General features: G+C 39.5%; 45 protein-coding genes and 1 riboswitch. Of the genes, 8 read left to right on the top strand and 37 right to left on the bottom strand.

What is annotated here, in order from left to right; translation table 11 throughout:
* Positions 1–55: 55 nt before the first annotated feature.
* The 10 genes from RL70_RS09695 to RL70_RS09645 form a co-directional block, all read right to left on the bottom strand.
* Complete coding sequence (locus RL70_RS09695; RefSeq protein ID WP_039043212.1) at positions 56–742, bottom strand: copper homeostasis protein CutC; 687 nt, start codon at positions 740–742, stop codon at positions 56–58.
* Between the two features lie 133 nt (positions 743–875).
* Positions 876–1,256, bottom strand: coding sequence for a hypothetical protein (locus tag RL70_RS09690; RefSeq protein WP_039043211.1), 381 nt, complete (start codon positions 1,254–1,256; stop codon positions 876–878).
* Positions 1,257–1,356: 100 nt separating this feature from the next.
* Complete coding sequence (locus RL70_RS09685; protein WP_039043210.1) at positions 1,357–1,806, bottom strand: SgcJ/EcaC family oxidoreductase; 450 nt, start codon at positions 1,804–1,806, stop codon at positions 1,357–1,359.
* A 654-nt stretch (positions 1,807–2,460) separates the two neighbouring features.
* Positions 2,461–2,946, bottom strand: coding sequence for a GNAT family N-acetyltransferase (locus RL70_RS09675; protein ID WP_039043208.1), 486 nt, complete (start codon positions 2,944–2,946; stop codon positions 2,461–2,463).
* Between the two features lie 63 nt (positions 2,947–3,009).
* Positions 3,010–3,246 (bottom strand): hypothetical protein, encoded by a 237-nt coding sequence (locus tag RL70_RS09670; RefSeq protein WP_039043207.1) that lies wholly within the window; start codon positions 3,244–3,246, stop codon positions 3,010–3,012.
* 57 nt (positions 3,247–3,303) lie between these two features.
* A complete protein-coding gene (locus RL70_RS09665; protein ID WP_039043206.1) occupies positions 3,304–3,585 on the bottom strand; it encodes a hypothetical protein in 282 nt (93 codons plus the stop codon).
* Between the two features lie 99 nt (positions 3,586–3,684).
* Positions 3,685–4,023: a hypothetical protein gene (locus tag RL70_RS09660; RefSeq protein WP_039043205.1), complete on the bottom strand. Its 339-nt coding sequence runs from the start codon at positions 4,021–4,023 to the stop codon at positions 3,685–3,687.
* A 20-nt stretch (positions 4,024–4,043) separates the two neighbouring features.
* Positions 4,044–4,559, bottom strand: a complete 516-nt coding sequence (locus tag RL70_RS09655) for a hypothetical protein (protein WP_039043204.1) — start codon at positions 4,557–4,559, stop codon at positions 4,044–4,046.
* Between the two features lie 36 nt (positions 4,560–4,595).
* Entirely contained in the window at positions 4,596–4,907 is a 312-nt protein-coding gene (locus RL70_RS09650; protein WP_039043203.1) for a hypothetical protein, read from the bottom strand.
* Positions 4,908–4,999: 92 nt separating this feature from the next.
* Positions 5,000–6,178: a MalY/PatB family protein gene (locus tag RL70_RS09645; RefSeq protein WP_039043202.1), complete on the bottom strand. Its 1,179-nt coding sequence runs from the start codon at positions 6,176–6,178 to the stop codon at positions 5,000–5,002.
* 215 nt (positions 6,179–6,393) lie between these two features.
* Between RL70_RS09645 and RL70_RS09640 the strand changes: the two genes are divergently transcribed.
* On the top strand, positions 6,394–8,415 hold the full coding sequence (locus tag RL70_RS09640) for a penicillin-binding transpeptidase domain-containing protein (protein ID WP_039043201.1): 2,022 nt from the start codon (positions 6,394–6,396) through the stop codon (positions 8,413–8,415).
* A 272-nt stretch (positions 8,416–8,687) separates the two neighbouring features.
* Here the strand turns inward: RL70_RS09640 and RL70_RS09635 are convergent, their stop codons facing one another.
* The gene (locus tag RL70_RS09635; RefSeq protein WP_052245891.1) at positions 8,688–9,215 is read right to left on the bottom strand and encodes a DUF6241 domain-containing protein; all 528 of its coding nucleotides are present in this window, start codon (positions 9,213–9,215) and stop codon (positions 8,688–8,690) included.
* 22 nt (positions 9,216–9,237) lie between these two features.
* Positions 9,238–9,435, bottom strand: a complete 198-nt coding sequence (locus RL70_RS17555) for a PspC domain-containing protein (RefSeq protein ID WP_082003379.1) — start codon at positions 9,433–9,435, stop codon at positions 9,238–9,240.
* Between the two features lie 443 nt (positions 9,436–9,878).
* Here RL70_RS17555 and RL70_RS09625 point away from each other — a divergent pair, with 443 nt between their 5' ends.
* Together RL70_RS09625 and RL70_RS09620 are read left to right on the top strand one after the other, a co-directional pair.
* Positions 9,879–10,103 carry a hypothetical protein gene (locus tag RL70_RS09625; RefSeq protein WP_039043199.1) on the top strand — a complete coding sequence of 75 codons (225 nt, stop codon included), beginning with the start codon at positions 9,879–9,881 and terminating at the stop codon, positions 10,101–10,103.
* A gap of 90 nt (positions 10,104–10,193) precedes the next feature.
* Positions 10,194–11,390 (top strand): iron-containing alcohol dehydrogenase, encoded by a 1,197-nt coding sequence (locus RL70_RS09620; protein ID WP_039043198.1) that lies wholly within the window; start codon positions 10,194–10,196, stop codon positions 11,388–11,390.
* A 237-nt stretch (positions 11,391–11,627) separates the two neighbouring features.
* Here the strand turns inward: RL70_RS09620 and RL70_RS09615 are convergent, their stop codons facing one another.
* The 3 genes from RL70_RS09615 to RL70_RS09605 form a co-directional block, all read right to left on the bottom strand.
* On the bottom strand, positions 11,628–12,104 hold the full coding sequence (locus RL70_RS09615; RefSeq protein WP_039043197.1) for a peptide-methionine (S)-S-oxide reductase: 477 nt from the start codon (positions 12,102–12,104) through the stop codon (positions 11,628–11,630).
* 198 nt (positions 12,105–12,302) lie between these two features.
* Entirely contained in the window at positions 12,303–14,111 is a 1,809-nt protein-coding gene (locus RL70_RS09610; RefSeq protein WP_039043196.1) for a M3 family oligoendopeptidase, read from the bottom strand.
* Between the two features lie 306 nt (positions 14,112–14,417).
* Positions 14,418–17,567, bottom strand: a complete 3,150-nt coding sequence (locus RL70_RS09605) for an efflux RND transporter permease subunit (RefSeq protein ID WP_039043195.1) — start codon at positions 17,565–17,567, stop codon at positions 14,418–14,420.
* A 276-nt stretch (positions 17,568–17,843) separates the two neighbouring features.
* Here RL70_RS09605 and RL70_RS09600 point away from each other — a divergent pair, with 276 nt between their 5' ends.
* Positions 17,844–18,728: a TetR/AcrR family transcriptional regulator gene (locus tag RL70_RS09600; RefSeq protein WP_039043194.1), complete on the top strand. Its 885-nt coding sequence runs from the start codon at positions 17,844–17,846 to the stop codon at positions 18,726–18,728.
* 251 nt (positions 18,729–18,979) lie between these two features.
* Here the strand turns inward: RL70_RS09600 and RL70_RS09595 are convergent, their stop codons facing one another.
* The 6 genes from RL70_RS09595 to RL70_RS09570 all read right to left on the bottom strand — a co-directional run bounded on the left by RL70_RS09595 (position 18,980) and on the right by RL70_RS09570 (position 23,207).
* On the bottom strand, positions 18,980–19,495 hold the full coding sequence (locus RL70_RS09595) for a DnaD domain protein (protein ID WP_039043193.1): 516 nt from the start codon (positions 19,493–19,495) through the stop codon (positions 18,980–18,982).
* Positions 19,496–19,751: 256 nt separating this feature from the next.
* The gene (locus RL70_RS09590) at positions 19,752–20,789 is read right to left on the bottom strand and encodes an LLM class flavin-dependent oxidoreductase (RefSeq protein ID WP_052245890.1); all 1,038 of its coding nucleotides are present in this window, start codon (positions 20,787–20,789) and stop codon (positions 19,752–19,754) included.
* Between the two features lie 140 nt (positions 20,790–20,929).
* A complete protein-coding gene (locus RL70_RS09585) occupies positions 20,930–21,613 on the bottom strand; it encodes a DUF3169 family protein (protein ID WP_039043191.1) in 684 nt (227 codons plus the stop codon).
* Positions 21,610–21,816 (bottom strand): helix-turn-helix transcriptional regulator, encoded by a 207-nt coding sequence (locus RL70_RS09580; RefSeq protein WP_039043190.1) that lies wholly within the window; start codon positions 21,814–21,816, stop codon positions 21,610–21,612. Before RL70_RS09580 ends, RL70_RS09585 begins: the two co-directional genes overlap by 4 nt.
* A 525-nt stretch (positions 21,817–22,341) precedes the next feature.
* Positions 22,342–22,752: a DUF3021 domain-containing protein gene (locus RL70_RS09575; protein WP_039043189.1), complete on the bottom strand. Its 411-nt coding sequence runs from the start codon at positions 22,750–22,752 to the stop codon at positions 22,342–22,344.
* On the bottom strand, positions 22,749–23,207 hold the full coding sequence (locus tag RL70_RS09570; protein ID WP_039043217.1) for a LytTR family DNA-binding domain-containing protein: 459 nt from the start codon (positions 23,205–23,207) through the stop codon (positions 22,749–22,751). The genes RL70_RS09575 and RL70_RS09570 overlap by 4 nt, the downstream gene beginning before the upstream one ends.
* Positions 23,208–23,577: 370 nt before the next feature.
* Positions 23,578–23,755, top strand: a riboswitch (Lysine riboswitch).
* A 119-nt stretch (positions 23,756–23,874) separates the two neighbouring features.
* On the opposite strand from RL70_RS09570, the gene dapA reads away from it, so the two are divergent.
* On the top strand, positions 23,875–24,759 hold the full coding sequence (dapA, locus tag RL70_RS09565) for a 4-hydroxy-tetrahydrodipicolinate synthase (protein ID WP_039043216.1): 885 nt from the start codon (positions 23,875–23,877) through the stop codon (positions 24,757–24,759).
* Between the two features lie 116 nt (positions 24,760–24,875).
* Here dapA and RL70_RS09560 read toward each other — a convergent pair whose 3' ends face one another.
* The 11 genes from RL70_RS09560 to RL70_RS09510 form a co-directional block, all read right to left on the bottom strand.
* Entirely contained in the window at positions 24,876–25,970 is a 1,095-nt protein-coding gene (locus tag RL70_RS09560; protein ID WP_039043188.1) for a tartrate dehydrogenase, read from the bottom strand.
* 29 nt (positions 25,971–25,999) lie between these two features.
* On the bottom strand, positions 26,000–26,998 hold the full coding sequence (locus RL70_RS09555) for a D-isomer specific 2-hydroxyacid dehydrogenase family protein (protein ID WP_052245889.1): 999 nt from the start codon (positions 26,996–26,998) through the stop codon (positions 26,000–26,002).
* A 46-nt stretch (positions 26,999–27,044) separates the two neighbouring features.
* A complete protein-coding gene (locus tag RL70_RS09550; RefSeq protein ID WP_039043187.1) occupies positions 27,045–28,232 on the bottom strand; it encodes a thiolase family protein in 1,188 nt (395 codons plus the stop codon).
* Positions 28,233–28,235: 3 nt separating this feature from the next.
* Positions 28,236–29,396: an acyl-CoA dehydrogenase family protein gene (locus RL70_RS09545; RefSeq protein ID WP_039043186.1), complete on the bottom strand. Its 1,161-nt coding sequence runs from the start codon at positions 29,394–29,396 to the stop codon at positions 28,236–28,238.
* Between the two features lie 14 nt (positions 29,397–29,410).
* Positions 29,411–30,184 carry an enoyl-CoA hydratase/isomerase family protein gene (locus tag RL70_RS09540; protein WP_369795218.1) on the bottom strand — a complete coding sequence of 258 codons (774 nt, stop codon included), beginning with the start codon at positions 30,182–30,184 and terminating at the stop codon, positions 29,411–29,413.
* 19 nt (positions 30,185–30,203) lie between these two features.
* Entirely contained in the window at positions 30,204–31,049 is an 846-nt protein-coding gene (locus RL70_RS09535) for a 3-hydroxyacyl-CoA dehydrogenase NAD-binding domain-containing protein (RefSeq protein WP_039043185.1), read from the bottom strand.
* Between the two features lie 135 nt (positions 31,050–31,184).
* On the bottom strand, positions 31,185–31,838 hold the full coding sequence (locus RL70_RS09530; protein ID WP_369795216.1) for a 3-oxoacid CoA-transferase subunit B: 654 nt from the start codon (positions 31,836–31,838) through the stop codon (positions 31,185–31,187).
* A complete protein-coding gene (locus RL70_RS09525; protein WP_039043184.1) occupies positions 31,822–32,508 on the bottom strand; it encodes a CoA transferase subunit A in 687 nt (228 codons plus the stop codon). The genes RL70_RS09530 and RL70_RS09525 overlap by 17 nt, the downstream gene beginning before the upstream one ends.
* Positions 32,509–32,756: 248 nt before the next feature.
* Positions 32,757–34,235 (bottom strand): sodium/proline symporter, encoded by a 1,479-nt coding sequence (locus RL70_RS09520; RefSeq protein WP_039043183.1) that lies wholly within the window; start codon positions 34,233–34,235, stop codon positions 32,757–32,759.
* A 47-nt stretch (positions 34,236–34,282) separates the two neighbouring features.
* Positions 34,283–35,443: an FAD-binding oxidoreductase gene (locus RL70_RS09515; RefSeq protein WP_039043182.1), complete on the bottom strand. Its 1,161-nt coding sequence runs from the start codon at positions 35,441–35,443 to the stop codon at positions 34,283–34,285.
* Positions 35,444–35,483: 40 nt separating this feature from the next.
* Positions 35,484–36,461, bottom strand: coding sequence for an ornithine cyclodeaminase family protein (locus RL70_RS09510; protein ID WP_039043181.1), 978 nt, complete (start codon positions 36,459–36,461; stop codon positions 35,484–35,486).
* Between the two features lie 155 nt (positions 36,462–36,616).
* Here RL70_RS09510 and RL70_RS09505 point away from each other — a divergent pair, with 155 nt between their 5' ends.
* The 3 genes from RL70_RS09505 to RL70_RS09495 all read left to right on the top strand — a co-directional run bounded on the left by RL70_RS09505 (position 36,617) and on the right by RL70_RS09495 (position 38,950).
* Positions 36,617–37,822 (top strand): sugar diacid recognition domain-containing protein, encoded by a 1,206-nt coding sequence (locus RL70_RS09505; protein WP_039043180.1) that lies wholly within the window; start codon positions 36,617–36,619, stop codon positions 37,820–37,822.
* Positions 37,823–38,016: 194 nt separating this feature from the next.
* On the top strand, positions 38,017–38,364 hold the full coding sequence (locus RL70_RS09500; protein WP_039043179.1) for an NIPSNAP family protein: 348 nt from the start codon (positions 38,017–38,019) through the stop codon (positions 38,362–38,364).
* A 385-nt stretch (positions 38,365–38,749) separates the two neighbouring features.
* Positions 38,750–38,950, top strand: coding sequence for a cold-shock protein (locus tag RL70_RS09495; RefSeq protein WP_025783429.1), 201 nt, complete (start codon positions 38,750–38,752; stop codon positions 38,948–38,950).
* A gap of 339 nt (positions 38,951–39,289) precedes the next feature.
* Here RL70_RS09495 and RL70_RS09490 read toward each other — a convergent pair whose 3' ends face one another.
* The 5 genes from RL70_RS09490 to RL70_RS09470 are packed head-to-tail and all read right to left on the bottom strand — an operon-like array spanning position 39,290 to position 43,017.
* Complete coding sequence (locus RL70_RS09490) at positions 39,290–39,832, bottom strand: RNA polymerase sigma factor (RefSeq protein ID WP_039043178.1); 543 nt, start codon at positions 39,830–39,832, stop codon at positions 39,290–39,292.
* A 55-nt stretch (positions 39,833–39,887) separates the two neighbouring features.
* The gene (locus tag RL70_RS09485) at positions 39,888–41,102 is read right to left on the bottom strand and encodes a hypothetical protein (RefSeq protein WP_039043177.1); all 1,215 of its coding nucleotides are present in this window, start codon (positions 41,100–41,102) and stop codon (positions 39,888–39,890) included.
* 12 nt (positions 41,103–41,114) lie between these two features.
* Positions 41,115–41,948: a hypothetical protein gene (locus RL70_RS09480; RefSeq protein WP_039043176.1), complete on the bottom strand. Its 834-nt coding sequence runs from the start codon at positions 41,946–41,948 to the stop codon at positions 41,115–41,117.
* Positions 41,945–42,634 (bottom strand): ATP-binding cassette domain-containing protein, encoded by a 690-nt coding sequence (locus tag RL70_RS09475; RefSeq protein ID WP_039043175.1) that lies wholly within the window; start codon positions 42,632–42,634, stop codon positions 41,945–41,947. Before RL70_RS09475 ends, RL70_RS09480 begins: the two co-directional genes overlap by 4 nt.
* Before the next feature lie 2 nt (positions 42,635–42,636).
* Positions 42,637–43,017, bottom strand: a complete 381-nt coding sequence (locus RL70_RS09470; RefSeq protein ID WP_039043174.1) for a GntR family transcriptional regulator — start codon at positions 43,015–43,017, stop codon at positions 42,637–42,639.
* Positions 43,018–43,278 lie beyond the last annotated feature (261 nt).

Here is a 43,278-nt window from a genome sequence, read left to right as displayed (position 1 = left end):
TCTTTTGGGACAGTCTTTTTAGTTTTGAGGTGGTGTTTATCCAAGAGAAGATAGTTTATTGACTAATGATCGATTTGATGTTTGTTATCACTTCTTGGTTGATGGGATACTGAAAACTTTGGTGTTCTCTGACTGCGGATCCAAAATGGACTTCTGTAATCCCTGTTGCTTCAATAAATCCAGCTAATCCTTCAGGTGTCATACCGTTCCCCGCTAAAATCGTTACTGAGGTATTTTTGGTCTTCTCCACCAATTGCCTGATTTTCTCTACCGATTGAGGAGCAGGTGCTTGGCCGCCTGATGTTAGAATTCGTTGAATTTGAGGGAAGTCACCTATCATATCAACCGCTTTAAGCTGATCTTCAATTTCATCGAACGCTCTATGAAATGTGACATTCAAGTTACCAGCAGCAACTAAAAAACGCTTCAAATTAACGGTATCGACCCGTTGTGTTTCATCCAATATACCGATGACAATCCCTGCAGCTTTTGTCTGTTGAATGTGCCGAATATCCGCAAGCATCACTTGGATATCTTCCTCCGAATAGTTAAACGTTCTACTATGAGGACGGACAATGACGTGGACTGGAATCGAAACTCCCTCAACAACCGCTTCAATCAACCCTAAACTTGGTGTCAATCCACCTTCAGTTAGTGCTGAACATAATTCCAATCGGTCTGCTCCTGCACGTTCAGCTAAAAGAGCATCTTGTAGGCTTGTTGCGATAATTTCTAGTTTCATAGTCGAATACCTCCTTGCAAAGTCAAAAAGTAACCGCCCATTTCCCGAAATAAAGGAACAGAATGAGGGTTACTCGTTTGGTTAACAGTATACGCTAAACTACAAAGTGTTCAAATTATATAGAGATCGGGATTCAAGGAGTAGGTTGAGCAGCTTTCATTTTCTTATATTCACAGTATAACTCAAACACGCTAATCGCCAGAACGATCCATAGAGCAGGACTGGATAAGGACAGACCAACTTGTGAATTGCCTCCTAAAAGGCTGAACACAATGATTAGCCCCATTAGAAAAAACACAGTTGTAACACCCCAAAGGAAATGGGATCTTAATGTATCATTCTTTAGAAGCGGTGTTGTATTGAAGCCAAGAAACAAAATTAGCAGTAAGAATACAATGACTACTGGTTTAGGAATATATATCAAATCGTTTAACTTAGGAAAGAAATCATATGCCATTAACATGGTAATGGCAATTATAATAAGTCCAATCGGAATCCAATTCTTATTAATCATATAACACTCCCCCATTATTGGTTATCTACCTTGGTTGCTATCAATAGGTGAAATTATAATTAATAATTGCGCTAGTCTTCGCAGTGAAATCTAAGTTTAATTACTTGAGGAGCTGCTGTAATTCATCCGTCATCTCTTCAACTAACTCAGGTCTACCATGGAACTGAGCAGGGGTATTTTGAAAAAGCTCAACTCGCCAATCATCATCCGTTTTAACAGCAACTAGAGTTTGAAGGGCATTTAGCTTAGGCTCAATATCCGTCTTTCCTGGTGGAATCATACCCGCAATAGCGTGTAAAATTGCGACGTCAGTTCCTAATAACCTAATATCTTTAACCTTAGTTATAAAAGGTGCAGTAGGATGATTTTTAAATATAGGCTCCAGATGCGATAATATTTCTTTTTGTCCAATGACTTTACTACCATCAAATCCAATTTGAACGCCTTGCTCTGCAAATTGATCAGCCATTACTTGTGCATCACGATTATTCCAAGCAGCTATTAGTTTTTGATAAAGATTTTCGATTTCATTTCGGAACGAATTGTTCATGGTCGCTGCCCCCCTAAAAATATGATGTTTCCACTCTCGATAATTTCTTAAATTCTCACAGAAATTGATATTTTCGCTTTTAAACTGCTAACCTTTTCTATGAAGAAAATTCCATACTAGTTCTCATTGGATTAGTCCACCAAATTGTTATTAAACAAAAGCATGATATTATGACTGTTTTATTTTTTACATTCCAAAGAATAGTTGCTTGTTACGTTATTGTGAATTTCTAATTTAACTTCACCATTCTTCTCATAACATTGTGCGGTAAAAATATTGATTTCTTTTGTATTGAAATAGCTAGATGAAATGATTAGAAAGAATATTACAAGTAAAGATATTGTCAGTACCCACAAGACACTTAAGAAGTTTTTGTTTCTTAAAACACTCACCCTTATACCCCCTCACTAACACTTTACTTAATTGTTACTTCCCTATTTTTTGTATGTTCTTTTCTTCTCAACAACTATCCAGCTAGAATACACTATCCAAAAAATAATCGGAGCGACAAAAACATATGTAAGATGCTGCTTTGGAAGCGTGAAGAGCAAAATGAGTCCAAAAATCACAAACGGAGGTAGAAGGATGAAATATTTCTTTTGTTACATGAAGCCGTCTACCTCCTGTCTAATTCCTCAAGCATATCTCCCCCATTTACAGGGTCAAAACCATTCGAACAGATTGCATCATATGTCCATCGAAGTCTTCTTCAAACTGTTCAATCATCTTGAATCCTTTTGCATCGTAGAAAGACTTTCCGATTAAGTTATCTTTTTCAACAGTTATGTAAATCTTTTCAACATTTTTAAGTTGGACGATCCCTTCTTGTAACAAAGCCGTTCCAATCCCACTTCCTTGATACTCTGGATGAAGATAAATCGCAGCTAATTCGGATTCACCATCATCATTCACTGGAGAAAAATTTGCAAAGCCTACAAGGATTCCATCCTGTTCTCCAATAAGCATCAACGAGTGGTCTAAGCGACGCGCCATCATCTCATCACTATAGGCGCTGGATAAAAATCGTTCTTGAACATCATATGGAATGATACCTTCGTAGGTTGCATTCCAGCTAATTTTCGCGACCTCTTGTATTAGTTGAGCGTCTTCTGCCTTCATATTCCGGATCGTACTCTTCATGTAAACCACCCCTATTTTAAAAGTACTTCCATCAGTTGCAACTACCAACATGATAGTAGAGATTTATTCCAAACGTTCACGACGTTCGCTTAAATACTGTTCATAAGCTTTTTGTACTTTATCTTTTTTCGGAGAGGATGCATGGATTGTTTTATGGATGTCAATTAGCATGTACAACCCCCAGAATAGACATCCTACAACGATTCCAAACGCGAGAACTCCCCCAAACACCGGACCGGCGAAAATCAGTAAAGTCGCTCCTAAAATTGTTGCTACTACAATAAAACCAAATAACGCCATTATTATTCTCCTTAAATTTCAAATTTCCGCACTTCTTTAAGAGCATACAATTCACATTTAAATAAGCACGTACAGAACTAACATGAATATCCAAATAAGAGCATAACCAATTTCAAGTAGTACTACTTTTTTGTCCGCTTTATTGATAAGACTTACAACTATATCAACTAGCGACAGAACTGCTACGAATAGAAAAACCCACATTACGTAGTACAAATCGAGATGATTGAAAATCGCCATGAACAAAAAGAATGTCATTCCGATTACCATGAACACCCTGATAAACTTCAGGATTTTGGAGTCAGGCTTATGATCCACCTTTTGAAAAAACGTATTCATTATTCTCCACCTTCATTCGATTGAATTAGCCTAAGTCTATTTCTTGTATGCTTATGTTTTTTATTTTTTCGAATTGCAGTAGCACATCTCTCTGTCATATTAATTGAGAGGACCATAGATTTCTATGAATTCTCCAGTATATGCATTTAAAACAACAGTAGCTTGCTGTGCTTCGTATTCCATTGTGATTTCCCATTTTCGCTTGTTCATAAGTTCACTCCAGAAACCTCGACGCTTCACTAACTCAACACGATTCACTTTCCAAGGAACAACTTGACCTTTTATTTTTGGAAATGATGCTTGCCATTCCTTCGGTGGAGTGACTAGATGTTTTTTCGCTAGGTAGATTGCCTCGTTTGTTTCAAGAATAGGAGATTGGTACGTATATGCGATTCCAAATAAAGCGATGACACATATTGCTAACAAGATTCTTTTCATATAAGAGCTCCTTAAGTTGATTACCTCAGAGGAAACCAAAATCCCAAAACATTGACTGCTTTGATGGATTTATCGTTCAGCTCGATTTCACCTTTAGAAAAAACAGAGTACCAGTTATATGAGTAGCCTTGTATGGAGTACTGTTTCGTTTGTAATTCCATAGTATCCTCACTAACTATTTTCACCACTTCCACACATTCAGTCCCTAAACATTCAATTCCATATGTAGCTTTTAGATAGTCATCAAATTCGTCTGATGAAAAAGGGACACGATAGAGACTAACTACAATTCCTGCTACTAAAATTAGAACGACCTTTTTCAAAGTAGGTAACTTTGCATTTAAAACAAGACCAACTGTACAAATTAGCGTTACCCACAGCGCTGACTGTTCTTGAAAAATTTTGAAGAAGAAAAAGGAACTGATAAGAATAAATAATAAATATCTAGTTAAGAAATCCGTCTTCATTTTTTTAACAATCACAAAATAGGCTATCACGAGCACAACAATGAAGAATGTAAATTGAAGAATGATCAAATATCCCACACCCTTTAAAAGCTTGCCGATTCTGATTCAATTAAATACAATTGGGAAGAATGAAATACTCCCTAAAACAATTAACCAACCGAATGCTGTTAAGAGAACTAATCTTTTTTTCATCAGATTTTCAGCAACCTGATCAAGATTCTTTGTATATTTTCGTATTCCTAGCCCTATCCCCCAAGCACCAACACCAAGAAAACATATGCTTAGAACGAACAACGTGTTCGGAAGCGAGCCCCCTATACTACTCGATATCAAACCGCTCAGGCCAATATACAAAAGTGAAATCACAGCAACCGTATAGCATAACAGGATCCATCTCGTCGTTACATTTCTAGCCATCTCTTCACTCCTAACAAAAAAGAACCTCTTTAGACAATTCTATCCAAAGAGGTTCTGTATAGCAATTCAATTTTTTAACTATTCTTATCAATTCATACGGACAAGGATCTCACTGCATCTTTGATCTGTTTCGAAGCTTTTTCGACGATAGAACGAGAGCATGCGAGGTTCATACGTACAAACCCTTCCCCTCCAGGACCGAATGCTTTTCCCTGGTTCAACGCCACGTGAGCTTTCGATAGGAAGAATGTTTCCAACTCTTCAGGAGTCATTCCAAGCTCTGTACAGTCAATCCATGCTAGGTACGTTGCTTCTAACGGAAGAACTTTCAATGCAGGAATGTTGTCTGCAAAATAATCTGTTACAAATTTCAAGTTCCCTTCAACGTATTCCAACACGTCTTCAAGCCATGGACCGCCATGTGTATATGCAGCTTCTGTTGCGACAGGTCCAAACGAGTTTGGCATGCCGATAGAATTCCGCTCGGTTTCCGTTGTGAATTTCTCACGTAGTCCTTCATTTGGAATAATGATATTGGATGTTTGTAATCCTGCTAGGTTAAAGGTTTTACTTGGTGCCGTGCACGTAATACTGTTTTGTGCGAATTGCTCTGAAAGCGAGGCAAACGGGATGTGACTTCCTTTTTTAAACACTAGATCCGAATGGATTTCATCCGAAATGACTAAAATCCCATGTTCCATACAGATATCCCCGAGATGTTGCAAGTCTTCTTTATTCCAAACGAAGCCACCTGGGTTATGCGGATTACATAGCATTAATAGTTTCACTGACTCATCGATTTTCGAAATGAGATCCTCGAAATCCATTTCATAGGATCCATTGTTATTGACGAGTGGGTTATATACGACTTCGCGATCATTCGTTTCTGTCACCTTCATGAAAGGATAGTAGACAGGTGGTTGCACAATAATTTTATCACCCGGTTTGGTAAAGGCTTGCACCGCTAAGCTCAATGCAGTAACGACACCTGGACTGTGGCAAATCCATTCTTTTTCAATTGTCCAGCTATGGCGAGTTTTCATCCAATCAATGATTGACTGGTAATAGCTCTCCTCCCTTATTGTATAGCCGAAAATTCCATGAGATGCCTTATCTGCGACAGCTTTTGACACTTCGTCTGGTACCTTGAAATCCATGTCAGCTACCCAAAGGGGCAATAAGTCTTTTTCACCGAACAATGCTTCTGCCCCATCCCATTTAACGCTCGATGATTTCATGCGATCAACAACTGTATCAAAATTGTATTTCATGTGTCATTCTCCCTTCTATTCATTGCGATTCCGATTCTATTTACCTTATCATCGTATCTTTAACTAGACGAAGTGTACAAAAATCAGCTTAGGTACCTCTCCTATAGATATAACATTTCAATTTGTTATTTAATTTTTGGGTAAGTTCTAGTACGATGGATATAATGAGTGAATAGACAAACCGACTAATGCAGATAGATTGAGGAGGTCATTTTTTGAAAAAAATATTGTGTGCCATTTCGATACTATTCGTTTCAATCCTCCTGACAGGATGCAAAGAGAAAGAAACGCCTGGTGATCGAATGCAGGCTTACGTCAGTAATTGGAATGAAAGTAAATTCTCCGAGATGTACAATGAGTTTTTAAATACGGATACGAAAAAAATGTTCGAAGCTGATGAATTTGTGGATCGACAAAAGAAATTGGCAGAGGATTTAGGGATCAAAAACCTGAAAATCACGTACAAAAAACCTAAGGAAGAGAAGGAATGGGACGAGGAAAAGCCAGCTGCCTTCCCAATTCAAATATCAATGGATACCATAGCCGGTCCTATTGAATTCGAAAAGGAATTGACGTGGCACTACGAAACTCATGATGATACAGAAAACTGGTATGCAGGGTGGGATCCGTCTTTCATTCTTCCGAAATTAACGGAAAAAGATAAGATTCAAATCTCAACGATGCCAGCAAAACGCGGAAAAATATTTGACCGGAATGGAAATCCTCTTGCCGTGAATGGGACTGGCTATGAAGCAGGAATCGTTCCAGGTAAGTTTACAGATGAAACAAAAAAAAGCGAGCTGGCTAAACTTCTGAATACAACTGTCGAGTTTATCGATAAGCAGGTCAACCAAAGTTGGGTACAACCCGACTATTTTGTACCGATTGCTCCTGTTTCCAAAAACAATCAAGCATTGTTGGATAAACTTATTACCATCCCTGGGGTCACCTATCAAGAGACAGAAATGCGAGAATATCCGTATGGTGAATCTGCTGCCCATTTAACAGGATATATCGGGAAAATCACCGCTGAATTATTGGAAAAGCACAAAGATGAAGGCTATAAAGAAACGGATTTAATCGGTAGACAAGGTCTTGAACGTATTTTGGAAGATCGGTTGAGAGGAAAAGACGGCGTCGGGATTTATATTAAAGGTCCCGAGTCAGGCGCAACCTTGCAAAAAATAGTAGAGACTGAAGCTGAAAATGGAGAGAATATTTCATTGACGATTGACGCAGAGTTACAGAAAAAGGTTTTCACGTCCATGAAAGGTGAACCAGGCGCAAGTGCTGCGGTGGATCCACAGACAGGCGAAACACTAGCACTCGTCAGCTCCCCTAGTTTCGAACCTACAGAATTCATGTTGGGAATTAGCGGAGAGCGCTATAAAAAACTATCTGAAGACCCACTGAAACCTCTGTTTAACCGGTTTGCAGCGGCTTACGCACCTGGTTCGTCCTTAAAACCCATTACTGCGGCAATTGGCATGGAAAAAGGAACATTGAAACCAGAAAAGGGACTATCGATCACGGGGAAAACGTGGCAAAAGGATTCTTCTTGGGGAGCTTATCGGGTTTCACGACTACATCCGGAAGCACCGAATCCTCTGAACTTAAAAAATGCGCTCATCTATTCTGATAACATTTACTTTGCGCAACAGGCGCTAGCAATTGGCAAGGAAGATTTCATATCTGGTTTAACAAAATTCGGATTTGGTGAAGAGATTCCATTCATGCTCAACATCTCCCCTTCTCAGATTTCGAATGATGGAACGATTGCTTCAGAAGGTCAACTTGCTGATACCTCTTTCGGCCAAGGTCAAATGTTAGCGAATATTTTACATCTTGCAACGATATATGAACCGATTTTAACGAATGGCATTATGTATAAGCCGACGTTATTGTTAGATGATAAAACCCAGCAGGTGTGGAAAGACGGAATTCTAAACAAGGAAACCGCAGATGAGCTGAAACGAGATCTTCGAAGTGTTGTAGTGGATGGCTTTGCCCAAGCAGTCAATATTCCGGACATCCCGATTTCAGGGAAAACAGGGACTGCAGAGTTGAAGACTTCTACAGAGGGCCGAGGACAAGAAAACGGCTTCTTTATAAGTTACAATACAAACAATCCAGCATTTATCCTTGCGATGATGATTGAAAATGTAGAAGATAACGGTGGAAGTGGATATGTCGCTGAGTTTGCTTCAGAAGTGTATAAGGCGAACAACAAAAAATAAGTCAACATTAAAGCAGGGCTGTACTGAAAGGTCATTAACATGACGTATCGGAACAGCCCCGCTTTTATTTTTTAACGAATAAGGAGCCATTGATCGATTTTTCGGCTTCCAAATGATACATACAAAAGTCAAAACGAAAATAATGATAGCAATAAATGTTGAATCCAAAAACAAGTTTTCCTCCCCTTAATCCATACTACTATATAAGAATATTCTTATATGCGAAATATATAATTCACTTTCCTCCCCTGGAGTATGATTTCTAATCAGGCCTAATTATCTTCTTCAGCTTTAGTTAATTGTTCGTCAATGAAATCTTCTTCTTGCTGTTCCGTTAGAATCCCTGTCGCTCTACCTACAGTCCCTCCCTGGAGTTGCCAAATCGCATTGTGATCCTGATCGACTTTAGAAAAATCACCGCTTGCCCATCGCTGTAATATTTCCAGATACAGCGGTCCATTCTTTTCAAAACGCTCGTCTTTAGCATTTACCACATCCAACAGTCGACTGACACGTTCAGGCGTCATCAATATAGACGTCCATTTATCTTCAGCTTTCACCTTTTGATGAGACATCGCATGTATCACGACTTGAATATCGTATTCACTCATATTCATCGGAAATTCTTTCTCTACAGGTTGCTTATTCTTTCCATCAATTTGAAGAATCGATGGCTCCGACATCTTTTTCGAATGAGAATTTGTTTGATCACCAGGAAAAACCTTATTGCTATTAAGAGCTAACCCCAGACTTACAACAATCACAATGACGCCAATTGTGATGAATCCAATTTTCTTCAACCAATCACCCCTCATCCAAAATCTAATACCTAGATGATATCCTCCGTGGACTGTCAGGCAGCATGTTAGCCAGTAAAATATATACAATTAATGATGCAGGCGTCATAATAAAAATTAGTCTTACGAGAAATGAAGAAATGCCAAAGAATTCTGCGATGCCGCCACAAACACCATGCAGTGAAGAATCAGTTGATGACTTCGTTAGTCGTCTTGTATTCACTTCCGCACCTCCTGCTTATTTTATCTTCAGTATATTCCTTCCATCTATTTTACATAAAATTCTTAATATAATCGAGTAGAATTATCCTGCACACCAAAACCCATCAAACCGTTTAAATAAATCTTACAAGAAAAGAGGCCGTCACATGAAAAAAGTTCAAAAACAGATAGTTATCGGTTCTATATGCTTCACAGGAATCGTTATTGCAAATAGTATCCAAGCAATTTTTTCTCCATACGCTTTTGTAAGGTTTTTAAATATATTCGTCATTATTTTGATATCAGGAGCTCTAGGAGCTTTCATTCGAGAATTCTACATACAAAAGAACATATAGTTTGGGAATAAATAGATTTTTTAAATTGTTATTACTGTTAAATTTCAGTATACTACACATACACGTTCGTTGGATTTGACAAATTCACCTTTCACGAGGAGGTATATATATGAAAAATGGTAAAGAACATGGGCTGTTCTATTGGAGTCTGTCGTATCACAAAAAGTTTGTTCGAACAGTTTGGATGATACCAATTGCCCTAATCCTAATTATTGTCCTTCTCAATTCACCGGGGTTTTCACTACTCTTTAAAACAGCTGCAATTTGGGTGTTAACTGCTACATTAGTTCTCCAGCTCGTATACAACTACTTTAGATGGAAACAGGAAACGTGATTTTACCAAAGCTGTTACTACAACAGCTTTGGTTGTTTTTATGTAGGAACATGCTTCATAAAAAAACAGTCGATGGAAAGGAGTTCTCTCGTGTACTCTCTTTACTGCAGAACCTATCAATTCGCCTACAAAACAGTGGCACAATTTCTTCCTTGGCGGCACCCTCTTTTGTTAGAAGGCAAAAACAGCTTGGCAGAATTACCAAGCTTATTACAACGTCAATCAATTGGAAATGTGCTCATAGTTACAGACGCAGGCATTTCACAGCTCGGACTAATGGACCCTCTATTAGAAGGATTCACTATGTTTGGGATTCAATACGTCGTATATGATAAAACCGTTCCGAATCCAACGATTGACAACATTGAAGATGCTCTAACACTATATAAGTCTTCCGGGTGTGAAGGGATTATTGCGTTTGGTGGAGGTTCTCCAATGGATTGTGCAAAAGGAGTTGCTGCCCGAGTAGCTCAACCAGGGAAAACACTCGCACAATTGAAAGGTCAACTGAAAATACGTAAAGCAATTCCTCCACTGGTTGCAATCCCAACGACTGCAGGAACTGGAAGTGAAACGACAATTGTCTCAGTTGTCTCTAACAGCGAAACTCATGAAAAGTATGCTATTAACGATCCTGTTCTAACCCCGCACTTTGCGGTTATGGACCCACTGTTAACTGTGAATCTCCCGAAACATATTACGTCCACAACCGGAATGGACGCACTCACCCATGCAGTTGAAGCATATATCGGCAGGAGCAATACACCGCAAACGAAGCAGTGGAGTCGAGAAGCAACGCAGTTAATTTTCGAGAATCTTTATGAAGCTTATCAAAATGGAAAGAATATCAAAGCCCGCGCCAATATGCAGCGCGCTTCCTTTCTAGCAGGAAGAGCTTTTACTCGTGCGTACGTTGGCTATATCCATGCCATTGCACACACTCTCGGGGGATTCTATAATGTTCCCCACGGGCTCGCAAATGCAGTCATTATGCCGCATGTACTCGAGTATTACGGTAAAGCTGTACACAAACCGCTTGCAGAGCTGGCAGATATAGCGGGTATCACCGATTCAAGCGATTCTGAAGAAGTTAAATGTAAGAAATTCATTGAAGCTCTTAGACAAATGAATAAAAAGATGGACATTCCTGAAACAATAAGCGGGATTGAAACAACAGACATTCCATTAATGGTGGATCGTGCATATAAAGAAGCGAATCCCCTTTACCCAGTCCCTCGGATTTTGAACAAGAAAGATTTAGAGACACTGTATATATTGATAAAATAATAACTCTTTTTATACGATAAAAGCTGCTCAATTGTACAACTTTCAATACATAAATACGAATGTACCAAACAAAATAACATTGATTCCGAGAGATAAAAAGGCCTAATTCCTCCGTATCTCGAAAGAGGAATTAGGCTTGTGATTTTGATTTTAACCAATCACATTTGATTGTGAAACATTTAAACTTATGTATAAATGACAGTACAACCATTCCATACTGGCAGCCACTTTTACCTTTCAGGTCCGCCTGTACTTGCTTAATAGTTCTTGCGAAATATGACAATAATCATTTGGACATCTATCTAACCTGTCTTGATGTTCTTCTGCACTTTTTACATAGTTTGTAAGAGGCAAAACTTCAACAACTATACGATCAAAATCACTTCTTCCCCTAAGAAATGCTTTCGCTTCTTCAAGGTGTTCAGAGACCTCACTATATACGCCTGTTCTGTACTTCTCACCAACGTCCTCACCCTGCTTATTCAAACTGTATGGATCAATAATTTCAAATAGATAGCCCATTAACTCTTTGATTGTTACAACTGTCGGGTCAAATTCTGTTTTCACACATTCAGCGTACCCGTCATAATCACCCACAAGTGTATGACTGTTTCCATTGGCTCTTCCTGCTTCTGTAAACTCAACACCCGGTAACGTTTTTATAAAAGCTTGTACTCCCCACAAACATCCACCTGCAATATAGACTACTCCCAAATTGACACTCTCCTTTGTTTAAAAAACTCCAAAATTCATCCAAATAAAAGATTAAGTACTGTAATTCCTAAGTCAACTATACATTATAATCTCGACAAACTTTCTTATGCTACTTCAATCTCCTAATGTATCTTATCTATCCTAATTAAAAGGTACTTACCTCACTTCACAAAAATGAGATAAGCACCTTTTTAATTTTTACTTCTGAAGTTTATTTGTCAATTCAACAAATTCTTCTACATCTCTTCCAACGAGCTCAATCCCCGCTGCCCAGAAATCTTCCTTAGTTACATCTACACCTAGATGTTTCTTTGCTAAATCTTCAACTTTCATTGATCCTGTATCTCTAAGTAAGGCAATATACTTCTCTTCAAATCCTTCCGGGTGTTTCAAGTATTCCGCGTAAATACCAAGGCTGAATAAATAACCAAATGTATACGGGAAATTATAGAACGGTACACTATCAATAAAGAAGTGTAACTTGGCTGCCCAGAAGTGCGGATGATAAGAGGATAAAGTATCTCCAAATGCTTCTTTCTGTGCTTCTACCATTAATTCATTCAAGCGTTTTTCTGATACGATTCCTTTTGCACGTTCCGCGTAAAAGTTATCCTCAAATAAGAAGCGCGCACGAATATTTAAAAACATTGCTGTTGCACCTTCTAATTTATTCGCCAGAAGAGATACTTTTTCTTCATCAGTCGTAGCATTTTTTACAGTTGCATCCGCAATAATAGTTTCAGCAAATGTACTAGCGGTTTCAGCGACGTTCATGGCATATCCTTGATTTAGTTCCGGCAAATCTTTCATGACGTGACTGTGGAAAGCATGTCCTAATTCATGTGCTAATGTACTCGTATCACTCGGTGAACCTGTAAATGTCATGAAAATACGGGACTCTTCAAATTCAGGTAAGCTCGTGCAATACCCTCCAGGGCGTTTATTCGAACGATCTTCCGCTTCAACCCAACGGTTTTCAAGCGCATGTTTTGTAAAGTCTGTCAGTTTTGGTCCAAATGAAGTAAAATGCTCAATTATAAAATCACATGCCTCATCATAGGTGAAACGCGTTGGTTTTGTTTCGCCCATTGCAACGGGTGCATCCACGTCTTGCCAGCCCAACTTATCCATGCCTAACAAATTCGCCTTTTGTGCTAAGTAATCAAGAAACGTTTGTTTCTGCGCGTCAACAGCTGACCACATAGCTCTAAGCGTTTCTTCCGTCATCCGGTTATATTCAAGTGGTTCTTCTAAATGGCCCTTTCGTCCATGAGCATCTTGCAATGTTAATCGATAGCCTGCTAAATGGTTGAGGATGTCTGCAAAAACAAGTCCATTTTTAGACCAGACTTTCTCCCAGTCTTCAAAAAGCTCAGCCCGCACATCTGAATCAGGATCAGCATACATTTTGTTCATCGCTTGCCCAATAGATAAGTCAGTTGTTTTGCCGTCTTTATCTGTAAAGGGAACAGTCATAATGGAGCCTACTGTATTATACAAATCGCTCCAAGCTGCGATACCGTCTTTATTTAATTTAGCAATCAGTTTCTCTTCATCTTCAGACAAAAGGCGTTTGCCTTGTTCACGAATCTCATCTAATGAGAAACTAATTTCTTTTAAGACATCATCTTTCAGGAGTTTACTCCATTGATCATCTGAGATTGCTACTAGTTTTTTAGTGAAGATCGTTGATAGTTGCTGAATTTCGCTGTAAAGTTCCATCACTTGACCCTTAACAACACTTGCATGTTCATCGTCCATAAAGGCGTCATGCCACATATTAATAAATGTACCAACTTGGCCCAAGCCTTTGCCGATTACCTCTTGTTGTTTCAATATATTTTGCAAAGTAGAAGCATCGTTACCTGGATCGCTATTCCATGCTTTCAACTGATCTGCATAACGTACAATATCTTCTTTAACAGATTCAAGTTTAGTTTGCACGTCTTCCGAATTGGTTCCGCCTTTAAATATACTCTCTAAATCCCAAGTGCCATTATATTTCAATTGAATTCACTCCCCTTATACATCTATTCTAAACGTTATCAATGAATTTAGAAAGATTTGTTAACCGATTCAATTCCAAATACAAAACGAGCATTGACAATCATATGGGTATCACTTCTTTTTTTGAACCTCTCGTCCTATTTATCTTCTTCATCACTCGATTCCGTTATGTACGCTAACTTCCACATTCAGTATCAGTAATGAAGAAATATTAAACTAAAACACAAAACAGGTAACTCGCCTCAATGGGCAAGATACCTGTTTGCAGATAGAGATTGATGTAACCAACGTATTTAAATCCAAAAGTTATCTTTTCACTTTTCTCTTACGCTTTTTCATGAACGTCTCATAAACAATTGGAACGATTACAAGTGTTAGTAGCGTAGAACTGATCAGACCACCGATAACTGTCACACCGAGACCTTTAGATATCAGTCCTCCACCGCCACCTTCTACACCCAGTGCCAATGGTATGAGCGCACCGATAGTAGCAAGAGCTGTCATTAAGATTGGACGGAGACGAGTAGATCCCGCTTCCAAAAGGGCTTCTCTTGTAGAGAGTCCTTCCTTCTCTTGATGAATCACGCGGTCAATCAAAACAATCGCGTTCGTTACAACAATACCAATCAGCATCAATGCACCAATCATCGATGAAACATTTATTGGCTCCCCAGCAATCCAAAGCGCGACTAAACTACCGATGATTGTAAATGGTAGTGAGAACAAAATAGCGAGTGGTGCTAGTGCCCCACCGAATGTCACTACAAGTACAAAGTAGACGATAGCTACTGCAGCTAGCATAGCGATTCCTAATTGTGAGAACGATTCATTGATTTGCTCTGTGACACCACCGAAGTCCACCTTCACTCCGCTCGGTAAATCCAGATCACTGATTTTCTTTTCTACTGAACTTGAAATCGCTGCAACATCTTTACTCATCACATCTGCAGTAAGTGAAGCATACATTTTGCCATCTCTTCGCTGGATTGTATCTGGCGTTTTGCCTTCTTCAACATCCATCACATCTCCCAATTTGACCGGGATGCCTAACGGTGATTGAATGACTTTGTTCTTCAACTCGTCGATATTCTTATATTCGTCTTCCTTGACTTCGATATACACATTTAACTCTTTTCCATCTTGTTTTACCGTAGTGAGCGCAGGTGCTTCACCAGGAGGCATGAGATTCATACCCACTTGTGCCGCCGTCAACCCTAGGCTACTCAATTTTTTCTGATTTGCGACCAGTGTGTACTGATCATATGCTTCTGAAAGGCTGGACTCGACTTTCTCCAAATTCTTGTTGTCTTCTAGAATAGGTAAGATCTGATCCGTTGCTTTCTCGATATCTTTCTTATTATCCCCATAGACATATAATTGTAAGCCACTACCACCCATGCCTCCAAAGTCCATACTCTTCCATTCACCTTGGGCTGAATTTTCATTAAGCTTATCAATGACTTTCGATGTTTCTTCTCCGAAGTTTTTAAAATCTTCATCGTACTCAATGAAGAATAGCGCAGAATTACTTCCACCCATTCCCATCATGGCATCCATCGGGCTACCGCCACCGAGTGAATACTGGTAAGTCGTAACACCTTCATGATTATTTAAATATTTCTCTGCATCCATTGCGATTACTTCTACATCTTCTCTTGTTTGGCCAGCTTCCGGACTAAAAGTAGCCACGATCATTTTTTCTTCTTCATCAGGCAAGAAGCTGACGCCTATCAATGGAACTAAGAAGAAACTTAACACGAGAATCACTACAGATCCTCCGAAGGTAATCAGTTTATGATTCAGTGTCCATTCCAAAATACGGCTATATGACTTGGCTAACTTTCCTGGCTTTTCTTCTTTTGCTTTATTTTCTTTAGTTCCAACAAGACTCAGTTGTTTTTTATACAATGAATGAGCAAGCATTGGAACAATAGTCACAGCCACAATCAAAGAAGCTGCGAGTGCAAATGCAATTGCTAGAGCAAATGGTAAGAACATCTCCCCGACAATTCCACCAACTAATCCAATTGGCAAGAACACAGCAATCGTTACGATCGTAGATGAGAAGATGGGGATAAACATCTGACGTGTCGCTTCACGTATTAACTCTTTTCCACGTAATTGTTCACCCGGTAAAGCCATACGTCGATAGATATTCTCCATAACGACGATCGAATCATCGATTACACGCCCAATCGCAACCGTCAAGGCACCTAGTGTTAAAAGGTTTAACGTGATATCCATTTGATGCAAGAGGAAGATTGCCATTAGTAAAGACAATGGAATCGAAACGATTGAAATGAGCGTCGTTTTGATACTTCTCAAGAACAATAAGATGATCAATACGGCAAATACGATCCCAAACAACGCTTTACTAAGCATAGTACTGACCGCTTCCTCAATCGGTTCCCCTTGATCCAACGTAGTAATGACTTTTAGATCCAAGTCTTTTTCAATAGTAGAAATTTCATCTTTTACATTATTTACAACTTCAACAGTATTGCCGTCAGCTGCTTTTACAATTTGAATACCGATGGAGTCTTCTCCATTCGTTCTTGAAATCGATTCAGCCTCACTCACGACTTTGATTTCAGCTAAATCTCCTAACGTGACAGAAGGAATTTCCATTGGTGTTTGTGCCTGTGAATTTCCTTGCTGTGTTTGTGTACCTGGGTTCCCTTGTTGCGCTTGATCCATCTGACCTGCTTGGGCAGGTATGGAAGGAATCTCCAATTTTTTCAAATCGTCTACACTGGCAATATTTCCATCAATGACTAGGTTTTTCACCTTGCCATCAAAATTTGTTAAGCCTAACGGGAATGTAATATCCGATCCCTGAATAATCTGCTGGATCGTATCCTGTGACAATCCGTATTTCTTTAACTGATCTTCGTCAAATTCTATTGTTACTTTTTTCAATTGTTGTCCAGTAATTTGAACATCTGCCACGCCCTCAATACCGTCTAGAACAGGCAGCACATCATTTTCTACTACAGTGGTCATCTCTTGCGCAGTTCGTTTGTTATCACTAACACTTAATGTCATGACTGGGAGCGCATCGAAACTTAAACGTGATACTTGTGGCTCCTTTACACCCTCAGGTAACGAAAGTTTCGACAAGGCTTCTTTTATTTCCTCGGTTGCCTTATCCATATCAGTTTTGAACCCAAATTGAACTTGAATAGATGATGCGTTAGCTAAAGAAGAAGAGCTAACCAGTTCGACACCATCCAAGTTTTGAATCCGTTGTTCAATTGGAACAGTAACTTTTTCAGCTACGTCATCCGGAGCCGCTCCTGGATAGGTAGTCAAAACCGTTACGTTCGGTAAAGTTATCGTAGGCATTGTTTCTTGTTTCATATTGAAACCAGAGTACAATCCAGCAACAACAACCATAATAGTTAGTATCCACACTGCGAATTTGTTGTTGAGTGCGAAATTAGTGATTTTCTTCAAGTGATACACTCCCCGTATTTGATAGTTCTCTCTATCATTGACCATGTAGTCACGATGTTTCACACTATAAATGACCAGTCAGTCAAATGCAAGAATAATAGCATCCTATTATCAACCTTAAGTAACTGTGAAATCATTTAAATTCACTTCATATGACTCATCCGTCATGCGAAACGACCATTCTAAATCCAGACCACCCTCTTGTTGACAAAATGTGACTGCTTGGTAAACTGAATGGTAATACATAAAAATTTGCACGATGAAAAGGTGAGACTAATGAAGGTACGAAAACAAAAAGAAATCATTGAGTCGGCCATCAAGCTATTTGCAGAAAACGGCTTCACGAACACATCCATCCAAGAAATTGTAAACGACTGCGGAATCTCTAAAGGAGCATTTTATAATTACTTCACATCTAAAGAGGCGTTACACATTGCCATCTTCGAATATTACTTCGAACAGATGAGAACACGTACACACGAAATTGATGCTGAACAGTTACCTCCCCGTGAAAAACTCGCAAAACTGTTAAGCGTACCGTTCGAACAACTTACCAAACAAAAAGACTTTTTCATGGTATATATGCGGGAACAAAGTTTTACAATCAACAAAGAACTTCGTGAAGTTATGGGGAAAACTCAATTTGAAATGTTGACTTGGTACGAAAAGAATTTGAAGGAAGTATATGGAGATAAAATAAATGGCTACACAGGCGATATTATTATGCTGATTGAAGGAATTAGAAGCAGTTACTTAGCATCCATTCTTATTCAAGATTCCCAGATCGATGCGACGCTTGTTCCAACTTTCATCATGAACCGTATTGAAGATATGGTGGCCTCTTTTGAAAAAGGAGAGGAACCAATCATGAAAAACAACTTGCTGGATCTTTTCACAAATAATTCATGCGAATCGTTAAATCATATTGAAAAAGCCTCTGCTTTACTGGCGGATATGCAAGAACAACTTGAGATTATGAATTTTAGTGATGATCAAAGGAATGGTCTCGCTGGAGTGATAGCGTTTCTAATCAGTGAACTTCAGAAACCTTCTATCGAGAAATATGTATTCCAAGGAATGTTGGCCAATTTAAAAACAGTTAAAGAGTTTGATATCTATAGAGAAAAGATTGCAAACCTATTAGGAATCGAGCTTTTATGATTCACCCTAAAAGAGGTTCTGCCATTTCCTATTAAGCTAATATGAAAAATTATTGAGCCATTTATGTTCTATGGATATCTAAAACAAATAAAGCCTTTGACTCCCACTTTGGGATCAAAGGCTTTTAACTATTTTTATGTCGACTTGTCCTAATTGACTACTCACTTACTTTGAATGTATGCAAAACACGAGCAGATATCGAGTATTAACTACATACCAAAGATCCCTCAAAAAAATGTTTAAACTAATAGTTAATGTTTCTTTACTAAGCTAGCTTGAGGAGAATTCTGTTCAATCTCGATATATTCCTTATATGCTTGATTCACTAGAGATTGGAAGCCATCGTCAACATTGGTTTGGCCATAATGTTGTAGGATCTCTGTGAATTTTTTGTAAGTTTCATCAGAAGTGAAAAGTCTCAGATCCTTCCCACCTTGTTCTCTCAAATTCTCCTCCTCCCACTTTTTCTTAATAGCATGCTGTGCCTTGAAAAACTCCAAAGCCTGCTGTGCGGTTTTTATATTGTTCAGTTCCAGGTGGCTTGCCATACTGAGGACACGCGTTTGATGAATTTTTCCATTATCACTCAAAATGACGTACTGCAACAATACATTAATGACCGGCTTTGTGAGTCCGTGCAACGTTTCTAAACGATTGATCAACTTCACATCTGCGGGATAAGGTGAATGTCCTCCAATTTCTTCTAACATCTCAATTGGTTCAGTTCTTTCAAAGTAGTCAATCAGTGTTCCTTCTTGTTCATTCACCCGGCATCTCTCCTCTTATTTAGATTTTTAAATTCCGATCTCTTTGAGGTAATTACTGGCCCGTCAATCCATTATATTCACTTGTGGTGTTCGATTATTTAAGTTAAAGAGTTAAAAGTTCGACTTTTCAAAATTAATTATACACGAATTACTAGTTAAAGAACAGATTCAAAACAGTACATGTCAAAAAGACCGAATCTGTCAGCAGACAAATCCGGTCTTTTCTAAAGTTCTCTCACTACCGACGAGGCAGCATTTAATCCATTAAATCCGCAATCAGTTCAAACGAACGCAGTCGATCCTCCTGATTGAAGACAGGTGAGCTCAAAATGAACTCATTTGCTTTCGTCTGGTTTAAGAATGCTTCCAGTTCTCGTTTCACAGTTTCTGGACTGCCGACAATTGTGGCAGGAGAATCCAGCATATTCGCTGCTGAAACCTTTTCACTTGGACTCCATACTGCATCTGGATCATCCAAAGGTGGTTTGAACTGAGTCGGCATACCCCGGTGAAGACTTAAGAACTGTTGTTGGAATGATGTTGCGAGCCACAGTGCTTTTTCATCAGTATCTGCAGCAATTATGCTGACGCCAAGCATCGCATATGGTTCTTGTAGGTTTTTGGACGGCTTGAAATTCTGATGATACATCTGCAACGCTTGCATTACATAGGCAGGAGCAAAGTGACTTGCAAACGAAAACGGTAACCCTTGTTGCGCAGCAAGCTGTGCACTAAAACCTGAAGAACCAAGTAACCAAATCGGAATATCTTGCCCTTCTCCAGGAAACGCACGGACTCGGGCATTCGGTTGTGGATCGAAATACGAACGTAACTCCGCCACTTGCTCTGGGAAATCTTCCCCACTGCTATGCAATGTACGTCTTAATGCATAGGCAGTCGCTTGGTCACTACCTGGCGCGCGGCCTAAACCAAGGTCAATACGTCCAGGATAAAGGGCATCGAGCGTACCGAACTGTTCCGCAATCACAAGTGGTGCGTGGTTTGGCAACATGACACCACCTGAACCAATGCGCATCCGCTCCGTCGCACCCGCAATATGACCAATCAGCACAGACGTCGCTGAACTGCCGACACCTGGCATATTATGATGCTCCGCCAACCAATAACGATTGAATCCTAGTTTTTCTACATGTCTAGCTAATTCCACACTATTATTGAATGTTTCACTCGGACTCCCACCTTCATTGATGGGTGCAAGATCTAATACGGATAATGGGATCCCGTTAAATGTTTTAGCTATTGAAGTCACTCTCGACCACTCCTCATCGCTCATTTTAAAACCAAGCTTACTATTAGTAACCTATTATACAAGTTACTATAGACGAGGTGTGGAATCAAATTTGTTGTTTGTCAGGATCGCAATGAGAGGAATATTAATCTGACATACGTTACTGATTTTATTGAATAACCCGGTTACGATTTCTTTCGAATCAACAAAAAATATTTGGCATTTGCTCCAAGGAGAATAATCGCTATGACAAAAATGGAGAACAACTGCGAAACCCCTGTACCGATTGAATATACTGCAAGCAGAAACAGCGCAAGGATAAGTGTGCCATTTAACAAATTGAATGAACGATAAAGACCCTCCAGCATCACATGTCGCTCCCCTTCATCAGAAGCCGCTAGCAACTTTTTCGCATAATCTTTTTCCGAAACAGAAGGCAGATTGCGATCAGGATAAAATTTATTGACCAAACTTGAAACACTTATGGATAGAATGAAAGCAATGATGACTGTGACTGTTGAAATTAGCTCCAGCCAAGTAGGCTGACCGGTAATGAGAGAAATTGAAGTTGCTACAATCCCGATTATTATCGTTGCCATAACAAGCATATTTGTATCACTGAATTTTTTATACAGCCATATGTCACGCTCATCTTCTTCATCATCCGATACGTTTGCATCCGATTTTTTACGCATTTGCAGGATGCTTAACCCTATATAGAGTAGTAAAACAATAGTGAGTGCAGTTAAAATCACATTCACTTGAAATGCAATTGTATAAAAGTCAAAATCCATTTGAAATGAAAGCGTCATATACATGACAACAAATCCCACCACTGCACCTAGCAATGCCCAAATGACCAGTCTCATTCAATCTCCTCCTCATCGAATAGAAAAACACTTTCAATCGCCTCATTAAAAATCCGAGCAATTCTAACGGCGATAAGTAACGAGGGGATAAATTCTTCCCGCTCAATTAAACTGATCGTCTGCCTAGATACTTTAGCCCGTTTTGCGAGCTCGGTCTGATTCAGTCCATTTCGTGCACGCAATTCCTTCAAACGTGTTCTCACTAATCTCACCTCTTACGAAAATTGTAACGTATGCATTTCAATTTGACAAGTCTATTTGTCAAAGTGACTAGATTACTTTTCAAAAAACAAAAAAACCGAAACCGTCTTAAAGGACGAATTCGGTTATGCTTTGGTCTGATTTAAGAACCGCTTACCGCTTTGGTTTCTTCTAAAAACATGCTCATTATTAAACGATCTTAAATGGATATAAATTCATTGAACTGATGGCCATAGATGCTTTTCATACCTGAACTTAAATTTGTGAACGAAGACTACATTTTAATTAACCTTATTTCAAAATGGAGTCCTCTTATTTACCTAAAAAACAGATTTGATGGCCGCATAATTTTGTCATTTAAAATCACCTAATCTATTGCAAACTCATCTATCCTCGTACTATTATTTTACAGCAATCTAAGTAGTTTCTTAATGAATCAAAAGAGAGGTAAGTGTCACTCTCCCCTCTCGTTTTCCAAACTAATATAACCAATATTCCAAAAACTCTTAGTGCCAAGTGCAGTCTAATTACAACCCATCCAACTCTTCAGTCATCTTCTTCGCTACATTTTTAAAATACAGATAGAAACTCCCCCAAATAACTGCATATATTCCTAAGAACATCATAACAAAAGTTAAAAAGCTTATTGGTGTGAAACTGAACCATTCCAGTCCGAATGCAGTAATGAAGTACAGGATCAGCACGGTTATGAAATGATAGACGGTTTGACGAAGTAACGACCAATTTCCATTTTCAAAATAGAGGGGGGTGACACTGAAGAACCAACCACAAAAAATGGTCCCTACCCCACTCTTGACAAATTTGGCAGCGTTTAATGTTTCCAGGTCATTTGCTAAAATAATGACTGTAGTAATAATCACTGTTAGAAAACCACCGAAGAAGACCCCAACAGTGCTGCGCCATAAGAATGTTTTCATTCGTTGTTCCTCCTTTTCATTTTAAGTGCTTGTTTAATGCCATTAACATAGGTTCGAGAAACATATTCTTTTGTTCCTGATTTGAAATATACTGCTAGCGTTCCATTGAATGATGCTTCGAAGCGGCTTAATTCGTAAAGATTAGCAATGACTGATTTTGAAAGTCGGATGAATCGTTTCGAGGGTAGCATGGATTCGAGTTCATACAGTTTTTCTTTAACTAGGTAGGAACCGTTAGATGTCACGGCAGCTACTCCTTCTGGTGTGGAGTGAAAATAGTGGACATCCATAGGATTCAAAATATGCTGCATATCTCCCTCTTTCCCCACAACAAAGTCGAGCTCTTGGCCATTAAGGAAATCTAAAATTTCTTGGATGGATGGATCCATTTCTTTACATTCAATTGTTATGGTCGTCTCTATAGCAGCTCGATCGATAGTCAAGGAAACTTTCATTCTTGGACCTCCTCTCACCAATGGTTTTTTCGTTTCTTCATCTCTACCTGTATTATTCGGCATGTCGTTGGTAGCTTCACCAACCGGCATCATTATTCCTCCATTCGTTAGGTTCTTATACGACTAGTATACGGAGTACCTAGTAAAACAGTTGCTAAATTCCAGTGAGCGGTCGGTTATCGTCTGTCAAATGTTGAATTTCATCGGTGAATTGCATGGTTTTTGCATTCCAGTGAAAGTATTATGCTAGTACGCGACGTGTCAGACATAACATCTTGACAACTTGTAGTAACTTCCTAATAGTTGCATTTTTATTCGATACAGTGTAAGATACATGTAATTAAACATTCACTTATTTCGTAACTTTCGAAATGAGGATAGAGGCGCAAAAACCATCAGTACACAATCTGAGAATGATGAGATTCGACGACGATTGTAGAAAGGGGAATTTGCCGAAGTGGAGAGATGCTCATTATCTCGAAGCTGGTTCTGGACTGAACAAGTGCAGAACTGTCATATAGGAAACTATATGGAGGGCTATCTGATGCAGAGAAATAATTTATTATTTCCAAGCAACAGCGTACCTTCGCTGTTGCTTTTTGCGTTTCAGGATACACTGCCTTCCACCTCTATGTTTTGGATAAAAACAAAAGGAGATGGAGAACAGATGAATTTTGGACAACTGATTACCGCTATGGTTACCCCATTTGATGAGCAGGGAGAAATTGATTTTATCGCTACCCGCAATCTTATTAATCATTTACTCGAAAACGGATCCGATGGTTTGGTAGTTGCAGGAACAACAGGAGAATCCCCGACATTAACGCAAAAAGAAAAGGTTGATTTGTTCGAGTTCACTGTACGGGTTGTTGCAGGAAGAGTTCCCGTCATTGCAGGTACAGGATCGAACAATACAAGAGAGTCCATCGAGCTGACTCAGCAAGCTGAAGCAGCCGGTGTCGACGGTATCATGCTCGTTGTTCCCTACTACAACAAGCCTTCTCAAGAAGGAATGTACCAACACTTTAAAGTTATTGCAGAATCTACTGCGCTACCAATTATGTTATATAACATTCCCGGTCGCAGTTCTGTCAATATGTGTCCTGAAACGATTATCCGACTTGCAACTATCCCGAATATCGTAGCTGTCAAAGAAGCTAGCGGTAACTTGGATGCGATGGCGGATATCATCGAAAATACTTCTGCAGATTTTGCGCTTTATAGTGGGGATGATGGTCTGACACTCCCAGTCCTTTCTATCGGGGGGGCAGGAGTTGTTTCAGTATCCGCCCATGTCATCGGACCTGAGATGAAAACCATGATTAGCCATTTCAAGCACGGTCGTATTCGTGAAGCGTCAACATTGCACCGTCGAATGCTACCGATTATGAAAGAACTGTTCGCAGCTCCGAATCCTTCACCTGTGAAAGCTGCCTTAAACTTAGAAGGAATCGCAGTGGGCGGCGTCAGATTACCTATGCTGCCTTTGACAGATGTACAGTTGAATTCGTTGAATCGTGTGCTCCATCAGCAAGACAAAATGCTTATTTAACATTAGAAATGCTACTGTGTTCCATATAAAAAACAGCTCATTCCCCTTGATACATCGGAATGAGCTGCTTTCAATTTTCACTCAATAATTTTTCATACTCTAATATAGTAAGTGAATTATTCCAGGGATACCCCTACTTCACTAACTTTTGCTGAAAGTAATTCGACAAACCGATTCCCTAATTGTGAAGTGGATGCTTGGCCGCCTAAGTCTGACGTAAGCGCCTCTTTTTCATTCAGGATTTCTTTTATCGTAGATAAAATAACTTCCCCCCATTTTTCTTCTCCAAAGTAGTCCATCATTTGACTAACCGACCAGATGGCAGCAATCGGATTTGCAATTCCTTTCCCTGAAATATCCGGTGCTGATCCGTGTACAGGTTCAAACATGGCTGGATAGGTCCGTTCCGGATTGATGTTTGCACCCGTCGCTAAGCCCATTCCACCAGTGATTGCTGCCCCTATGTCAGTCAAAATATCTCCAAAAAGATTTGATGTAACAACCACTTCAAAGCGTTCAGGCTCAGTTACAAAGTAAAGACTTGCCGCATCCACAAGATAAGAATACGTTTGTACGTCAGGATATTCTTTTCCAACTTCGTCAAAAACTTGATCCCAGAACACCATAGAATAATTCAGTGCGTTCGCTTTACTAATACTCGTCAATGTTCGGTTGGCCCTTCTTGCTTCTTCATATGCATACCGAATAATCCGTTCCGTCCCTTTCCGAGAAAACACACCGGTTTGCAAGACGACTTCTTCTGTTTTCCCTTTAAAAAGCCAGTCTCCTACACCCGCATACTCACCTTCACTGTTTTCACGGATCACCAAAAAGTCGATTTCTTTAGCTGTTTTGCCTTTCAACGGCGTAAGTGTTGGGTTCAACAAAGTAATAGGTCGGAGATTCACATACTGATCAAACTCTTTTCGAATTCTAAGCAACAAATCCCATAATGAAATATGATCAGGGACACCCGGATACCCTACGGCTCCCAGATAGATAGCGTCGAATTCTTTTAGTTGCTCTATCCCGTCGTCCGCCATCATCTTACCGTGTTCCAAATAATACTCGCATCCCCACGGAAACTCTGTAAATGAAAAAGAAATGGACGGATCTAATTTCTCAATCGTTTTTAATACTTTCACACCTTCTGAAACGACTTCAGGACCTATTCCGTCTCCTGGTATGAGCGCAATTTTTAAAGTCTTCATAATTCCCTCCTGTACTCTAAATCAGAGATTTAACCTCTTTTTAACTTAACAAGTTTTTCAGAGTTTGCGATTACAGATAATTCTTCACCGTCAATCGCCTTTATTAAGTTCTCAGCGATCACAACTGATGTCTTTTTTGCTGCTTCAATACTGATTCCACCAATATGTGGGGTCATAGTGATTTCTTCTACTCCAAAAAACGGATGGTTTTCCGCTGGTGGTTCAACTGCAAATACATCAACTGCCGCCCGCAAGAATGTCTGATTATGAAGTGCTTCAACTAAATCCGCTTCATGGATTACTCCGCCACGTGAAGTGTTAATCAGAACTGCAGACGGCTTCATAACGTTAAAGAATTTATTGTCAATCAATTCTTTTGTTTGTTCTGTCAGCGGGATATGGAGGCTAATGGCATCGCTTTTTCTGAACACATCCTCCATGGAAGTAGTCACTTCAACTCCTAGGGAATCTGCAAGCTCTTGTCTTTCATTTGAAATCGTTCGCACATAGGCGACTACATTCATTTCAAAGCCGTTCTTCACTATTTTCGCCACTTTTTGAGCAATAGATCCGAACCCTATCAGTCCAAGAGTTTTCCCCTGTAGTTCAGTTGTATATCTTCCATCCCTAAAAGAGAAATTCCCTTTTTGCATTTCCGCATGAAACATACTTATATCTTTCATAGCAGATAGCAGTAAGGCTACAGCGTGTTCTGCAGTTGCAGTACTGTTCATTTTCGGGGCATGTAATACTTTAATTCCTTTAGTTGTCGCGTATTCTACATCTATATTGTCCAGTCCGATTCCTGCGCCTGATATGGCAATCACGTTTTCGCAGTGATTTAAAATTTCGGGAGTTATTTTTGCAGGTGCTCTTAAAATAATCCCATCTACATCATGCTGTTGTAAGTATTTAATGATTTCTTGCTCGTCAAACTCATTAAATTGTTTCACTTCTGCAAGTTCTTTCAACTTTTCTTCCCCATCGGGATGGTACATAGGTAGAATTTGAACGATATGCAAAGACAATGGACAACGCCTTTCTGAAAGTTATTTCTAACGCCATTCTGTTATGTCATTGTAAGTTTTCAACAATCGTTGTAATGCCTTGGCCACCGCCAATGCAAAGTGTCACCAATCCATACTTGGAACCTCTACGAGCCATTTCATGGAGTAATTTCGTCATAAGCACCGCGCCTGTAGCTCCAATTGGATGACCAAGCGCAATCGCCCCGCCATTTACATTCACTTTTTCAATGTCCATGCCTGCGCCTTTAATGACTGATAAAGCCTGGGCAGCGAATGCTTCGTTTAGTTCAATCAAGTCAATATCATCGATGGTGAGACTACACTGCTCCAACGCTTTCTGTGTAGAGGTCACGGGGCCGATTCCCATTACGTCTGGAGAAACTCCACTCACTGCTTGTGCAATGATTTTTGCTTTCGGCTTTAATCCGTATTCCTTCAATTTGTTCTCTGACATCATTAGCACGACAGATGCACCATCATTTCTTCCACTAGCATTTCCTGCAGTGACAGATCCACCCTCTTTGAAAACTGCACGAAGTTTTGCCAGTTGTTCTTTCGTCGATTTCCTTGGGTGTTCGTCCACTTCAAACTGAAAACTAGCCTTTCTCGATTTAACTTCAAAAGAAACGATTTCGTCCTTGAAACGTCCATCCTGAATTGCTTTTTCAGCAAGAAGTTGACTTCTTATCGCGAATTCATCTTGTTCTTCTCGTGAAATATTATAGTGTTCCGCTAGATTTTCAGCCGTGTAGCCCATTGTCAATTCCCCATATGTTTCGGCAGGTTGTGAACAAGGCTGACTTTCTGTGTTCGGATCCAGAATCATCCCATTCCCAGCACCGAAGCCATACCTGGCATTTCGAATGTAATAAGGAGCTGTGCTCATACTTTCTGCACCACCAGCAATTACAACATCTGATAACCCCAGTCGTATCTGTTGGTCCGCATTATTGATGGCTTGTAAACCTGATCCACATTGGCGATGGACTGTGTATCCCGGAACGGTGACTGGTAGTTCTGCTCTTAATGCAGCTAGACGGGCTAAATTCGACGTATCAGCACTTTGTTTTGCCTGACCTAAAATAACTTCATCCACTTCAATGTCTTTATTCGTTCTTGTCATCACTTCCCGAATCACTTTTTCCGCCAATCGATCGACTGTGATGTCTTTAAGCGAACCACCCATTCTTCCAACCGCCGTTCTTACCGTTTCAACAATATAAGAATCCCGCAACTTCTACAGCCCCTTATTTGCATAATCACGTTTCAGTTCACTGGCAATGATGTTTCTTTGAATCTCGGAAGTGCCTTCATAGATTTTTGTAATTCTAGCATCACGATAATAGCGTTCGATTGGATAGTCTTTCATATATCCAATGCCCCCGTGGATTTGTAGAGCAAGATCTGCAACTTTGTTATACACTTCTGAAGCAAAAAGTTTAGCAATCGCTGCTTCTCTCACTACACGCTTATTCTGATCAGTCATCCAGGCAACACGATACGTCATGGAGCGAAGGACTTCGATTTGCATACTGATTTCAGCTAGCATATGTTGGACCGCCTGCATGTCGACAATCTTTTGGCCAAATTGTTCTCGTTCATGCGCATATTCGAGAGAGTGTTCCAGCAATCTAACACAGGAGCCTAAGTTTCTAGCGGCTAGTCCAGCCCGGCCATTCGCAAGTATTTTCAGCGCATTGATATAACCCGAACCTTCTTCGCCTAAGACGTTTTCTGCGGGTACTTCCATATTGTCGAAAAATAATTCAGCAGAATGAGAACCTCTTAAACCCATTTTCTGTTCTACTGATCCGAGGATGAATCCAGGCGTGTCTTTTTCAACAATGAACGAAGTGATCCCGCGTGCCCCTCTAGAACTGTCAGTTACTGCCATTACAGTAAATACATGACCGTCTACAGCATTCGTAATATAATGCTTGGACCCGTTAATAATGTATTTATCACCTTTTTTAACAGCTGTTGTTTTCAAGTTCGCAGCGTTTGAACCTGCACTTGGCTCGGTCAATCCGAACGCTCCAATCCATTCTCCTGTAGCCATCTTTGGCAAGTATTTCTTCTTCTGCTCTTCCGTACCAAGGTCCACAATTCCCACAGTACCGATTCCTGTATGAGCACCGATCAGAGTCGTATATCCATTATGTGTTTTTCCAAGCTCTTCATAGATTGCACATTTCCCAACCATATCGAGTCCAAGTCCACCATATTCCTCAGGGATTCCAAGGCTGAAAAGCCCCATCTCTTTAGACAAATCTACAATTCTCTTTGGAATGAGGTCACTTTCTTCAATTTCCATCGCGACCGGTTCCACTTGTTCCCGGACGAACTTCCTAACGTTATTTCTTAAAAAATCGATGTCCTCCGTGAAATTGAAATCCATAGCCATTTCTCCCCTTATCGATTGATGAAATTCGCCGTTCTTTTTTCTAAAAATGCTAACGTACCTTCTTTTTTATCTTCTGTTGTAAAAGCGACTGCCTGGGATAGTTTCTCAATCCACATCGCTGTTCCAGAATCGATATCGAATCCTTTATGAACTGCTGCTTTTACAAGTTGTACGGCAACTGGACCTTTTTTCATAACGTCGGAAGCAACTTTTACCACTACCTCATTTAGCCCGTCTTCATCTGTGAAGTAGGTGACTAATCCAACACGCTCCGCTTCTTCACCATCGATTATTTTTCCAGTCAAGATCATATCAAGTGCACGTCCTTTCCCGATGATTCTGGAAAGACGTTGCGTACCACCTGCACCAGGTATGATCCCTAAATTAAGTTCAGGTAATCCGAATTTTGCTCGTTTCGTTGCTACTCGGATATCACAAGCGAGCGCCAATTCGCATCCGCCACCAAGGGCATATCCGGACACAGCAGCAATCGTCACTTTCGAACAACCTTCAATTTTAGAGTACAATCCTTGCATTCCAGGGATAAGTGCTTCAAGTGAGTCCCGGTCATGGAGTTGTTGAATATCCGCTCCAGCTGCAAATGATTTCCCACCTGCACCTTGGATAACAATTACTCGAACTTCCTTGTCCAGTTCAGCATCCGAAAAAGCTGAATCGATTTCCAATAGTGTTTTTGCGTCTAGCGCATTTCTCATTTCTGGACGGTTAAGTGTGAGGTACATAACTCCATCTTCTTTTTTCACAACAACGTTAGTGTAAATTTCGATTTTGTTTCCTCCCTTACGTATACTCGTAAAACCCTTTGCCACTTTTCTTTCCAAGGCGTCCCGCTTTCACATAGTTAACAATTAGAGGACAAGGGCGATATTTCTCGCCTAACGTTGCATATAAATATTCCATATTTCGAAGTCTAGTATCTAAACCAACTAGATCAGCAAGCTCTAATGGTCCCATTGGATGATTAAGACCTAACTTCATCGCCTTATCGATATCTTTAGCGGAAGCAACACCTTCCATCAGCAAATTCATCGCTTCATTGCCAATTAAGCAGTTCATTCTGGAAGTTACGAAACCAGGAAACTCATTGACTTCAATAGCTTCTTTTCTAAGGGACTCAGCAATCCCCTTAACAAATTCGACTGTCTCATCGGACGTTTCGAGACCTCTAACGACTTCAATCAACTTCATCTTATGGACTGGGTTAAAAAAATGCATAGCGACGACTTTGCCGGGTCGAGAGGTTTGGGCACCGATTTCTGTCGGACTCATAGTCGATGTGTTTGTAGCAAGAACCGTTTCCGGCTTACAAATATGATCTAGCTTCTGAAAAACTTCAATTTTCAATTCGATTTTTTCAAGAACAGCTTCGATAACTAGATCTGCTTCTTTAGCGGCAACTTCTAAATTGGATTCATAGACAAGATTCATTTTTGCACTTTTGTAGTTCTCTTCTTTTAGAAAGCCTCCAAGAAAACTTGAATCTAGTAACTCTTCGATATCCTTTTTCGCTCTAGCGAGTATTTCATCGGTTAAATCATTCAAAACCACTTTAAATCCAGACACTGCCCCCGCATAAGCAATCCCTTTCCCCATGACACCGGAACCGACAATTGTGATTTGCTTCAACACTCAGCCTCCTCAATAATTACTAGTTACAGGTTTATATATTCTGTAGTGGTTTCTTAGGATAAAGAGTCATCTCACTTGACTACATGCTTGTCTAATAAACCTTCAATCTTCTTCAAAAACAACGTCTCCCTATTAGGCGTTCGTTGTCTCTGAATTGTATTCAAACTCAGCGCCAGTTATTTCTTTTAGTTCTTCTATGCTAATATCAGACAAGATTTCAATGAGTCGCATCGCTCCATCCTCAAACTTAAAAACGGCATGTTCTGAAACAACTAGATCTGCTTTGCGTATTCCACTCGACGGAAATGTCAATTCCTTCACAAGTTTGGGCTCTCCATTTTTGGATGAATGCAAAGTTGCTACAATAATTTCTTTTGCTCCAGCAACTAAATCCATCGCTCCCCCCACACCCAAGATTGTTTGACCTGGTACTGCCCAATTGGCGATTTCACCTGTCTGATCTACTTGCAATACTCCTAGGACCGCAACATCTATATGGCCGCCTCTAATCATTGCAAACGAATTTGAACTATCAAATAGTGAAGCGCCAATTTCCATTGTGATGGGAGCTTTACTCGCACTTATCAAATCCATATTCACTTCTGCTGCAGGCGGAGTAGGACCCATTCCAAGCAAACCATTCTCCGATTGTAAGACTAATTTTTTCTCTCCTAAATAATCTGGAATGAGCGTAGGAATGCCTACACCAAGATTAACAACTTGACCTTGTTTCAATTCTTGTACAATCCGTTGCGCAATTTTTATACGCTTAAACTGATTCAACAAAAACACCTGCCTTTTTCACGTAATTACTTTTTACGATGTAATCTACATAAACGTGAGGGGTTACAATTTCCGAAGGCAGCAGGACACCGTTCTCAACGATTTCATCCACTTCCGCAATGACGATTTTGCTGGCGGTCGCCATGACTGGATTGAAGTTTCTGCCTGTATGGTCGTACACTAAGTTTCCTAAGTGATCTGCTTTATGGGCCTTTATGAGCGAAACGTCGCCTTTGATGGCTTTTTCTAATATGAATCGTTCACCATCAATCACCCTCTCTTCTTTTCCTTCAGCTAATTTGGTGCCCACCGCTGTCTTGGTATAGAAACCACCGATTCCTGCGCCTCCGCATCGTACAGCTTCTGCTAAAGTTCCTTGTGGGATCAACTCAATCTCCAGTTCACCATCGACCCATGCTTGGACCGCATCGCGATTTGTCGTAAAGTAGGACCCAATTGCTTTGTTCAATTTCTTCTCTTTTAAAAGAATCCCCAATCCTTTGCCAGGCTCGCCTAAGTTATTACTGACAACAGTAAGATTCTTTAATGAAGAAGCTGCAATTCCATCTATTAAAGTCAATGGTGTTCCTGACATTCCGAAACCACCTACAAGCAACTTATCTCCATTTTTCACAAACTTTATAAACTCTTCTTTCTCCAACAATTTTTCCAAGTCCGATCTCCTTCCGTGTTAGACTACGAGCTCACACTCAACTCTCTTGAAACTTTTTTAAGGTACGATCTATTAACTGCTATCGAGTTTGTTATTCTCCTTCACTCCATGTATATTCCAAGTTCTTACCTGTCATACGTTCTAATTCTGATACGCCACAGCCATAAGTCACGCTATGTACAAACAAAAGACACAAACCACAAAGTCTGCGTCTTTTGTTCCTAACAATGACATCCTAGCTATCTTCCTTAAACTGGTGTTGAATCCGATACTTCTGCTGTAGCGGGTTCCTGTTCTTCTTCTTTTTTATCCGGGAACAGTAAGCTGAAGACAATTCCAAATGCAGCTGCGATAAAGAACGTTGTGAAACGAGATGTCGCAATCGCATCGAGTGGTGTTGAAATCCAAATAACTGTACTGACGAATCCTGAGATAATTGTCGCGATGACACCGATTCCTGAATACCGTTTCCACAGGAACGTTAACATGACTGCTGGCGACAGCGTACATCCGACACCAGCCCACGCCCAACTGACTACGAGAAACACAAGGGATTTCGACGTTAAGGCAATCACTAACCCTACGATTCCTGCCCCGACTATTGTTAGACGAGAGATGGCTACTAATTTCTTTTCAGAAAGCTTTAAATTCATAGCACGGTGTATGATGTCTTCACTTACGGAACTTGTAATGACTAGTAACTGTGAATCAGCAGTTGAAATGATTGCTGCAAGAATCCCTGCAAGTAAAATGCCTGCGATCCATGGTGGCATCAAGTCAAGAATCATAAAAGGCAAAATCATCTCGACGTCTGCAAATACTTGACCTTGGTATAATGTGAGCGCCGTAATCCCGATCATGAACGCTCCGCTGTAAGCTAAGATCGTCCACGTGATTGCGACGATACTACCCTGTTTTGCTTCTTTTTCACTTCTAAGGGCCATAAATCGAGCACTTAATTGTGGTTGCCCGCCAAGGAAACCAAAAAACCAAGCAAAGTTGTTAAAGAGTAACAAACCTAATGAGAACCCAATTGCTCCACCTGTCCAAGAATCCATCGATGGTCCTGCAGCAACGAGAGCCTCACTGATCGACAAATCAGCAGCTGAAATTTGAACGAGTGCTACAATCGGTAAGGCAACTAAAGTAATGAGCATCATGACCGATTGGATCATGTCTGTCCAAACGACTGTTACAAACCCACCCACATAGGCAAGGATAACGACAACGATAATACTTAAAATGGCGCCTACTGTAGTAGGAATATTAAAAACAGCAAACAATGTTTTTCCGGCTCCAGCAATTTGTGCTCCAAAGTAAAACATCATAAAACTGAAAATAAGGATTGTAGAAAGCCAAAGGATGAGCTTACCTTGTTTGCCGAAACGAGCTGCTAAGAAACTAGGAAGTGTCAACGCACCGGTCTTCTCCGCTTCCTTCATAAACCGTTTCGCCAAGAACAGCCAAGAGAAGATAATACCTGAAGCAATTCCGACTGCTACCCAAACACCTGATAATCCTGTTGCAAAAACAAAGCCCGTGTATCCTAGCAGGAGCCATGCCGACTCCCCAGTAGCACGTTCAGAAAATGCTAACGCCCAACCTGGCAACTGCTTCCCACCTAAAAGGAAATCTGCATGACTTTTCGATCTGCGACTAACGAGATATCCAACAATCAGCATTATCAAGAGATACATGACGAATTCGACCATTATAATCGTATGCAATTCACTCAGCTCCTTTGGTTTTCTCAGTACATTTCATGTAACTCTATTTACACAATTGCATCTTCCAATACTAAATCATTTTCTGCAAATCGTTCTACACGAAGTGGTGTCAAATCGAGCGTTTCATATTTCCCTTTACAAATCAGTTCAGCCAATCCGAGACCGACACCAGGTGCTTGTTGCATGCCATGTCCACTGAATCCAAGCGCAACGTAATACCCTTTCATCTGAGGATGCTCACCGATAATGGCATTTTGATCGACTGTATTATGGTCGTACATTCCAGCCCAACCCGATTCCAATTTGAGACTTTCAAAGTTTGGAATTCGGTGCGCTAAAATCGGCCACAAATGATCAAACGAGGACCGCTTCCATTTAAAATCGATACCAGGTTTTACATCATCCGAAAATCCCGCGACTACCCGATCCATCTCATGACGGAAGTAGACGCCAGTCGGATCGATTGTAAGCGGTAACATTTTCTCCAATCTCTTCGTAGAGTCAAAGACATACATCTGGCGTTTCAACGGGACAACGGGCAATGGTAATCCGATTTCTTCGCTCAATGTTGCACCCCAAGCACCTGCACAATTAATGACAACAGGTGAAGTGTAAATGGTTCCGTCAACTAATTGAACCCCCTTCATTCGTCCGCCTTCTGTAAGTAATGAGGAGACTTCTGCTGTTATATAATCCACCTCCAAGTGTTGGGCATTTTTCCGATATGCTTGCATGACCGAATACGGATCCAGATATCCATCTTCTTTACAGAATAATCCCCCCGCTAAATCACCTGTTTCAAGCTCTGGGATGAGGTTCAGTAAATCGCTGGTCGATAGGATTTCAGATGGAACTCCGAGAGAATTTTGCAATTTGAGTTGCTTTTCATAAGCAGGCAACATCCGATCAGTCGCTAAAAATAAATACCCTCGTTGTTTGAAGTCAATTTCAGCCTTGTCCCCGTCTACGGCCATGTCTTCCGCAAAATTTCTATAGACTTCCAAACTAAATCGGCTTAGTTGGATATTAATAGAAGTTGAATATAATTGCCGGAAACCACCTGCACTTCGGGATGTGGAGGAATACTCATATGTTGGATCTTTTTCAAATACTAGAATACTCCCCTCGAACCCATTCTTGCGCAATGAAAAAGCTGTACTCGAACCCATGACTCCACCACCGACAATAATAATATCCGCTTTTTTCATAGCCTGTACCCCCTAAAATAATAGTTCAACTTGCGTTATATCATGTAAGGTCCACGGTTACTCCAGCTTTATTTTTGCAGGCTTTGTCGTAAAAGTATTTTGCAATGACGATGTCAGCAATGGCCAATCCGACAGATTTAAATACTGTTACCTCGTGTTCGTTTTCTCTTCCTGTTAGTTTTCCACTTATAATTTGTCCAAGTTCGGCGTGGATTGCATCCTTGGAATACATTCCTGCTTGGATTGGAACTACTAAATCTCCCGCTTCTTCCAATGCCGATTCTTTGGATTCCACAACAACTTTAGCAGCACCACAAATGGCTGATGTCGGCAACTCTTGCATAGTTGGCTTGAAAGATCCTACTCCATTTACATGGACACCAGGTTTTAAGGCTTCCGTAAATACGGGTTCCATAGAAGTTGTTGCAGTAACAAGAATATCTGAATTTCTAACAACTTCATTAGAATTTGGACAAATGACAACTTTCTTGTTGAACGTACTACTTACAAACTTTGAAAATGATAGTGCCTTCTCTTCACTTCGATTGTGAAGATAGATTGTATCGATTTCCCTCACCGCTAGGATTGCTTCACATAGTCCCATGGCTTGTTCACCTGTACCGATAATGCCTAGTATTTTGGAGTCTTTACGAGATAAGTACTTTGTAGCAACTCCTGACAAAGCTCCTGTTCGTAATCGCGTTAAGTAAGAGCCTTCTAATAATGCAAGTGGCTCTCCCGTTGTAATGTCTGAAAGTAAAACAACACCGTTAATGACCTTTTTTCCAATATTAATATTAGAAGGTACAACGTTTACATATTTTAGTCCCATTGAATGTAATCCTTCTGCTACAGACGGCATCACGACACCAGAGTTGTCAGTGCCAAACGGTAAAATCGTTCGAATGGGAGTATCGGTAGCTGACCCTGAAAATTCTTCTAGAGCAACCTCGATACATTGTAAAATTTCTTTCATATCCACTAGTTCCATTTGGCTTTTAGCACTCAAAACTAATATTTGAAATCCCTCCCATCACTTAATCTATTCTGTCTTCCAATATACTTTCATATCTTGAAAGTAATACATCCAAACTGCACAACAATTTAGTACGAACAAAAACAAATTCTGGCCAGTTCACCGTAAAAGAGTTGAAAATCAACTAGTGGAAAGGGATGAATGAATTGCAGAACATTGGGCACTATGCACAATCAATCGTCGAACAGTTTTCTTCTATATTAAATATCCCGATTAGTATTACGGATAAGGAAGGGTTGGTAATTGGGAGCACAGACAATAACCGACTTGGCTCACATCACATTGTCACTACAGAAGTGACACGGTCAGGAAAGATGATGTTTTTCACCAAGGAACAAACTGCCAATCTCGTCAACGTCTTACCTGGTATTGCTACGCCTCTAAGATTCCAACAAGAAACAGTCGGTGTACTCGGTCTTATTGGTGACCCAGCAATCGTTGAACGGTACGTACAATTTGTCCAATCCCATATAGAAATGCTCCTAATGGAAAACTTCCGTTCAAGGACAGTTGCCTCTCAAATGGAATCGATGCGGGATTTCTTTAAATGTCTCTCTTTTTATCAAGAGAAAGCTGATTTTAGTAATATTCCTAGCCATTGTGACACTCACGGATTTACATTAGGAATACCAAGGCGCTGTATTCTATTGGATCTACTGCCTACTAATGATCAAGCTCTCTCTATCCAGCAAACACATACATTCAGTCCAGAAGAACAAGAGCTATATTTATGCTTGAGAAATTTATTCAATACAAAAGAACAGGATATTGTTGTTCCTTTATCTTCGGGTCAATGGCTTATTTTACTCTCCGACCATTCCGATGAGAGAACTACATTGTTAAAGAGATTAGAGTTCGCCTCGGACAAGCTGAGGAAATTTTTAGAGACCCGTGGAATAGATAGTAAATTAATGTTTTCATACAGTGATCCTTCTCCATCCATTGAAGGAATTTTAAACTCTTATGAGCAATGTAGAAAAGCTTTGGAGATTGCGAATCGCCATCACTTTCAACAATCAATCGTCTCTAATGACGATTGGGACTTACTATCACATGGTCTAGAAGAGATCACACTCCCCTCACAATGGACACTGAACAATCACATCAAAAAATTACTCAATCATGTGAATGGCCCTGTCCTCCTCGACAGCTTTCTCGTCTATTGTGATGAACAAATGAACATGAGCCAAGCTGCCAAAAAACTATATATTCATCGCAATACGCTGATGTACAGATTGAAGCAACTTCAAGAAATAGTGAGCATCGATTTGAATTCATTCAAGCAATGTACACTTTTATATATGGCTTTAAAGCAGCATCAACATTTCAAAGAGACTACGTAGAATAAGTGCTCCACAAAGATTATTGGTAATGATTTTTATGGAACACCTCGGAAGTTTGATTATTCAGTTTGTGGTTTGATACAATTCATTTGGAATGATGAATAATTAGACTCAACAATCAGTCCTTTTTGTTATTGAAATGTGAATTGAGTAAGGAAATATTATAATATTTCTTAAATCTTGGGGGAGAGTTTATGTTTTATAGGAGAAAATTTTACGTTGTGAAAAATGAATTCGTTGAAAATTTTAATGCCCATTTTAACAAAACAAACTTACCTAACCAACTTAAGTACGGATCACGTTTAGTAGGTCGTTGGATGAAGAATAACGAGGATGACACTGTCGAGATTTTCGCTATATGGGAATATGACAGTTACGAGGATTATTTAAAGATTGAATCCATGTTGAGAAATGATAAGGCTCACGTTGAGCGTGTTAAAAACTGGTATGAAAAGAACGGTGGAAAGGAGCTCGTTTTAAAGGAGTACATTTTGCAGGTGAAAAATGAAGCTATAGAGTCAACTCTAGAAAATGATGTTTAACTTAGACGTGCATGTAAATGAATGGGTGCGATTTTGTATATAAGATCTGCGCCTATTCATTAATAGGTCCAAACGTTGAAGAAAGAAGGGATTCAAGAGTTGATTGAAACAGTGGAAACATGTTGATTTTATTGTGGTTACAATCCCCTGCTCATTAGGCTGTATCCAACAACTTAATAAATCCCTTTATTTTACAAGCTGAATTTCAATGGCTTCTTTATAAATATGAATCGTTCTATTTGCTATTTCATCATATCTCTGTTATTCTAAGGGAGTATTATTCTTGTTCTTTTTCAGATTGAGAATTGATTTTGTTTTTCGTCTAAGGTATTTGAGCAAGCGTAGTAACACAATGTGTGGTTATCCGCACTAGGAGGCAATAATTATGGAACAAGGTACAGTTAAGTGGTTCAATGCAGAAAAAGGATTTGGATTTATCGAGCGTGAAGCTGGAGAGGACGTATTCGTACATTTCTCAGCAATCCAAAGCGAAGGTTTCAAATCTTTAGACGAAGGTCAAAGTGTAACTTTTGAAATCGAACAAGGACAACGTGGCCTACAAGCTACTAACGTTCAAAAAGCTTAATTATAGCTAGAAAAAGACCCTACTCTATGTAGGGTCTTTTTTCTGTGCTTAGTAATGACCTTCACGTCCCATAGTCAGCAATGACGTGAGCTTAAATTATTCAATCGGATTCGATTCCACTGGACTCTTGATTATTAAAACACCTGACGAGTATCGATTAGGGATCTTAGAAAACTTTTACGGTCTAGAGTTGACAATCCATGAGAGGAAGAAGTTAATTATTTTTTATGGATTTATAAATTGAATAAAAAGGGCACCAAATAATGGGCAACTATCTTTTTGCGGCGCCCTCCTTATGACGAACACTAACTATAAAAGGTAAACTGGACATTCTACATCCTAATACATGTCCCTCAACATCCTCTTGGCCCGAGACATCCTTGTTTTTATTGTTGAAAGATTTATATTTAAACGATGTTGGATTTCTTTCAAAAATTGGTCTTTAAAGTAATAGAGGGTTATGACTTCTTCATACTTCGAAGGCAACTGCCTTATCTTGTTTCTGAGTTCTTCTGTATCAAAACTATTTAAAACCTCAAATTCAGGCGTACACGCGTCCTCATCGTTAAGTAGCTCCATATTTTCGTGAAGCACAACTCGATGACGGTAACCTTTTCGTAAAAAATCAATACAATGATTATTAGCAATTCGATACATCCATGAATAGAAGGAACGTTCTCCGTTAAATGTTTTATAGTTAAGATAGCATTTCACAAGAATTTCATGAGAAAGATCTTCTGCTATGTAGTTATCCTTCACATAAGAAAGTGCAACCCGATGCACTTTCTTCTTACATTCCATATAGAGTTCATTACTTTTTTTCTCATTCATACTTAGGTCGAGTTCAGCTAAAACAATTGCTTTATTTGATATTGTTTTCACTTTGACCTCCTCTGTTCTTGAAAGAAATATTGACTCAACTCTTTGTTTCTGTAATCTAATTCACAAAGAGTTTATACAAGGATAAATCGAATTGGCTATTATCTTTCGAGGAACCATCTACAGCTACTTGACCTTTAAAAAGAGTTTTTCCTGTATACGCATCCGCAACAATTATATCTGCATTTAGGTCTGCATTCATTTGCGAGGAAGCAACATAGAGTTTACCGTCTATTACGGTTGTAATTGGTTCTGACACAGCACCCTTTTCACCAGATAATTGGATACTATATGTTTGACCAACTGTATCATCTGCTAAACGATAAGGAGTTACTAGGAGATCTCGCCCATCTAACCTCATGAAATAAATGGTAGAACCATCATAAAAGCTGAGTTGGTTCCCTCCTAAACGCAAGCCTGGTATATTAATCGTTTCCTTTTCTTTCGTTTCTATATTGTAAGAGATGATTTCCTGACTTACAACTTCTTCACTTGTAGTCTCCATATCTTCACTTACTTTATTTTCCGTTTTCAGAAGTATTAGATGGTCATTCGCTTTAGTAGGGCTTGTTCTAACTAGTTGTACATCAATACGGGTATGCTCTTGACTTCTGGAAAACTGAATAATTGCTTCATGGTCTATTATTTTTTTAGTAGCTAAATCAATCGTATAAATATGCTTTTCTTCATATTGCTTATCATTATTGCTGATAATGTTATCGGTGATGAGGTATAATTTATCCTCTATTATCTGTACATCTTCTACATGAAGATAATCCATTTCTTTGCCCTTTGGAACATCCATCTTGAAGGAGTTTATAATGTCATCCTCTTTGGTTAATACAGATATTTCAAACTTATGGTTTCTTGACTTTATTGATCCAGAATCTACATTTGCATAAGCTAGAAACTTCTTGTTTTCGAAAAGTAACTCGCCCGAGAAACCTTTTCCTCGCATGAACGTACGATATTTTTCTTGTAACCTCTTGATCTCTTGCGGAGGATTTCCGACTAATTCATCTAGAATAGAACGACTTTCATAGGTAGTGCCTTTCGCGCTGATTGCTAGACTTGTATTAACATAAGTCATAGAAGAAGTATCTGCATAAGAACCTTTGATAATCAACGGTTTGATCTCTTGAGCATTACCGCTTAATGTTTGGATAACAAACTTTGGATAGTGTTCTGCTGATGTAGCAGAATTTACATAGAAAGATCCGATGCTAACCACAATAACAAAGATAATTGCAGTGCTTTTCCAGTATTTTTTCATTTTCAACACTCCTTAGACGGTGATCTTTTTCATTAAAAGGAATCTGCACGTCAAAATAGATCCTGCGAGAACAAGCAACCCCATAATAATTTCAAGTACAAACAATTCAATTGTATAGAAAAAGCCATTGAAAACAATCACATTTAAAAGTAAGGGCAAAATCGTTAAGCCTACTGCAACTGCGCTATAAATAAGTCCAGCAAAAATTCCCCTCCACTTGAAACTTCTTTCCATTAAGATTGCAGTAAATACAATACTGACAGCCAACACACCTGCACCGTAAAATATGACAAGCTCAATCGGGCTATTCGGAAAGATGAAACGTAATTCTGGCATGCTGATCACAATTTGGTTCAAGGTAATATCCATAATAAATTCTTTAGGCACAATGCTTTTCATAACTAGCGTCTCAATAGGTAGCATAATGAGTTGAGATGCAACTAGTCCTAATGTCATGATCAAGATAGTCGTAATCTTTGCAAAGAAAATATTTAATCTTGTTGTTGGGAGCATTAATAATCGGTAAATAAATGTATTCTTTCCAACCCAATCACGATACCAAATTAGAAAAATATAGAACCCCACAGCAGCGACGCACAACAAAATTGGTACGAGGAACCACATACTGATCACTATCTGAGACAAACTCATATGACCGTAATTTTCCAGAAACTTTACTTTTGACAACATTCCTTCATAGATCAATTCATTAGCCATGCTAAGATAATATCTTGATTGCACAATGACTCCTACAATCTGTATAACAAAGGTTACACCAAGTAAGACTGCAAACAGTTTCGCAATGCGATTAAATTCAAAGTTAACGAGCTTCAAGTAATTCTTCATCTTTGATACACCTCTCTCATTACATCAATGACAGACTTCCCTTCGTTTTCACGTTCTTCTTCTGCACTAAATTCCTTTGTAACCTTACCTTCATCTAGAAGGACAACCTTATCAATTAAATGTTCAATATCGCCTACTTCATGTGTCGTAATAATTACACCACGATTTTCAATTAAATGACTAGTGAATACATTCGCTATATCTTCTCGACTAAACATGTCAATTCCCGAAAACGGCTCATCCATTAATACATAATCCACATCAAGTGCTAGACCAAGTAACAGGTTAACCTTTGCTGCATTTCCTTTTGATAAGGAAGCAATTCGATCGTTAGGGTCTAATCTAAAAAAACCTAGTAATTCAGTTGCGCGCTCCTGATTCCAACACGTATAAAAATCATCCATAAACTCCATCGCTTCTGCTATTTTCATGTGTGGAAGCATCGTAATAGTATCAGGGATAAAGGTAATTTTTTCGAATGAATTTTTATTTATCGGTTCTCCATCTATTAATATCTGTCCTTTATTAAACGGGGTAAGCGCCATTATTGCATTTAAAATCGTTGTCTTCCCAACTCCGTTTATTCCTATTAAACAAGTTATTTCACCTTTGTTTGCTGTAAAAGATACGCCTTTTAATATTTTCTTACGTCCGAATTTCTTTTCAACCGCTTTTACCTCAATCATGGTTAAGCCTCCTTATCACCGTTAGCCGTGTACTTTACCTTAACCAAGTCCAGCAATTCCTCTACTGGTACATTAATGGAACGAACAGATGTCACAAACATATCAACTGCTTCAGCAAGAAGTTCATCTCTTACCTTACCTAATATCATTTTATCCGATGTGATTTTACTTGGATGATTCTTCTCCGTATAAATCAATCCCTGTTCCTCCATTTCCTTATACGCTCGTTGCGCGGTATTAGGATTAACTTTCATCCGATTTGCCAACTCCCGCCTTGAGGGAATTTCCTCGCCAGGCTTCAAGCCCCCAACTGCAATTTTCTCCTTGAAATAACGAACAATTTGCAAATAGACCGGATCACGATTATTAAAATTTACATTCATCGAAACAACTCCTATAACAACCTTTTTTAACAATAATCCAACCGAGTGTGTGTACCATATGGTTCATACACCATAAGCGTATTATATGCTTAATACATTACTGCGGTCAATACTATTCTGAATATTTTTCAAAGTGTTAATAGATAGGGAATCCGTACTGCATCATTTCGTATGTATATAGTTGTTATGACAATAAATAACCTTATTGAAGAGTAGTTTACAATGCCCTGTTATTCCCAACCAAATAAAAGCAAGAGGAGA

The sequence above is a fragment of the Sporosarcina sp. ZBG7A genome, assembly GCF_000813425.1.
In the GTDB taxonomy this organism is placed as follows: Bacteria; Bacillota; Bacilli; order Bacillales_A; family Planococcaceae; genus Sporosarcina.
Note: the sequence above shows the minus strand (reverse complement) of the source record. Positions and strands in the feature narration are given on the sequence as shown.

Bases quoted from the DNA above. Each gene is read 5' to 3' on its own strand.
- RL70_RS09485 (WP_039043177.1), bottom strand. From the start codon at position 41,102: ATGAAAAAATACTGGAAAAGCACTGCAATTATCTTTGTTATTGTGGTT.
- RL70_RS09570 (WP_039043217.1), bottom strand. From the start codon at position 23,207: ATGAAAGTTTCCTTGACTATCGATCGAGCTGCTATAGAGACGACCATA.
- RL70_RS09575 (WP_039043189.1), bottom strand. From the start codon at position 22,752: ATGAAAACATTCTTATGGCGCAGCACTGTTGGGGTCTTCTTCGGTGGT.
- RL70_RS09625 (WP_039043199.1), top strand. From the start codon at position 9,879: ATGAAAAATGGTAAAGAACATGGGCTGTTCTATTGGAGTCTGTCGTAT.
- RL70_RS09500 (WP_039043179.1), top strand. From the start codon at position 38,017: ATGTTTTATAGGAGAAAATTTTACGTTGTGAAAAATGAATTCGTTGAA.
- RL70_RS09675 (WP_039043208.1), bottom strand. From the start codon at position 2,946: ATGAAGAGTACGATCCGGAATATGAAGGCAGAAGACGCTCAACTAATA.
- RL70_RS09600 (WP_039043194.1), top strand. From the start codon at position 17,844: ATGAAGGTACGAAAACAAAAAGAAATCATTGAGTCGGCCATCAAGCTA.
- RL70_RS09685 (WP_039043210.1), bottom strand. From the start codon at position 1,806: ATGAACAATTCGTTCCGAAATGAAATCGAAAATCTTTATCAAAAACTA.
- RL70_RS09505 (WP_039043180.1), top strand. From the start codon at position 36,617: ATGAATGAATTGCAGAACATTGGGCACTATGCACAATCAATCGTCGAA.
- RL70_RS09560 (WP_039043188.1), bottom strand. From the start codon at position 25,970: ATGAAGACTTTAAAAATTGCGCTCATACCAGGAGACGGAATAGGTCCT.
- RL70_RS09515 (WP_039043182.1), bottom strand. From the start codon at position 35,443: ATGAAAAAAGCGGATATTATTATTGTCGGTGGTGGAGTCATGGGTTCG.
- dapA (WP_039043216.1), top strand. From the start codon at position 23,875: ATGAATTTTGGACAACTGATTACCGCTATGGTTACCCCATTTGATGAG.
- RL70_RS09665 (WP_039043206.1), bottom strand. From the start codon at position 3,585: ATGAATACGTTTTTTCAAAAGGTGGATCATAAGCCTGACTCCAAAATC.
- RL70_RS09645 (WP_039043202.1), bottom strand. From the start codon at position 6,178: ATGAAATACAATTTTGATACAGTTGTTGATCGCATGAAATCATCGAGC.
- RL70_RS09670 (WP_039043207.1), bottom strand. From the start codon at position 3,246: ATGGCGTTATTTGGTTTTATTGTAGTAGCAACAATTTTAGGAGCGACT.
- RL70_RS09470 (WP_039043174.1), bottom strand. From the start codon at position 43,017: ATGAATGTAAATTTTAATAATCGTGATCCGGTCTATTTGCAAATTGTT.
- RL70_RS09480 (WP_039043176.1), bottom strand. From the start codon at position 41,948: ATGAAGAATTACTTGAAGCTCGTTAACTTTGAATTTAATCGCATTGCG.
- RL70_RS09495 (WP_025783429.1), top strand. From the start codon at position 38,750: ATGGAACAAGGTACAGTTAAGTGGTTCAATGCAGAAAAAGGATTTGGA.
- RL70_RS09475 (WP_039043175.1), bottom strand. From the start codon at position 42,634: ATGATTGAGGTAAAAGCGGTTGAAAAGAAATTCGGACGTAAGAAAATA.
- RL70_RS09660 (WP_039043205.1), bottom strand. From the start codon at position 4,023: ATGAAAAGAATCTTGTTAGCAATATGTGTCATCGCTTTATTTGGAATC.
- RL70_RS09690 (WP_039043211.1), bottom strand. From the start codon at position 1,256: ATGATTAATAAGAATTGGATTCCGATTGGACTTATTATAATTGCCATT.
- RL70_RS09590 (WP_052245890.1), bottom strand. From the start codon at position 20,789: ATGAGCGATGAGGAGTGGTCGAGAGTGACTTCAATAGCTAAAACATTT.
- RL70_RS09545 (WP_039043186.1), bottom strand. From the start codon at position 29,396: ATGGATTTCAATTTCACGGAGGACATCGATTTTTTAAGAAATAACGTT.
- RL70_RS09695 (WP_039043212.1), bottom strand. From the start codon at position 742: ATGAAACTAGAAATTATCGCAACAAGCCTACAAGATGCTCTTTTAGCT.
- RL70_RS09585 (WP_039043191.1), bottom strand. From the start codon at position 21,613: ATGAGACTGGTCATTTGGGCATTGCTAGGTGCAGTGGTGGGATTTGTT.
- RL70_RS09650 (WP_039043203.1), bottom strand. From the start codon at position 4,907: ATGGCTAGAAATGTAACGACGAGATGGATCCTGTTATGCTATACGGTT.